This window comes from Caulobacter sp. P1_D6 (assembly GCF_056406095.1).
Genome location: NZ_JBFUAW010000030.1, coordinates 1 through 56264 on the forward strand (window position 1 = coordinate 1; position 56264 = coordinate 56264).

General features: G+C 68.5%; 51 protein-coding genes and 2 pseudogenes. 34 read left to right on the forward strand and 19 right to left on the reverse strand.

Annotation, left to right across the window (positions count from 1 at the left end):
- Nucleotides 1-98: 98 nt before the first annotated feature.
- The 3 genes from rutC to rutA all read left to right on the forward strand — a co-directional run bounded on the left by rutC (nt 99) and on the right by rutA (nt 2506).
- A complete protein-coding gene (gene rutC, locus AC1DYP_RS17615) occupies nt 99-488 on the forward strand; it encodes a pyrimidine utilization protein C (protein ID WP_012287996.1) in 390 nt (129 codons plus the stop codon).
- Complete coding sequence (rutD, locus tag AC1DYP_RS17620; RefSeq protein WP_477047412.1) at nt 488-1294, forward strand: pyrimidine utilization protein D; 807 nt, start codon at nt 488-490, stop codon at nt 1292-1294. The genes rutC and rutD overlap by 1 nt, the downstream gene beginning before the upstream one ends.
- Nucleotides 1295-1441: 147 nt before the next feature.
- A complete protein-coding gene (gene rutA / locus AC1DYP_RS17625) occupies nt 1442-2506 on the forward strand; it encodes a pyrimidine utilization protein A (protein ID WP_477047413.1) in 1065 nt (354 codons plus the stop codon).
- A gap of 131 nt (nt 2507-2637) precedes the next feature.
- Here rutA and AC1DYP_RS17630 read toward each other — a convergent pair whose 3' ends face one another.
- The 4 genes from AC1DYP_RS17630 to AC1DYP_RS17645 form a co-directional block, all read right to left on the reverse strand.
- Nucleotides 2638-3144 (reverse strand): FKBP-type peptidyl-prolyl cis-trans isomerase, encoded by a 507-nt coding sequence (locus AC1DYP_RS17630; protein ID WP_477047414.1) that lies wholly within the window; start codon nt 3142-3144, stop codon nt 2638-2640.
- 360 nt (nt 3145-3504) lie between these two features.
- Nucleotides 3505-3699: a hypothetical protein gene (locus AC1DYP_RS17635; protein ID WP_477047415.1), complete on the reverse strand. Its 195-nt coding sequence runs from the start codon at nt 3697-3699 to the stop codon at nt 3505-3507.
- Between the two features lie 52 nt (nt 3700-3751).
- Entirely contained in the window at nt 3752-5671 is a 1920-nt protein-coding gene (locus AC1DYP_RS17640) for a M61 family metallopeptidase (protein ID WP_477047416.1), read from the reverse strand.
- A gap of 273 nt (nt 5672-5944) precedes the next feature.
- Nucleotides 5945-6313 (reverse strand): response regulator, encoded by a 369-nt coding sequence (locus AC1DYP_RS17645; protein WP_477047417.1) that lies wholly within the window; start codon nt 6311-6313, stop codon nt 5945-5947.
- A gap of 268 nt (nt 6314-6581) precedes the next feature.
- On the opposite strand from AC1DYP_RS17645, the gene AC1DYP_RS17650 reads away from it, so the two are divergent.
- From AC1DYP_RS17650 to AC1DYP_RS17670, 5 genes are all read left to right on the forward strand, one after another.
- On the forward strand, nt 6582-7211 hold the full coding sequence (locus AC1DYP_RS17650) for a PepSY-associated TM helix domain-containing protein (protein ID WP_477047418.1): 630 nt from the start codon (nt 6582-6584) through the stop codon (nt 7209-7211).
- 11 nt (nt 7212-7222) lie between these two features.
- The gene (locus AC1DYP_RS17655) at nt 7223-7738 is read left to right on the forward strand and encodes a DUF2271 domain-containing protein (protein WP_477047419.1); all 516 of its coding nucleotides are present in this window, start codon (nt 7223-7225) and stop codon (nt 7736-7738) included.
- A gap of 17 nt (nt 7739-7755) precedes the next feature.
- On the forward strand, nt 7756-8652 hold the full coding sequence (locus AC1DYP_RS17660; protein WP_477047420.1) for a DUF4198 domain-containing protein: 897 nt from the start codon (nt 7756-7758) through the stop codon (nt 8650-8652).
- Between the two features lie 213 nt (nt 8653-8865).
- Entirely contained in the window at nt 8866-9858 is a 993-nt protein-coding gene (locus tag AC1DYP_RS17665) for an FAD:protein FMN transferase (protein ID WP_477047421.1), read from the forward strand.
- Nucleotides 9855-11435, forward strand: coding sequence for a flavodoxin domain-containing protein (locus AC1DYP_RS17670; protein WP_477047422.1), 1581 nt, complete (start codon nt 9855-9857; stop codon nt 11433-11435). The genes AC1DYP_RS17665 and AC1DYP_RS17670 overlap by 4 nt, the downstream gene beginning before the upstream one ends.
- A gap of 79 nt (nt 11436-11514) precedes the next feature.
- Here AC1DYP_RS17670 and mobA read toward each other — a convergent pair whose 3' ends face one another.
- Nucleotides 11515-12042: a molybdenum cofactor guanylyltransferase gene (gene mobA, locus AC1DYP_RS17675; protein ID WP_477047423.1), complete on the reverse strand. Its 528-nt coding sequence runs from the start codon at nt 12040-12042 to the stop codon at nt 11515-11517.
- Between the two features lie 201 nt (nt 12043-12243).
- Between mobA and AC1DYP_RS17680 the strand changes: the two genes are divergently transcribed.
- Complete coding sequence (locus AC1DYP_RS17680) at nt 12244-13302, forward strand: LacI family DNA-binding transcriptional regulator (protein ID WP_477032204.1); 1059 nt, start codon at nt 12244-12246, stop codon at nt 13300-13302.
- An 83-nt stretch (nt 13303-13385) separates the two neighbouring features.
- On the opposite strand, the gene AC1DYP_RS17685 is transcribed toward AC1DYP_RS17680, so the two are convergent.
- Nucleotides 13386-14387 carry a patatin-like phospholipase family protein gene (locus AC1DYP_RS17685; RefSeq protein ID WP_477047424.1) on the reverse strand — a complete coding sequence of 334 codons (1002 nt, stop codon included), beginning with the start codon at nt 14385-14387 and terminating at the stop codon, nt 13386-13388.
- A 281-nt stretch (nt 14388-14668) separates the two neighbouring features.
- A complete protein-coding gene (locus tag AC1DYP_RS17690) occupies nt 14669-15517 on the reverse strand; it encodes a helix-turn-helix transcriptional regulator (RefSeq protein ID WP_477047425.1) in 849 nt (282 codons plus the stop codon).
- Nucleotides 15518-15614: 97 nt separating this feature from the next.
- On the opposite strand from AC1DYP_RS17690, the gene AC1DYP_RS17695 reads away from it, so the two are divergent.
- Complete coding sequence (locus AC1DYP_RS17695) at nt 15615-16505, forward strand: SDR family oxidoreductase (RefSeq protein WP_477047426.1); 891 nt, start codon at nt 15615-15617, stop codon at nt 16503-16505.
- A 134-nt stretch (nt 16506-16639) separates the two neighbouring features.
- Here AC1DYP_RS17695 and AC1DYP_RS17700 read toward each other — a convergent pair whose 3' ends face one another.
- Nucleotides 16640-17017, reverse strand: a complete 378-nt coding sequence (locus AC1DYP_RS17700; RefSeq protein ID WP_477047427.1) for a DUF427 domain-containing protein — start codon at nt 17015-17017, stop codon at nt 16640-16642.
- Between the two features lie 202 nt (nt 17018-17219).
- Between AC1DYP_RS17700 and AC1DYP_RS17705 the strand changes: the two genes are divergently transcribed.
- From AC1DYP_RS17705 to AC1DYP_RS17735, 7 genes and pseudogenes are all read left to right on the forward strand, one after another.
- Complete coding sequence (locus tag AC1DYP_RS17705; RefSeq protein WP_477047428.1) at nt 17220-18371, forward strand: fumarylacetoacetate hydrolase family protein; 1152 nt, start codon at nt 17220-17222, stop codon at nt 18369-18371.
- A gap of 23 nt (nt 18372-18394) precedes the next feature.
- The gene (xylB, locus tag AC1DYP_RS17710) at nt 18395-19147 is read left to right on the forward strand and encodes a D-xylose 1-dehydrogenase (protein ID WP_477032213.1); all 753 of its coding nucleotides are present in this window, start codon (nt 18395-18397) and stop codon (nt 19145-19147) included.
- A 125-nt stretch (nt 19148-19272) separates the two neighbouring features.
- Nucleotides 19273-20148 (forward strand): SMP-30/gluconolactonase/LRE family protein, encoded by an 876-nt coding sequence (locus tag AC1DYP_RS17715; protein WP_477047429.1) that lies wholly within the window; start codon nt 19273-19275, stop codon nt 20146-20148.
- Complete coding sequence (gene xylD, locus AC1DYP_RS17720) at nt 20135-21916, forward strand: xylonate dehydratase XylD (RefSeq protein WP_477032215.1); 1782 nt, start codon at nt 20135-20137, stop codon at nt 21914-21916. Before AC1DYP_RS17715 ends, xylD begins: the two co-directional genes overlap by 14 nt.
- 195 nt (nt 21917-22111) lie before the next feature.
- Nucleotides 22112-22528 carry an MmcQ/YjbR family DNA-binding protein gene (locus AC1DYP_RS17725; RefSeq protein WP_477047430.1) on the forward strand — a complete coding sequence of 139 codons (417 nt, stop codon included), beginning with the start codon at nt 22112-22114 and terminating at the stop codon, nt 22526-22528.
- Nucleotides 22529-22557: 29 nt separating this feature from the next.
- A pseudogene (locus AC1DYP_RS17730) lies at nt 22558-23004 on the forward strand (GNAT family N-acetyltransferase); the annotation flags it as partial.
- A 127-nt stretch (nt 23005-23131) separates the two neighbouring features.
- Nucleotides 23132-23548, forward strand: a complete 417-nt coding sequence (locus AC1DYP_RS17735) for a hypothetical protein (protein ID WP_477047431.1) — start codon at nt 23132-23134, stop codon at nt 23546-23548.
- Between the two features lies 1 nt (nt 23549).
- Here AC1DYP_RS17735 and AC1DYP_RS17740 read toward each other — a convergent pair whose 3' ends face one another.
- The 3 genes from AC1DYP_RS17740 to AC1DYP_RS17750 all read right to left on the reverse strand — a co-directional run bounded on the left by AC1DYP_RS17740 (nt 23550) and on the right by AC1DYP_RS17750 (nt 26565).
- Nucleotides 23550-25745: a TonB-dependent receptor domain-containing protein gene (locus AC1DYP_RS17740; RefSeq protein WP_477047432.1), complete on the reverse strand. Its 2196-nt coding sequence runs from the start codon at nt 25743-25745 to the stop codon at nt 23550-23552.
- A 179-nt stretch (nt 25746-25924) separates the two neighbouring features.
- Nucleotides 25925-26320, reverse strand: a complete 396-nt coding sequence (locus AC1DYP_RS17745; RefSeq protein ID WP_477047433.1) for a type II toxin-antitoxin system VapC family toxin — start codon at nt 26318-26320, stop codon at nt 25925-25927.
- Nucleotides 26317-26565 carry a type II toxin-antitoxin system Phd/YefM family antitoxin gene (locus tag AC1DYP_RS17750; RefSeq protein WP_477047434.1) on the reverse strand — a complete coding sequence of 83 codons (249 nt, stop codon included), beginning with the start codon at nt 26563-26565 and terminating at the stop codon, nt 26317-26319. Before AC1DYP_RS17750 ends, AC1DYP_RS17745 begins: the two co-directional genes overlap by 4 nt.
- 184 nt (nt 26566-26749) lie before the next feature.
- Between AC1DYP_RS17750 and AC1DYP_RS17755 the strand changes: the two genes are divergently transcribed.
- The 3 genes from AC1DYP_RS17755 (at nt 26750) to AC1DYP_RS17765 (ending at nt 31066) form a co-directional block, all read left to right on the forward strand.
- Complete coding sequence (locus AC1DYP_RS17755) at nt 26750-28189, forward strand: sugar porter family MFS transporter (RefSeq protein WP_477047435.1); 1440 nt, start codon at nt 26750-26752, stop codon at nt 28187-28189.
- 222 nt (nt 28190-28411) lie between these two features.
- Entirely contained in the window at nt 28412-30037 is a 1626-nt protein-coding gene (locus AC1DYP_RS17760; RefSeq protein ID WP_477047436.1) for a family 43 glycosylhydrolase, read from the forward strand.
- Nucleotides 30038-30211: 174 nt separating this feature from the next.
- Nucleotides 30212-31066 (forward strand): rhamnogalacturonan acetylesterase, encoded by an 855-nt coding sequence (locus AC1DYP_RS17765; RefSeq protein WP_477047437.1) that lies wholly within the window; start codon nt 30212-30214, stop codon nt 31064-31066.
- 142 nt (nt 31067-31208) lie between these two features.
- Here the strand turns inward: AC1DYP_RS17765 and AC1DYP_RS17770 are convergent, their stop codons facing one another.
- Together AC1DYP_RS17770 and AC1DYP_RS17775 are read right to left on the reverse strand one after the other, a co-directional pair.
- Nucleotides 31209-31988, reverse strand: a complete 780-nt coding sequence (locus AC1DYP_RS17770) for a YceI family protein (RefSeq protein WP_477047438.1) — start codon at nt 31986-31988, stop codon at nt 31209-31211.
- 213 nt (nt 31989-32201) lie between these two features.
- Entirely contained in the window at nt 32202-32801 is a 600-nt protein-coding gene (locus AC1DYP_RS17775) for a TetR/AcrR family transcriptional regulator (protein WP_477032223.1), read from the reverse strand.
- A 188-nt stretch (nt 32802-32989) separates the two neighbouring features.
- On the opposite strand from AC1DYP_RS17775, the gene AC1DYP_RS17780 reads away from it, so the two are divergent.
- From AC1DYP_RS17780 to AC1DYP_RS17795, 4 genes are all read left to right on the forward strand, one after another.
- Nucleotides 32990-34150, forward strand: a complete 1161-nt coding sequence (locus tag AC1DYP_RS17780) for an efflux RND transporter periplasmic adaptor subunit (protein WP_477047439.1) — start codon at nt 32990-32992, stop codon at nt 34148-34150.
- A 12-nt stretch (nt 34151-34162) separates the two neighbouring features.
- Nucleotides 34163-37357, forward strand: coding sequence for an efflux RND transporter permease subunit (locus AC1DYP_RS17785; protein WP_477047440.1), 3195 nt, complete (start codon nt 34163-34165; stop codon nt 37355-37357).
- A gap of 1 nt (nt 37358) precedes the next feature.
- Nucleotides 37359-38768 carry an efflux transporter outer membrane subunit gene (locus tag AC1DYP_RS17790; RefSeq protein WP_477047441.1) on the forward strand — a complete coding sequence of 470 codons (1410 nt, stop codon included), beginning with the start codon at nt 37359-37361 and terminating at the stop codon, nt 38766-38768.
- A gap of 247 nt (nt 38769-39015) precedes the next feature.
- A complete protein-coding gene (locus AC1DYP_RS17795) occupies nt 39016-39900 on the forward strand; it encodes a pepsin/retropepsin-like aspartic protease family protein (protein WP_477047442.1) in 885 nt (294 codons plus the stop codon).
- A 106-nt stretch (nt 39901-40006) separates the two neighbouring features.
- On the opposite strand, the gene AC1DYP_RS17800 is transcribed toward AC1DYP_RS17795, so the two are convergent.
- Complete coding sequence (locus AC1DYP_RS17800; protein WP_477047443.1) at nt 40007-40522, reverse strand: lipocalin-like domain-containing protein; 516 nt, start codon at nt 40520-40522, stop codon at nt 40007-40009.
- 90 nt (nt 40523-40612) lie between these two features.
- Between AC1DYP_RS17800 and AC1DYP_RS17805 the strand changes: the two genes are divergently transcribed.
- The gene (locus AC1DYP_RS17805) at nt 40613-41182 is read left to right on the forward strand and encodes a CGNR zinc finger domain-containing protein (protein WP_477047444.1); all 570 of its coding nucleotides are present in this window, start codon (nt 40613-40615) and stop codon (nt 41180-41182) included.
- Here the strand turns inward: AC1DYP_RS17805 and AC1DYP_RS17810 are convergent.
- Nucleotides 41179-41646, reverse strand: coding sequence for an Lrp/AsnC ligand binding domain-containing protein (locus AC1DYP_RS17810; protein ID WP_477032231.1), 468 nt, complete (start codon nt 41644-41646; stop codon nt 41179-41181). The genes AC1DYP_RS17805 and AC1DYP_RS17810 overlap by 4 nt on opposite strands.
- Nucleotides 41647-41954: 308 nt before the next feature.
- Nucleotides 41955-42079: pseudogene (locus tag AC1DYP_RS17815) on the reverse strand (hypothetical protein); the annotation flags it as partial.
- Nucleotides 42080-42225: 146 nt separating this feature from the next.
- Here AC1DYP_RS17815 and putA point away from each other — a divergent pair.
- The 5 genes from putA to AC1DYP_RS17840 all read left to right on the forward strand — a co-directional run bounded on the left by putA (nt 42226) and on the right by AC1DYP_RS17840 (nt 51218).
- The gene (gene putA / locus AC1DYP_RS17820) at nt 42226-45318 is read left to right on the forward strand and encodes a bifunctional proline dehydrogenase/L-glutamate gamma-semialdehyde dehydrogenase PutA (protein ID WP_477047445.1); all 3093 of its coding nucleotides are present in this window, start codon (nt 42226-42228) and stop codon (nt 45316-45318) included.
- A 202-nt stretch (nt 45319-45520) separates the two neighbouring features.
- The gene (locus tag AC1DYP_RS17825; protein WP_477047446.1) at nt 45521-46726 is read left to right on the forward strand and encodes a saccharopine dehydrogenase family protein; all 1206 of its coding nucleotides are present in this window, start codon (nt 45521-45523) and stop codon (nt 46724-46726) included.
- Nucleotides 46727-46731: 5 nt separating this feature from the next.
- Nucleotides 46732-47904 carry a carboxynorspermidine decarboxylase gene (locus AC1DYP_RS17830; protein WP_477047447.1) on the forward strand — a complete coding sequence of 391 codons (1173 nt, stop codon included), beginning with the start codon at nt 46732-46734 and terminating at the stop codon, nt 47902-47904.
- Between the two features lie 150 nt (nt 47905-48054).
- Nucleotides 48055-49380: a glycoside hydrolase 5 family protein gene (locus AC1DYP_RS17835; RefSeq protein ID WP_477047448.1), complete on the forward strand. Its 1326-nt coding sequence runs from the start codon at nt 48055-48057 to the stop codon at nt 49378-49380.
- 224 nt (nt 49381-49604) lie between these two features.
- Entirely contained in the window at nt 49605-51218 is a 1614-nt protein-coding gene (locus AC1DYP_RS17840) for a carboxylesterase/lipase family protein (RefSeq protein WP_477047449.1), read from the forward strand.
- A gap of 119 nt (nt 51219-51337) precedes the next feature.
- On the opposite strand, the gene AC1DYP_RS17845 is transcribed toward AC1DYP_RS17840, so the two are convergent.
- Both AC1DYP_RS17845 and carA read right to left on the reverse strand, forming a co-directional pair.
- Nucleotides 51338-51754 (reverse strand): globin family protein, encoded by a 417-nt coding sequence (locus AC1DYP_RS17845; protein ID WP_477047450.1) that lies wholly within the window; start codon nt 51752-51754, stop codon nt 51338-51340.
- Between the two features lie 126 nt (nt 51755-51880).
- The gene (carA, locus tag AC1DYP_RS17850; protein WP_477047451.1) at nt 51881-53047 is read right to left on the reverse strand and encodes a glutamine-hydrolyzing carbamoyl-phosphate synthase small subunit; all 1167 of its coding nucleotides are present in this window, start codon (nt 53045-53047) and stop codon (nt 51881-51883) included.
- A 267-nt stretch (nt 53048-53314) separates the two neighbouring features.
- Here carA and AC1DYP_RS17855 point away from each other — a divergent pair, with 267 nt between their 5' ends.
- The 4 genes from AC1DYP_RS17855 to AC1DYP_RS17870 all read left to right on the forward strand — a co-directional run bounded on the left by AC1DYP_RS17855 (nt 53315) and on the right by AC1DYP_RS17870 (nt 54998).
- Nucleotides 53315-53608, forward strand: coding sequence for a DUF1272 domain-containing protein (locus AC1DYP_RS17855; RefSeq protein WP_477047452.1), 294 nt, complete (start codon nt 53315-53317; stop codon nt 53606-53608).
- A 203-nt stretch (nt 53609-53811) separates the two neighbouring features.
- On the forward strand, nt 53812-53946 hold the full coding sequence (locus AC1DYP_RS17860; protein ID WP_477047453.1) for a hypothetical protein: 135 nt from the start codon (nt 53812-53814) through the stop codon (nt 53944-53946).
- Nucleotides 53947-54043: 97 nt separating this feature from the next.
- On the forward strand, nt 54044-54220 hold the full coding sequence (locus AC1DYP_RS17865; protein WP_477047454.1) for a hypothetical protein: 177 nt from the start codon (nt 54044-54046) through the stop codon (nt 54218-54220).
- A gap of 82 nt (nt 54221-54302) precedes the next feature.
- A complete protein-coding gene (locus tag AC1DYP_RS17870) occupies nt 54303-54998 on the forward strand; it encodes an HAD family hydrolase (protein ID WP_477047455.1) in 696 nt (231 codons plus the stop codon).
- Nucleotides 54999-55117: 119 nt separating this feature from the next.
- On the opposite strand, the gene AC1DYP_RS17875 is transcribed toward AC1DYP_RS17870, so the two are convergent.
- Nucleotides 55118-56233 carry an acyltransferase family protein gene (locus tag AC1DYP_RS17875; protein WP_477047456.1) on the reverse strand — a complete coding sequence of 372 codons (1116 nt, stop codon included), beginning with the start codon at nt 56231-56233 and terminating at the stop codon, nt 55118-55120.
- Between the last annotated feature and the right edge of the window lie 31 nt (nt 56234-56264).

A 56264-nucleotide genomic window follows, 5' to 3' on the forward strand; every position in this document is an offset into this window, starting at 1 on the left:
AGGGGGAGAATCTGGAGCGCCAAGATGCTCCCCCTCTGGGGGAGCTGTCGCGGAGCGACTGAGGGGGTCTTCCCCGACAGCAAAAAGAGGAGAACCAAATGCCCAAGACCGTCATCATCCCGCCCGGCACGGGCACGCCCATCGCCCCGTTCTCGCCGGGAACCCTGGCCGACGGGATCGTCTACGTCTCCGGCACCCTGGCCTTCGACAAGGACAACAACGTCGCCAATCCGGACGACGCCGAGGCCCAGACCCGTCAGGTGCTGGAGACCATCAAGTCGGTCATCGAGACCGCCGGCGGCACCATGGACGACGTGACCATGAACCACATCTTCCTGACCGACTGGTCCAACTACCAGACGATCAACAAGGTCTATGCCGAGTACTTCCCCGGCGACAAACCGGCCCGCTACTGCATCCAGTGCGGCCTGGTGAAGCCCGGCTTCGTGGTCGAGATCGCCAGCGTCGCCCACATCGGCAAGACGTGATGCAGAGCGGAACCGTCGACGGCCTGTACTACGAGGTTCACGGCGGTCCCGCGGCGGATCGCGGGACGGTGATCCTGTCGGCCGGCCTGGGCGGTTCCGGCGCCTTCTGGGCCCCGCAGATGGCGGCCCTGACCAGCCGCTTCCGGGTGGTGCTGTACGACCATCGCGGCACGGGCCGCAGCGTGCGGACCCTGACCGATCCGCACACGGTGGCCGTCATGGGCGACGACATCGTCAAGGTCATGGACGCCCTGGGCCTGGACCGCGCCCACGTGGTGGGCCACGCGGCGGGCGGCAACGCCGGCCTGGCCATGGCGCTAGACCATCCGGACCGCATGGGCAGGCTGGTGGTGGTCAACGGCTGGTCGCGGCCCGACCCGCACATCAAGCGCTGTTTCGACACCCGCCTGGCCCTGCTGAACAACACCGGCATCGCCGCCTATGTGCACGCCCAGCCGCTGTTCCTGTATCCGGCCGACTGGCTGAGCGCCAACAACGCCCGCCTGGAGGCCGAGGAAGTGCACCACATCCACGGCTTCCCGGACCCGGACGTCATGCGGGCCCGCATCCAGGCCCTGCTCGAGTTCGACATCGACGCCGACCTGGAGCGCATCGCCTGCCCGGTGCTGGTCAGCGCCAGCGCCGACGACATGCTGGTGCCCCTGGCCTGCTCGCGCCGCCTGGCCGAGCGCCTGCCCAACGCCGTGCTCGACATCGCGCCCTGGGGCGGCCACGGCTTCACCGTCACCGCGCCCGAGGCCTTCAACACCGCGGTCGTCAACTTCCTGAGCGGGGAAGCGGAATGACCTGCACCACACCTGTCATCCCGGACGAAGCGCGCAGCGCGAAGATCCGGGAGCGACGCGTGAACTCAGAGCTTCCGGCGGTCCCGGATAACGGCTTCGCCGTTTCCGGGATGACAGCGATTTTGCGAATTCAGGAGGGGAATTGATATGGAAATCGGCGTCTTCATCCCGATCGGCAACAACGGCTGGCTGATCTCCGAGGCGGCTCCGCAGTACATGCCGAGCTTCGCGCTGAACAAGGAGATCGTGCAGAAGGCCGAGAAGTACGGCTTCGACTTCGCCCTCTCGATGATCAAGCTGCGCGGGTTCGGCGGCAAGACCCAGTTCTGGGAGCACAACCTCGAGAGCTTCACCCTGATGGCGGGCCTGGCGGCCGTGACCGACAAGATCAAGATCTTCGCCACCGCCGCCACCCTGACCATCCCGCCGGCCATCGTGGCGCGCATGGCCTCGACCATCGACTCGATCGCCCCCGGCCGGTTCGGCATCAACCTGGTGACCGGCTGGCAGAAGGCCGAGTACGACCAGATGGGCCTGTGGCCGGGCGAGGGCCACTACACCGACCGCTACAACTACCTGGCCGAATACGCGACCGTGCTGCGCGAGCTGCTCGATACGGGCGTCAGCAACTTCAAGGGCAAGTATTTCGAGATGACCGACTGCCGGGTCAGCCCGCACCCGGAAGACACCAAGCTGATCTGCGCCGGCTCGTCCAACGAGGGCCTGGCGTTCACGGCGCAATATGCCGACTACAGCTTCGCCCTGGGCAAGGGCACCAACACCCCCACCGCGTTCGGCGGCGTCAACGACCGCCTGAAGGCCGCCGCCGACAAGACCGGCCGCGACGTGGCCTCGTACATCCTGTTCATGATCATCGCCGACGAGACCGACGAGGCGGCCATGGCCAAGTGGCAGGCCTACCGGGCCGGCGCCGACCAGGAAGCCCTGGCCTGGCTGACCAACCAGGCCGCGCCCAACGCGGCGGCGGGCTCCACAACGAACACCGCCCAGCTGGCCGCGCCGGAGTCGGCGGTGAACCTGAACATGGGCACGCTGGTGGGCTCGTACGAAAGCGTCGCGCGGATGCTGGATGAAGTCGCCGCGGTCGAGGGCACGGCCGGGGTGCTGCTGGTGTTCGACGACTTCGTGGCGGGGGTCGAGAACTTCGGGACGAAGATCCAGCCGCTGATGGCGTCGCGGGCCGGGGTCTAGGAAATTCCTCCCCCTGTGGGGGAGGTGATCGCGAAGCGATCGGAGGGGGGAGTTTGCCGAGGCGGGTCTGCTCCCCCCACCGGCCCATTCGGGCCGCCTCCCCCAAAGGGGGAGGGCCTAGGAAGCGACACCTAATCCACCGCCAGCATCCCCACCAACTGCAGCCGGAACACCAGCACGCTGTTGGCCGGGATCGGGCCGGCGGTGCGTTCGCCATAGGCCAGGTCGGCCGGGATCCACAGGGTCCATTCGTCGCCGACGTGCATCAGCGGCAGGGCCTCCAGCCAGCCTGGGATCAGGCCGTCGGCCGGCATGATCGCCGCCTGGCCGCGCTGGAACGAGCTGTCGAACACCGTGCCGTCCAGCAGCTTGCCCTCGTAGTGCACCTTGACGATGTCGCCGACCTTCGGCGACGGGCCGGTCTTGGGGCCCGAGGTGGTGATCTTGTACTGCAGGCCCGAAGCCGTGGTGACCACGCCCGGCGCCTTGGCGTTCTTGGCCAGGAAGGCCTGGCCCTCGGCCAGGGTCTTGGACGTGTCGATGGCGGCCGACAGCTGGGGCGGAGCGGACGGCTGCTGCGCCAGGGCGGGGCCGGAGATCAGGCAGAGGCCCAGGGCTAGGCCGGCGATACGGTTCATCTGAAACTCACGGTACGATCTGAAGCGGAAGGACGCTCGAAGCTGGACTGTCTTCCATGGACGCGTGGCGGCATCAAGACCGCCCGGTTCGCGATGGGCGACGGTGAAGGGAGGAAGCCATGGCGGGACATGCCGGTCCGTTGGCCGACCTGTGCCACTGGTGGCAGCGCCACCCACGGATCGGCCTGTACTGCGGGTGGTTCCTCATCGGTGCGGTCGTGCTGGGGTATCGTGGCTGTGGACCGATCTCTCCCAGGGTTATCGGTATTCGGTATGTTTACGGCCGCCGCCCACAGCGGCCGGAGGTATGGCCTTACGAGAGCAGCCTTGGGTCGTGTATTTAATCAAGCACAATCATTATCAGGATTTATGCATACGCTTTTCAATGTAGATTTGCCCAACGACCGCAATAATGAAAAATACCCCCACCACTAAAGCATTTTCAATGCGATCTCCAATATCATAATCAACTAATATTGTAAATAACACATAGGCAATCATGCAAGTTACATACCAAGCAACCAGCGACAAAATGAGGATGTTTTTCTTAGACAACTTCACTCCCACCATTTGCTGAAAATCGGACCAAGAGAATGGCCCCCCCCGGTTAAGCCCGCTCCAGCCGCGCCGGCGTGCCCTCGATGCGCTCCAGGCGCGGGTACTTCAGGCCGCCGCGGTAGTCGATCTTGACCGTCCGGTAGCGCTCGCCGTCCTTGATCAGCAGCTCGACCAGCGGGGCGTCGGCCTTGGCCGTGGCCTTGACCGTGTCCTTGATCAGGTCGTCGCTATAGGCCGTGCCGTTGACCGCCACGATCGTCTCGCCGGCCGTCAGGCCCGACTTGAAGGCCGGGGTGTCCCAGTTGACCGCCGACAGCAGGCCGTCCTTGCCGATCGTGATGCCCAGCGAATAGCTGAGATTGACGATCTTGCCCTTGGTCTCGGCCGCCTTGAAGAACTCGGTCGGGGTGTCGGTATAGACCAGCTTGTAGCCGCCGCGGGTCAGGCCATCCAGCGGCGCATGCTCGGACAGGCCCTCGACGCGGGTCTTCAGGAAGGTGGCCCAGTCATAGGCCACCACGCCGTTCAGGGTCTGGACCACGGTGTCGAAGTCGTAGGTCAGCACCACGTACGAGCCGTTATCGACGCCGAAGAAGGCCTTGGCGAAGTCGTCCAGCGACTTCTTGCCGTTGGTCTTCTCGCGGATCAGCGTGTCGGCGTCGAGCCAGATCAGCTGGCCTTCCGAGTAGTAGTCCTCGCTGCGCTGCCAGCTGGTCCACGAGGCCGGCTTGCGGTTGGCGATGATCGGGTCGTTGGTGGTGTCCAGCACGTTGCGCCAGTTGCGGCCGGCGCGGGTGTCGTAGAGCGCGGCGGTCATGGCCAGCGACTCCAGGCCCTGCTGCTTGGTCTGCAGGCCCGAGCGGGCGGCCAGCACGTTGCCCCAGTACTGGGTCTGGCCCTCGTAGACCCACATCAGGCTGTCGCGCATCGGCTCGTTCAGCGTGGGGGTGTAGAGGTCGGCGCCGCGGCGGAACTTGCCGTTCCACGAGTGGGTGTATTCGTGGGCCAGCAGGTCGCGGCCGACATAGGTCTTTTCCCAGTCGGTGAAGTACTTGGGGACCACGCCGTTTTCGCTGGAGCGGTGATGCTCCAGACCAATGCCGCCCATCTTGTCGGTCAGGGCCAGCAGGAAGTCGTAGTGGTCGTAGTGGTGCGAGCCGTAGAGCTTGTAGGCCTGCTGCACCAGGTTGCGGTGGATCTGCAGCTGCTCGGGCTTGATCTCCAGATATTCAGCCTTGTCGGCGACGATGTTCAGGCGCACCGGCGTGGCCGCGCCCGGGTCCAGGTCGACCTGCTTGAAGTAGCGGCCGGCGAACATCGGCGAGTCCACCAGGGTTTCGAAGGTGGTGGTCTTGAAGGTGGTGGACTGGCCGCTGGCCGAGGCCTTCTCCAGCGCGGTGCCGAAGCCCCAGCCTTCGGGCAGCTTGACGGTCGGCTCGATCTGGACGCGGCGCGTGTAGTAGCCGGCCGGGTAGAAGCCCAGCTGCAGCCACTGCACGTTCAGCATGTCGTCGGTCACCAGGATGCGGCCGACGTCCGACTTCACCGGGGTCAGGAACTGGAAGCTGACCTGGACCTCGGTCGCGCCCTCCGGCACGTCGAAGTGGAAGGCGTGGACGGCGACCGGGTCGCGGATCCACGGCAGGGTCTTGCCGCCGGCGGTGATCACCAGGCCGGCCACCTTGTCCAGGTCGTTGCGGGGCGAGTGGCCGCCGGGAACCCATTGCGGATACAGGATCGTCATCGGGCCGGACTTGGCCACCGGGATGGTCTCGCGAACCTGGAAGATCTTGCGGTCCAGGTCGGTGGCGTCGACCGACAGCTTCAGCACGCCGGGATAGGCCACGTCCTGGGCGGCGGCGATCGCCAGGGTCGGCGGAGCCTGGACCGGAACGCGCTCCTGGGCGAAGGCGCCGGACACGGTGAGCGAGAGAGCGAGGGCGGAGGCGGTAAAGAACAGCGTTTTCAAGAAACGACCCCAATGCGACGCGCAGGCATGCTCCCGCGACGAAAGGCGGCATACTTCTCCCCAAAGGCGCCGCTTGTCGAGATTGTCCGTCGCGGAGAATGCGCGGTTCATCGCGTTTTCCGCGCTCGCCCATGCGGTGGGCAGGGGCTGTCTTTGGGTGACCTGCGTTAGCTGGCGGGGATGGTGGGCTCACCTGCCGACCGTCGGTTAGGGCGGGGTGTCGCTTTCGAAACCGTTCCCATGGGGCCGGAATGCGCGCCCCTGAGCGCAGCCCTACGCCGCTTCCGGCCAGCTCGCCTCCAGCGCCCGCACCGCCCCCAGCAGCCTCGCCGGCGAGATCGGCTTCTCCAGCCGGGCGTCGCCGCGTTCGTCTTCCTTCAGCAGGTGCTCGTCGCGAGCCGAGGCCAGCAGCACGGCCGTGCGGGCGCCGCGGCGGCGGCGGGTGGCCTTGATCAGTTCGCCGCCGTTCATGCGGGGCATCGAGAAGTCGGTGATCAGCAGGTCCGGATCGAAGGCGTCCATGGCCTCCAGGGCCTGTTCGCCGTCGCGGCAGACCAGCACCTCGAACCCCGCCTCGCTGAGCGTGATCTCGTGGATGGTGGCCAGGAGGATGTCGTCCTCCGCGACTAGGATCTTGCGCAACGCTCGCCCCCGGACGTGCTTAACAACTGGTAAACAGGTGTAGCCGCCCCCGCGGCGCGCGTCCCCGTGCGCTATCGTCGCACTGGGCGATCCAAGCAGGGGGGCGATCCAAGCACGGGGTGATCCAAATTTCCTTAATCCGGTCGGAAAGCTGGAACGGGCGGTCGGCGTCGCGCGGGAAGGCTTGCTTTTGCAAGTCGTTCTCAAGTATGGGCATGAAGCTCAGCCAAGGCCCTCCCGCCTCCCAAACCTCGCGCCTCTGGATTTCGTGAAGACCGCACCCGCCCAGCAAAGCCGCTCGTTCTGGCTCAAGCAGCTGCACCAGTGGCACTGGATCAGCGCCGCCTTGAGCCTGATCGGCATGCTGCTGTTCGCGATCACCGGCTTCACCCTGAACCACGCCGGCCAGATCGAGGCCGAGCCGAAGGTCGTCAGCCGCAAGGCGACCGTGCCCGCCGACCTGCTGGCCGAACTGGCCAAGGGTCCGGTCGAAGGCAAGCGCCCGCTGCCGATCCAGGTCGAGACCTGGCTGGACAAGGCCGTCGACGCCGACATCGCCCGCCGCGCGGGCGAGTGGTCGGAGGAGGAGGTCTATGTCGCCCTGGCCCGCCCTGGCGGCGACGCCTGGATCAGCATCGACCGCGCGACCGGCGCCGTCGAGCACGAGAAGACCACGCGCGGCGCGATCAGCCTGCTCAACGACCTGCACAAGGGCCGCAACGCCGGCAAGGCCTGGGGCTGGTTCATCGACATCTTCGCCGGCGCCTGCGTGGTCTTCGCAGTCACCGGCCTGATCCTCCTGCAGTTCCACGCCCGGGCCCGCCCCCTGACCTGGCCCCTGGTGGCCGGCGGTCTGGTGATCCCGCTGCTGCTCGTCATCCTTTTCGTCCACCTGTGAGGCGTCCCGACATGAAGCGTTCCCTGTCTCTCCTGACCTTCGCCGGCGCCGCCGCAGCCGGCGCTCCGGCACTGGCCGCCGACCTCAACGTCACCGTCGAGGTGCCGCGCCTGACGGTCGCCGAGTACCACAAGCCCTATGTCGCCATCTGGGTGGAGGCGCCCGACGCCTCGGCCGCCGCGACCCTGGCCGTCTGGTACGACGCCGACTCCAAGGAAGACAAAGGCACCAAGTGGCTGAAGGACATGCGCCAGTGGTGGCGCAAGGCCGGCCGCACCATGACCTTCCCGGCCGACGGCCTCAGCGGCGCGACCCGCGCGCCGGGTCCGCAGAAGCTGGTGTTCAGCGGCGCCAAGGGCCCGTTGAAGGACCTCAAGCCCGGCCAGTACACCCTGGTGGTCGAGGCGGCCCGCGAGGTCGGCGGCCACGAGGCCGTCCGCGTGCCGTTCGTATGGGGCAAGCCCGGCAAGCCCGCCACCGCCAAGGGGACGGCCGAAGTCGGCGCCGTCACCGTCGCCGTCAAATAGAACCAGAGAGAAACGCCATGACCTTCAAGAAGCGCCTTCTCGCCGTCGCCGCCGGCATCGCTCTGATCCTGCCCTCGGCCGCCAGCGCCCACCGCGGCTGGATCGTGCCGTCGTTCACCGTTCTGTCGGGCGACGGCGCCTGGGTGACCGTCGACGCGGCGATCTCCAACGAGCTGTTCTACGCCGACCACAATCCGATGCGGCTGGACGCGGTGACCGTCACCGCGCCCGACGGCTCGGTCGACAAGATCCAGAACGCCACGACCGGCAAGTACCGTTCGACGTTCGACGTCCAGCTGGCCAAGCCGGGCACCTACAAGATCGGCTCGGCCACCAGCACCGTCATGGCCAGCTGGACGCAGGACGGCCAGGTCAAGCGCTTCCGCGGTTCGCCGGACGACTTCGCCAAGCAGGTCCCGGCCGGCGCCGCCGACCTGAAGACCATCAAGAGCTTCAACCGCAACGAAACCTTCGTCACCCGCGACGCGCCGACCACCACGGTGTTCGCCCCGACCGGCAAGGGCCTGGAGCTGGTCCCCGTGACCCACCCCAACGACCTGGTGGCGGGCGAGGCGGCGACCTTCAAGTTCCTGCTGGACGGCAAGCCGGCCGCCGACCTGGAAGTGACCCTGGCCCCCGGCAATTCGCGCTATCGCGCCACGCCCGGCGACTTCAAGGTCAAGACCGGCGCGGACGGCTCGTTCAAGGTCACCTTCCCGGAAGCGGGCATGTACTGGCTGAACGCCACCGTGCGCACGGGCGAGACCGGCCGTGGCCCCGGCGGCGGCATGGGCGGTCCTGGCGGCGGTCCCGGCGGCGGCGCCCCCGGCGGCGCTCCGGCCCCCGCCGCGCCCCTGGCCGGCAACGGCATGAGCGCCAGCTACACCGCCACGCTCGAAGCCCTGCGGCCGTAGACCTCACAAGCGTTGTCATCCCGCGTGGCAGGACGATATGGCCGGCGCGGTGGAACGTCCTCGTCCTTCGACAAGCTCAGGATGAGGACGAATGTTTCAGTAGAAATCCTCATCCTGAGCTTGTCGAAGGACGAGGATTTCTTCCCGCCGCCGTTCCAGTCACCGGACAGCCGCTTGGCTTCGACCGGGATGACAACGATTGAGATCATCCGAATGACCCGCGTCCTCGTCCCCCAGTTCGCCGAGCCGCCCGCCCGCCCGATCGGCGGCGCGGTGCTGGCGCTCGCCGGCCAGACGATGGGCACGACCTGGTCGGTCAAGCTGGTCGCCCCGCCGACCGCGAACGCCGACGCCCTGACGGCCATGGCCCAGCGCGAGCTGGACAGCGTGGTGGAGCAGATGAGCCCGTGGGAGCCGCTGTCGGACCTGTCGCGCTACAATCGCGCCGCCGCCGGCGGCTGGACCGCCTTGCCCCCGGCTTTCGCCCAGGTGCTGCGCTGCGCCCTGGACGTGGCCGAAGCCACGCACGGCGCCTTCGATCCGACGCTGGGCGACCTGGTCGACCTCTGGGGCTTCGGCCCCCGCCCCTTCTCCGGCGAGCCGCCGACCGCCCAGGACATCGCCAGGACCCGCGCGGCCGCCGGCTGGCGTCGCGTGACCCTGGACGGCGACGGCCTGTTCCAGCCGGGCGGCCTGCGCCTGGACCTCAACGGGATCGCCAAGGGCTTCGCGGTCGACCAGATCGCCGCCGCCCTCGACCGCGCGGGAGCCCGCTCCTATTTGGTCGAGGTCGGCGGCGAGCTGCGCGGGACCGGGGCCAAGCCCGACGGCCAGCCCTGGTGGGTCGAGCTGGAGCGCCCGCCTGCGGCGAATGACGGTTCGCGCACCCTGGTCGCCCTGCACGGCCTGTCGGTGGCGACCTCGGGCGACTACCGCCGGTTCTTCGAACACGACGGCCGCCGCTACGCCCACACGCTGGACCCGGCCACCGCCGCCCCGGTCGCCAACGCCACGGTCAGCGTCACGGTGCTGGACAAGAGCTGCATGCGCGCCGACGCCTACGCCACGGCCCTGGCCGTGATGGCCCCCGACGCCGCCCTGGCCTTCGCCGCCGGGCACGGCCTGGCCGCGATGATCCTGGCGCGCGGCCCGGCGGGCCTGGAAGAGCGCCTGTCGCCCGCCCTGTCGGCGATGCTCGAGGAATGACCAGCCTGACGCCGTTTTGGGAAGCCCTGACGCCCGAGGCCCGCCGCCTGTGGACCGCCGGCCTGGTGCTGGGCGTCTACGTCCTGTTCTGCCTGGCCATCGCCCTGCGCGAGGCCCTGCGCCGCCGCGCCACGCGCCGCGCCGCCGACGCCCTGTCGACCAGAACCGGCGCTCCGATCCTGGTGATCCACGCCAGCCAGACCGGCTTCGCCGAGGAACTGGCCATGGCCACCGCCAAGCTGCTGGGCGACGCCGGCGCGCGGGTGACGCTGAAGAGCCTGGCCGAGGTGACGTCGGCGGACCTCGCCACCGCCGGCCGCGCCCTGTTCGTGGTCAGCACCACCGGCGAGGGCGATGCCCCCGACACCGCCCGCCGCTTCATCCGCGACGTGATGGGGCGCGACGTGATGACCGGCCAGCCCGCCCTGCACGGCCTGAGCTACGGCGTGCTGGCCCTGGGCGACAGCGGCTACGCCCACTTCTGCGCGTTCGGCCGCACGCTGGACGCCTGGCTGGCCCACCACGGCGCCGCGCCGCTGTTCGACCGGGTCGAGGTCGACGACGGCGATCCGGCCGCCCTGCGCCACTGGCAGTCGCATGTCGGCGTGCTGGCCGGCGTCACCGACGCCCCCGACTGGACCCGTCCGCGCTACGGCCGCTGGCGGCTGGTCGATCGCCGCCGGTTGAACCCCGGAAGTCCCGGCGACGCGGCCTTCCACATCCGGCTCGAGGCGCTGGACGCCGCGACCTGGGAAGCCGGCGACATCCTGGAGGTCGGTCCCCGCAACGACCCGGCCGAGGTCGCGGCCCTGCTGGTCCGGCTGGGGCTGGACGGCTCGGCCCTGGTCGTCGCCGAGGAGGCCGCCACCCTGGCCGAGGCCCTGTCCTGGCGACGCCTGCCGCACGACGACGGCTTCGCGGCGGCCCCCAATCGGACTTTGGGGCCCCAGGCCCTGGTCGACGCCCTGCCGCCCCTGCCCCACCGCGAATACTCGATCGCCTCGCTGCCGGCCGACGGCGGGGTCGAGCTGCTGGTCCGGGCGATGAAGCGGGCCGACGGCAAGCCGGGGTTGGGCTCGGGCTGGCTGACCGCCCACGCCGCGCCGGGCGCCGAGATCGCCGCGCGGGTGCGGACCAACCGCGCCTTCCACGGCCCGCGGGACGACCGGCCGCTGATCCTGATCGGCAACGGCACGGGCCTGGCCGGCCTGCGCGCCCACCTCAAGGCCCGCGCGGCTCTCGGACATCACCGCAACTGGCTGGTGTTCGGCGAGCGCACCTCGGCCCACGACTTCTTCCATCGGGATGAGATCGAGGCCTGGCGGACGGACGGCGTTCTGGCTCGGCTGGACCTGGCCTTCTCCCGCGACCAGGACCGCAAGGTCTATGTCCAGCACCGCCTGATGGAGGCCGCCGAACCCCTGCGCGCCTGGGTCGCCGACGGGGCGGCGATCTATGTCTGCGGCTCGCTGGAGGGGATGTCGGGCGACGTCCACGCCGTGCTCGTGTCGGTGCTGGGCGCGGAGACGATGGAGCGCCTAGCGGACGAGGGGCGGTATCGGCGGGACGTTTACTGAGGTCGGGGACATGCACTTGTGCGTGTCCCCAGCAGACGCAGTGCGAAACTTGGGGACACGCCGCAAGGGCATGTCCCCGTCAGTTGGACAGGCGATCCCGCTCCTCCGGCGTGTTCGCCCCCCGCAGCCGCAATCGCAGTGCCTCGTCACAGGGCAGCGCCGCCAGCCCCGCCCGTTCGACCAGCCGCCGCAGCGGCCAGCCCGCCTCGGCGTCCGCCGGCAAGGCGGCCAACTTCAGCACCATCGGCACGGGCAGCCCCTCGTAGGACGCTCCCGGCTCCCCGGCCGCCAGCAACGGCGCCAGGTCCTCGACCGTCACGGTCGGCGCGTCGACCGCCAGCACCAGGGCCCGCGTCAGGCCGTGCGCCGCCAGGGCCCTCGCCCCGGCCAGCACCCCGCCCACCGGACCCGCGCCGGGGGCCGGGTCGTCGACATGCTCCAGCCCGTGATCGCTGCCCGCCGTCAGCACGCGGACCGCGCCGGCCGCCATCGCCAGGGCCGCCACCCGGTCGACCGCCCGCTGGCCGTCCCATTCCAGCGCGGCCTTGTCGGCGCCCATGCGACGCGAGGCGCCGCCGGTCAGGATGATCGCCCCAAACAGATTCATGCCGACAGACTAGGTCAGACAAAGTTCGCCGTCTGCACCCTCCTAGGGCGCGACGGGTTCGGACGAAAGCAGGACAGGACAGGAAACCGCGCCCCGTGATCGCGCTGTGGGACCGCGTGCTCCATCAAAGACTTGCGGCTTGTCTTCCAAGACGCGGCCGAAACGGTCTAGTGTCCGCCGCGATCAAGGGACGGAACATCGATGAACGATCGTAACGAGCGTCAACGCCGCCGCACGACCCAGAGCGCGACCATCCGCGACGTGGCCGCCCTGGCCGGCGTGTCGCCGATGACCGTGTCGCGGGTCATCAACCGCGAGACGACGGTCAAGTCCGAGACCAAGGCCCTGGTGGACGCGGCGATCCGCGACCTCAACTACGCCCCCAACCCCGCCGCCCGCAGCCTGGCCGGCTCGGCCCCGTTCCGCATCGGCCTGCTCTACGACAACCCGTCGACCGGCTACCTGTCGGAGTTCCTGGTCGGGGCGCTGGACGAAAGCAGCCGCACGGGCGCCCAGGTGGTGATCGAGAAGTGCGCCGAGCCCGAGCTGGCCGGCGCCACCCTGACCCGCCTGCTGAAGACCGGCGTGGACGGCCTGATCCTGCCCGCCCCTCTGTGCGAGAGCGCCCAGGTGCTGGCCGAGGTCAAGAAGGCCGGCGCCGCCGCCGTGGCCGTGGCCCCGGGCATGCCCAGCGCCGACATGGCCACCATCCGCATCGACAACGAGGCCGCCGCCTACGAACTGGCCGAGCACCTGCTGGCCCTGGGCCACAAGCGGTTCGGCGTCATCAAGGGCCACCCCAACCAGACGGTCAGCCAGCAGCGCCTGGACGGCTTCCTGTCGGCCCTGAAGGCGGCCGGCGTCCCGGACGGCAACGTCCGCGTCGAGCAGGGCTACTTCACCTATCGCTCGGGCCTGGAGGCCGCCGAGCGGCTGCTGGGCGAGGACGACCGGCCCACCGCCATCTTCGCCGGCAACGACGACATGGCCGCGGCCACGGCGGGCGTCGCCCACCGCATGGGCCTGGACGTGCCGGAAGACCTGTCGATCGTCGGCTTCGACGACACCTCGATCGCCGCCAACATCTGGCCGGCCCTGACCACCGTCCACCAGCCCATCGCCGCCATGGCCCGCGCCGCCGTCGACCTGGTCCTGGAAGAGATCCGCCGCAAACGCGGCAAGGCCGGCGAGCCGAGGCAGCTGATGCACCCGCACACGCTGATCGTGCGGGATTCCACGGGGCCGGCCCCGGAGGGGTGACTGGCCGACGACGACGTGATTCTAGCGGCGCGTTTCGACCCTAGCCGGACAGGGGCCAATAAAGGGCTGCCACGACTGGCCGGTCATGGTTTCGCTGGGTAAGCTTCCCAAGGCGAACCATCCCGATAGGCGCCTTCGCCGTATTTGATCAGGCAGCGCATAAACTCCGGGTCAAATATGTCCTCATCGTTTTGATTGGGGTCTGTGCAGGGGTGGTCATGAGCTGACGCAATGTAGGTGCGTGTCTCCCAGATCCGCGATGCCGCGATATGAGCGTTGTAAACCGAACCTTGCTCCAGTTGATCGAAGGCGATCGCCTGTAGGCGCATGAGCGTAGGAATTAGAGCGGCCTTTATGCCTGGCGGCTGGGTGATGGCTTTGACACCAGGGTCACCGTTCATGATCACATAGACATTAGCCGGTTGCGTGGTTCCTCGCTGGCGTGCGTCGTCGCGAACACCCGTCAAAAACGCCTCTTGCGAGCCGATAAAGAAAACCGAGTTGCGGACTCCTGCATCGTAATACGGCACGCCGTTTAGAGTGGTCTGCCTGAACACCGCCGGGATCGCCGCGGAACTCATGATTGCTCCGACGAAGCATTCCGAACGCTCGTCGGCCTTGAGATCGCGCGCCATCCTCGTGAGGTCGATCGCGTACATCTTGCCATCAAGCGCGTTGATCGTGCCTACGAACAGCCTACGCCCGTTGGCCTCTTCCGCAGCGACGGCGTCAAGAACCTCCGGCGTGAGAAGCTTTCCCACGCGCTCGCGCAACGGCGATAGGTCCGCCGTCGACCCGTGTGAGAGGAAGAAGAGCGATCCATGTCTTTTAACGAGCTCGCTCTCCTTGTTGATCGAATAGGCCGCCTCAAGATCATCTGCTCGACCAAGGAAGGCGAAGGTGGACTGCATCGCCCCTGTACTCACGCCTGTGACGACGTCGAACGTAGGGCGGCCATGATCTCCCCAAGCCTTATAAAAACCGGCGCCGTACGCGCCCCACTTTCCGCCCCCGGACAAAATCAAAATGTTCGCTTCCCGTGGGACCAAATCCTTGCGGCTAGCCAGCGCTGCCTTGATGTTCATCGCGAGCGGCTCGTCGGTTAGGCCAATCTCCCCACCAGGTGTGACCGGAACCGCAAATCTGAACGCGTCTATCCGTGGGCAAGCGAAATTCATCGGCTCGTCTGTTGCGCATGCGCAAAGCGTCAGCGCTGACCAGATTATCACCATGACACGCAAAATCATTGCCGCCCCCGGACCATTCATCGAACATCGATCTTCGAATAAACGTCACCTTGAGGCAAGCGGATAGATTGTACCGGAGGCACAACGCCCTCTTAGGAGGTTGCGTTCGATTCCGGGCCTCACTGATCCAGACGCCCCGCCCCCGTCGCCCCCTCCACCAAAGACCGCACCAGCTCGGCGTCCGCGTCCGTGGCCGGGTTGTAGACGACCATGCTCAGGTCGGGCCGGCCGTCGACGACGAAGGCGGAGTATTCCATCGCCAGCGGGCCCAGGATCGGGTGGCGCAGGTGCTTGGTCCCTTCGCCGTGCGCGAGCACGTCGTTCTCCAGCCAAAGGCGCTTGAACTCGGGGCTGGTCAGGCAGAGTTCGTCGACCAGTTGGCTGACCTCGGACATCGCGCCGACCCGCGCCGCGTCCGCGCGGAAGGTGTTGACCACGAACCGGGCCACGCGCTCCCAGTCGTGCTGCGCGGCGCGGACCCGGGGGTTGCCGAACATCATGCGCAGCAGGTTGCGCTGGTCCGGCGGCAGCGCGCCGTAGTCGGTCAGCACCACGGCGGCGGCGCGGTTCCAGGCGATGATGTCCCAGGTCGCGGTCTTGATCATGGCGGGGCTGAAGGCCATGCCGTCCAGCACCCGCTGCAGGCGGGGCGACACCCCCTCGCTGGCCTTGTAACGGACCTCGGGCGGACGCCCCAGGCCGAGCAGGAACACATGCTCGCGCTCGACATCGGTCAGCATCAGGGCGCCGGCGATCCGGTTCAGCACGTCGGCCGAGGGCGCGCCGCCCCGGCCCTGCTCCAGCCAGGTGTACCAGGTGGGGCTGATGTTGGCGCGCTGGGCGACCTCTTCGCGGCGCAGGCCCGACGTCCGACGGCGCGACGCCGGGAACCCCAGGGCGGCCGGATCCAGGCGCGTGCGGCGGTCCTTGAGATAGGCTCCCAGCCGGTTCTCGGTCTCGACGCTCATGCCGATCCTGTTAGATATTATACTAGGATAAAGTCACTACTTTAATAGGATCATCCTAGGGCGATATCCCTCTCCGGACAACACTCGGAGAGTTTCCATGCGTGTCTTCCTCACCGGCGCGACCGGCTTCATCGGTTCGGCCATCGTTCCGCAACTGCTCGAGGCGGGCCACCAGGTCCTGGGCCTGACGCGGTCGGACGCCGGCGCCCAGGCGCTGGCCGCCGCGGGCGCGAGGGCCCATCGCGGCAGCCTGGAGGATTTGGACAGCCTGCGTGCCGGCGCGGCCCAGGCCGACGGGGTGATCCACTGCGCCTTCGACCACGACTTCTCCAACTTCCTGGCCAATTGCGAGAAAGACGCGCGCGCCATCGAGGCCCTGGCCTCGGCGCTGAGGGGATCGGATCGCCCGCTGGTCATCACCTCGGGCGTCGGCATGGGAAGCCCCGGACCTGGCCGGCCGGCGACCGAGGACGTCTTCAACCTCGACCATCCCAACCCCCGCCGCGCCTCGGAGATCGCCGGCGCGGCGGCCCTGGAGGCCGGCGTCAACGTCTCGGTGATGCGCCTTCCCCAGGTCCACGACCCGGTCAAGCAGGGGCTGATCACGCCCTCGATCGAGATCGCCCGCGCCAAGGGGATTTCGGCCTATGTCGGCGACGGCGCCAATCGCTGGGCGGCCGCCCATGTGCTGGACGTCGCGCGCCTCTATCCGCTGGCCCTGGAGCGCGGACAGGCCGGGGCCCGCTACAACGCGGTGGCCGAGGAAGGCGTCTCGGCCCGCGAGATCGCCGAAGTCGTCGGCGCGGGCCTGAAGGTTCCCGTGGTGTCCCTGACGCCGGAAGAGGCGGCGGGTCATTTCGGCTGGTTCGCGATGTTCGCGGGCCTGGACATGCCGGCGTCCAGCGCCTGGACGCGGCAGACCCTGGGCTGGGACCCCACGGGCCCGGGCCTGCTCGCCGATCTCAAGGCGATGGACTACGGGGTGTAGGGCGGCAACAACGGCGCTGGGAAATCCTCGTCCTTCGACAAGCTCAGGATGAGGATTTCCACTGAACCGCCGCCAAATTCGCCCTCATCCTGAGTTTGTCGAAGGACGAGGACGTTCCGGGCGCCAGCGCCCGATCACCCCTCCTCGGTGATCCCGTCCACCCGATCCGGATAAAACGCCAGGTGGTCCTGGATCGCGGCCACCGACGGATAGGCCGCCTCGTAGGTCCAGATGGCGTTGACCGACCGCTCGCCGCCCGAGGGGATGCTGAAGTACGAGGCCTCGCCCTTGTAGGGGCAGTAGGTGGCGTGGTCGGTGCGGGCCAGAAGCGTCATGTCGACGTCCTTGCGCGGGATGTATTGCACCCCCGGATAGGACGCCTCCTTCAGGGTCAGGGCGTCGCGGGTGTCGGCGATGACCTTGCCGCCCAGGGTGACGACCACCCGCCTGGGATTCGGCGTGACGGTGATGGGGTGATCGGGCCCCGGAATCTTGATCGGGCGATCGGTCATGGCGTTGTCCCGCTAAAGCTTACACCGTTGTAAGTGGTCTCCGGCCGGTCCTTCCGCTAGGGCATAGGCGCGATTTGCACCTCGCGCCGGGGCTTGCGCTGAGCGTCGTGTTAGCGCTAACAACGTCATCGACAAGTGACGGGGGGGCGTGGGCGGCGAGTCAAGACCGGTCCAACGCGCCCGCCAGGGAGAGAGACGACCGGTGGCCCTTAGCGATTTCCTTCCCGACGATTGGCGTGACGCGACCCTGCTGGGCCGCATCGACTTCGGCCAGGGTCCGACTCCCGTCCTGATCCGCGGCGGCCGGATCGAAGACGTCAGCAAGATCGCCCCGACCACCTCCGACCTGATGAACGCCTTCGAGCCCGGCGCGGCGATCCCGCGCGGCGAGGACCTGGGTCCGCTGGAGGCGCTGGACGTGCGCGCCGTCTGGGAGAACCCGGAAGGCGCGGCCGCCAAGCTGCTGGCCCCGGTCGACCTGCAGGTGCTCAAAGCCGCCGGCGTCACCTTCGCGGTCTCGACCCTGGAGCGGGTGATCGAGGAACGCGCCCGCGGCGACGCCGCCGAGGCCCTGAAGATCCGCGCCCAGCTGGCCGACAGCATGGGCGGCGACCTGCGCGGCGTCGATCCGGGTTCGGAGGGCGCCGAGCGCCTGAAGCAGACCCTGATCAAGGGCGGCCTCTGGTCGCAATATCTGGAAGTCGCCATCGGCCCCGACGCCGAGATCTTCACCAAGGGCCCGACCCTGTCCTCGATGGGCTGGGGCGACCATGTCGGCGTGCGCAGCGACAGCCACTGGAACAACCCCGAGCCGGAAGTCGTGCTGCTGTGCGACGGCCAGGGCCGGATCCGCGGCGCCTCGCTGGGCAACGACGTCAACCTGCGCGACTTCGAAGGCCGCTCGGCCCTGCTGCTCAGCAAGGCCAAGGACAACAACGCCTCGTGCTCGATCGGCCCGTTCTTCCGCCTGTTCGACGACGGCTTCTCGCTGGACGACGTGCGCTCGGCCGAAGTGACGCTGAACATCACCGGCCGCGACAACTTCGTGCTCGACGGCCACAGCAACATGAGCCTGATCAGCCGCGACCCGGCCGTGCTGGCCGGCCAGGCCTACGGCAAGCAGCACCAGTACCCCGACGGCTTCGCCCTGTTCCTGGGCACGATGTTCGCGCCGATCCAGGATCGCGACGCCGCCGGTCAGGGTTTCACCCACAAGGTCGGCGACCGCGTGCGCGTGGCCACCCCCAAGCTGGGCGTCCTGGAGAACGAGGTCACCACCTGCGATCTCGCCGCCCCGTGGACGTTCGGCGTCTCCGCCCTGATCCGCAATCTGGCCGGCCGAGGCCTGCTGTGAACATTGAAGTAAAGCGCCCGCAAGTGAGCACCTCCTCCGCCATCTATCCCAGCCTTCGAGGCAAACGCGTCGTCATCACCGGCGGCGGTTCGGGCATCGGGGCGGGCATCGTCGCCGGCTTCGCGCGCCAGGGTTCGGAAGTCATCTTCCTGGACGTCGCCGACGAAGACTCCAAGGCGCTGGCCGCGCAACTCGCGGGCTCCAACATCGCGCCGACCTACATCCGCTGCGACCTGATGGACCTGGACGCGGTGGCCAAGACCTTCGCCGACATCGGCCCCATCGACGTGCTGGTCAACAACGCCGGCAACGACGACCGCCACAAGCTGGCCGACGTGACGCCCGCCTATTGGGACGAGCGCATGAACGTCAACCTGCGCCACATGCTGTTCTGCACCCAGGCCGTGGCCCCGGGGATGAAGGCGCGCGGCGGCGGGGCGGTGATCAACTTCGGTTCGATCAGCTGGCACCTGGGCCTGGAGGACCTGGTCCTCTACGAAACCGCCAAGGCCGGCATCGAGGGCATGACCCGCGCCCTGGCCCGCGAGCTGGGCCCCGACGACATCCGCGTCACCTGCGTGGTGCCAGGCAACGTCAAGACCAAGCGCCAGGAGAAGTGGTACACGCCCGAGGGCGAGGCCGAGATCGTCAAGGCCCAGGCCCTGAAGGGCCGCCTGATCCCCGAGAACGTCGCCTCGCTGGTGATGTTCCTGGCCTCGGACGACGCGAGCCTGTGCACCGGCCACGAATACTGGATCGACGCCGGCTGGCGTTGATCGGCGCGTAACCCCCGCGCACCCGGCTTCGCTCCCAAAAGCGCCTCGCCGATCCTCGACCTTTGGAGGTGCTGTCGCGAGGCGGCCGAGGGGGTATACCGCTATGAACTGAGAGGATGTCGCGCATGCCTAACCCCACCTGCGTCTGGGACCTGAAGGCCACCCTCGGCGAGGGGCCGATCTGGTCGGCCGAGGAACAGGCCGTGTGGTTCGTCGACATCAAGGGCCACAAGGTCCACCGCTTCCATCCGGCCAGCGGCGAGACGGCCAGCTTCGACGCTCCCGACCAGGTGACCTTCCTGGCGCCCCGGGCCGGCGGCGGCTTCGTGGCGGGGCTGAAGAGCGGCCTGCACCACTTCCACCCCGACAGCGGCTTCGCCTTCCTGGGCGAGATCGAGCCGCCGGAGCTGAACAACCGTCCCAACGACGCCACCGTCGACGGCGCGGGCCGGCTGTGGTTCGGCACCATGCACGACGGCGAGGAGACCCCGACCGGCGCGCTCTACCGCCTGGACGAGGCGGGCCGGCCGGTGCTGCAAGACAGCGGGATCTGCATCACCAACGGCCCCTGCGTGTCGCCCGACGGCAAGACCTTCTACCACACCGACACCCTGGAGAAGGTGATCTGGGCTTATGACCTGGACGCCGACGGCGGCCTGTCGAACAAGCGCCCGTTCTTCAAGCTCGAGATCGACGACGCCTGGCCCGACGGCTCGGTGGTCGACGCCGAGGGCTTCGTCTGGACGGCCCTGTGGGGCGGCCACGGCGCGCTGCGCCTGTCGCCCGCCGGCGAGATCGTCGACCGCGTCACGCTCGACGCCATCAACGTCACCAAGCCCTGCTTCGGCGGTCCCGACCTGAAGACCGTCTATTTCACCACCGCCCGCAAGGGCCTGAGCGGCGAGCAACTCGCCGCCTATCCCCTGTGCGGCGGCCTGTTCGCCCTGCCCGTCGCCGTCGCCGGCCAGCCCCAATACGAGGTGCGCCTTGACCGCCCCTGATAGAACTCCCCGCCGCTTCCGCTCGCGCGACTGGTTCGACAATCCGGACCACATCGACATGACCGCCCTCTATCTGGAGCGGTTCATGAACTACGGGATCACCCCGGAGGAGCTGCGCAGCGGCAAGCCGATCATCGGCATCGCCCAGACCGGCAGCGACATCTCGCCGTGCAACCGCATCCACCTGGACCTGGTGACCCGGATCCGCGACGGCATCCGCGACGCCGGCGGCATCCCGATGGAGTTCCCGGTCCACCCGATCTTCGAGAACTGCCGTCGCCCGACGGCGGCCCTGGACCGGAACCTGTCGTATCTGGGCCTGGTCGAGACGCTGCACGGCTATCCGATCGACGCCGTGGTCCTGACCACCGGCTGCGACAAGACCACCCCGGCCGGCATCATGGCCGCCACCACGGTCAACATCCCGGCCATCGTGCTGTCGGGCGGCCCGATGCTGGACGGCTGGCACGACGGCGAGCTGGTCGGCTCGGGCACGGTGATCTGGCGCTCGCGCCGCAAGCTGGCGGCCGGCGAGATCAACGAGGACGAGTTCATCCAGCGCGCCGCCGACAGCGCCCCCTCGGCCGGCCACTGCAACACCATGGGCACGGCCTCGACCATGAACGCCGTCGCCGAGGCCCTGGGCCTGTCGCTGACCGGCTGCGCGGCCATCCCCGCCCCCTACCGCGAGCGCGGCCAGATGGCCTATCGCACGGGCCAGCGGATCGTCGACCTGGCCTACGAGGACATCAAGCCCAAGGACATCCTGACCAAGCAGGCGTTCGAGAACGCCATCGCCCTGGTCGCGGCGGCCGGCGGCTCGACCAACGCCCAGCCTCATATCGCCGCCATGGCGCGGCATGCGGGGCTCGAAATCACCGCCGACGACTGGCGGGCGGCCTACGACATCCCGCTGATCGTCAACATGCAGCCGGCCGGCAAGTATCTGGGCGAGCGCTTCCACCGGGCCGGCGGCGCGCCGGCGGTGCTGTGGGAGCTGCTGCAGCAGGGCCGCCTGCACGGCGATGTCCTGACCGTCACCGGCAAGACGATGGCGCAGAACCTGGAAGGCCGCGAGACCAAGGACCGCGAGGTGATCTTCCCCTACGCCGAGCCGCTGGCGCAGAAGGCCGGGTTCCTGGTGCTGAAGGGCAACCTGTTCGACTTCGCGATCATGAAGTCCAGCGTCATCGGCGCCGACTTCCGGGCCCGCTACCTGTCCAAGCCCGGCCAGGAAGACATCTTCGAGGCCCGGGCCATCGTGTTCGACGGCTCGGACGACTACCACGCCCGGATCAACGACCCGGCCCTGGCCATCGACGAGCACTGCATCCTGGTGATCCGCGGCGCGGGTCCGATCGGCTGGCCGGGCTCTGCCGAGGTGGTCAACATGCAGCCGCCGGACGCCCTGCTGAAGCGCGGCATCATGAGCCTGCCCACCCTGGGCGACGGCCGCCAGTCGGGCACCGCCGACAGTCCCTCGATCCTCAACGCCTCGCCCGAAAGCGCGATCGGCGGCGGCCTGTCGTGGCTGCGCACCGGCGACACCATCCGCATCGACCTGAACACCGGCCGCTGCGACGCCCTGGTGGACGAGGCCGTGATCGCCGAGCGCCGCAAGGAGGGCATCCCGGCCGTTCCGGCGACCATGACCCCCTGGCAGGAAATCTACCGCGCGCACACGGGCCAGCTGGAGACCGGCGGGGTCCTGGAGTTCGCCGTGAAGTACCAGGACCTGGCGAGCAAGCTGCCCAGGCATAACCACTAGAGGCCTGAGCGGCTAACACTTGCCCCCTACGGACCGCTTCGCGGTCGTCTTCCCCCACAGGGGGAAGAGGCGCCCTGCGCTTTCTTCGTCCTCCGCCCCCTATGGGGGGCGGACAGACGGCGAAGCCGTCAGGTGGGGGCAAGTGGGTGAGACCCCACGGTTGACGCCCCTCCCCGATCCGCCAACCTTCCCGGCATGACGCCCGCCCGCCCCCAGGTCCCGTCCGAGATCATCGTTCGCCTCCGGACCCTCTGCCGCGCCCTGCCGGAAACCCGCGAGGAAGCCGCCTGGGTCGGGACGCGCTGGCGGGTTCGCGACAAGACCTTCGCCCACGTGCTGATGATCGCCGACGGCCGGCCGCAGGCCTACGCTAGGGCGGCGGGGACCGAGGGTCCGATCTGCGTCGTCACCTTCCGCACGCTGGATCGCCAGTTCGACCCGGTCGACTTCGAGGCCCGGCCGTTCTTCCGCCCGGTCTGGTTTCCCAACATCGTGGGCCTGGTGCTGGACGAGGCGACCGACTGGGACCAGTTGGCGGAACTGCTGAAGGTCAGCTATCGCGTCCTGGCCCCGCAGAAATTGGTCGAGGCGCTGGACGGAGCCACGCGATGACGGCGGTGCGAGACGCCAAACCGGAAGACCTCAAGCCCCTGGCCCGCCTGTGGTGGTCCGGCTGGCGGGACGGCCACGAGGGGCTGCTGCCCGAGGCCCTGAAGCGTCTGCGCACGCTGGAGAGCTTCGAGGATCGGATGGCCGCCGCCCTGCCCAAGGTGCGCACCCTCGGCCCCGTCGGCGCGCCGTTGGGTTTCCACCTGCTGAAGGACGACGAGCTCTATCAGTTCTACCTGGCCGCCGAGGCGCGCGGGACCGGGGCGGCGGCGGTGCTGATGGCCGACGCCGAGGCGCGGCTGGCCCGGGCCGGCGTCGAGACCGCCTGGCTGGCCTGCGCGATCGGCAACGACCGCGCCGCACGGTTCTACGAGAAGTCCGGCTGGACGATGGCGCGGATCGAGAACGTGCCGACCGAAACCTCCGAGGGCCTCTTCCCGCTGGAGGTCTGGCGCTACGAGAAGCGGCTGGCCGGCTAGGGGATTTGCCCAGGCGGCCCTGCGGCGATGGCCCGATGGCCGCTGACCCGGGCGACGCGCAAAGCTTCTGTCTTCAGGCTCGGCTCGCCGCGACGGCGGGTGCGAGCCTCATGACGGGAGACGTTCCATGGCGACCAGGATCCGAGCGGCCTTGGCGATCGCGCTGCTGGTCGGCGAGCTTGGGATGGCCGGCTCGGCGCTCGGCCAGTCGCAGCAGGACGAGGCCGAGTGCTCGCGGCAGGCCACCCAGCAAACCGGCTTCGACCCGATGAACCCGCCCCAGCCCGCCCAGGCTTCGGCCGCCCCGGTGACGGGCAGCGGGGCCAGGGTCAAGGGCGCGGCGGTCGGGGCGGGCATCGGCGCGATCTCGGGCGGCGACGCGGGCGACGCGGCCGTGGCCGGAGCGGTCGCGGGCGGGGTCGTCCGACGCGGCAAGAACCGGCGCGCGGCACGCTCCCAGAACGAGGTCAACGCCCAGGCCGTGGCGGCCAGCCAGGCCGCCTTCGACCAGGCGCGCGCCAGCTGCCTGGCGGGCCGCCGCTGAACTATCCGCCGACCGCGCCCGTGCCGAAGTCGAACTGTTCCGGCCGCGCCTTGCCGCCGCCCAGGGCGTAGGTGAAGCCGAAGAACACCGCCCGCACGTCGACCCGGCGCTCGACGCGCTGCTGCAGGGTCGGCGTGTCGAGGATCGCGTTGTCCTTGAACGAGTCCAGCACGTCGTTGGCCGTGACCACGAAGTTCAGCTTGTCGTTGACCTTGCGGCGATAGCCCAGATTCAACATCGAGATCGGCTCGCGATAGCCCTGGGGCGTCAGGCGCTTGCCCGAGGTGAAGCCGTTCAGCTGGAAGAAGTCCTTGGGCGTGGCCTGCCAGCTGAGGCTGCCGCGGCCGGTCAGGGTGGTGCCCGAGCGCGTGCCCGCCACGCCCAGGGTCGTGGACTGGATCTCGTTCCAATAGGCGTTGCCGCTGACATTGTAGCTGAGCTTGGGGGTCAGCTTGCCGTTGGCCACCAGCTCCAGCCCGCCGTTGCGGCTCTTGGCCAGGTTCTCGCGGGTGGTCACGAAGACGCCGTCGCCGAGGTTGCGCACCACGTTGGTCACCCCGTCGCGGCTCTCGCGATAGTACAGCGTGGCCAGGTACGAGGCGGGCCCCTTCCGGTACTGATAGCCCAGCTCGTAGGAGTCGGTGATCTGCGGCTTCAGGTCGGGATTGCCGGCGAAGAAGTTCTTGGGGTCCTGGTAGATCGGATAGGGGTTCAGGTCCTGGGCCTGCGGACGCTGGACCCGCTTGCTGTAGTTGGCCGTCACCGTCTGGGTCTGGCTCAGGGTGTAGCCCATGTGCAGCGACGGATAGACGTGGAAGTAGGCGTTGTCGTCCTTCTGGCCGGTCGTCACCTGGTTGGTGCGGATCTCGACCTGCTCGGCGCGCAGGCCGCCCAGCACCGTGAAGTCGCCGAACGGGCGCTCGTAGGTGACGTAGCCGGCATAGACGTCCTGGCTGTAGAGGAAACGGTTGGTGCGGCGCGGATCCACGGTCTGGTCGGCGGCCGTCGGGCCGGTCGAGCCGTGGTTGTCGTAGTCGTTGTCGACGACCTCGAAATCCAGCCCTGTCTTCAGCTTGGCCTCGTCGGGCATCGGGCGGGTGTAGTCGAGCTTGAAGTTCACGCGGTCCTGGTCCGAACCGAAGCCGAACGACTCGTAGACGTCGGCGACCGCCGCGTTGTCGATGAAGGCCTTGCCGTCGCGCTGGAAGTCGGTGACCTCGTATTCCAGGTGGGCGTCCAGCTCGTGCTCGGAGCCCTTGAACTGGTGGCGCCAGTCGCCGCTGACCGCGCTGTTGTCGCGTTGCATGCGGGCGCCCGAGGCGCGCGTATAGACCGGCACGGTCGGCGATGCGTTGAGGTCGGTGAAGCTCTCCACGCCGTCGGCGTCGTAGTCCATGCCGCGGTAGCGGACCTCGGCGCTGAGCCGGTCCTTCGGGGTCAGGTTGTAGTCGAGGCCGCCGCGCAGGTTCACCGAGCTGCCGTCGTTCACGAACGCCCCGTCCTGCAGGGTGTGGGTCGGCGCCACGACCAGGGGCATGGTCTCCCGCTCGTCGGTCGACCAGAACTTCTGGCGGTCGTAGCGATAGCCGGCCTCGCCCGACAGGGTCAGCTTGCCCTTGACCAGATTGCCGGTGATCCCGGTGTTGTAGCGGTTGTTGGGACTGACGTTCAGCTTGAACGAGCCCGTCGCGCCGGGCTTGTGGGTCTTCTTGGTGATCAGGTTGATGATCCCGGCCGTGCCGTCGGGGCGGTAGGCGGCCGAAGGGTTGGTCATCACCTCGACGCGGTCGATCTGGTCGGCCGGCATCTGCTGCAGGGCGTCGGCCTTGCCCTCGCCGTTGAACATGCTGGACGGCTTGCCGTCGATCATGATCGTGACGTTCGGATCGCCGCGCAGGCTGACATTGCCCTGCACGTCGACCTCGACCGAGGGGATGTTGCGCAGGGCGTCGCTGATCGAGCCGGTCTTGGCCGACAGGTCGTTGGCGACGCTGTAGCTGCGGCGGTCGATCGAGGTGCGCATGGCGGTGGAGTCGCTGGTCACCGTCACGCCCTCGACGGCGGTCGGGGTGTCGGAGGCCTTGCCTTGCGCGGACGCGGGTTTGCTCGCCGGAGCCGGAGCCGGAGCCGTCTGGGCCAGGACCAGGCTCGGCGAAAGGATCGCCGTGGCGGCAAGCAACAGGACTTTCAGGCGCAAGGTCATCCCCCGATGGATACTTGAGCGGCAAGGTGAAGCTTGCCCACGACTTAGAGGCGCGAAAGAGGCCAACTCGCGAGCCGAAGCAAATGTCTTTTCGGCAATGTTTTCTTGCAGGCGCGGGCGCCGGGGCTCGCCGGCGGCAAGGAGCGGCGTCAGGCGTCCTGACGCCGGCGGCGTCAAACCCTGATGATGCGCGTATTGTAGGACGCCACCGTGGCGTCATGGGTCAGCAGGACCAGCGCCTCCGTCAGTCCCTGGGCGACCAGCAGGCGGTCGAACGGATCGGCGTGGATCCGCGGCAGGGTTTCGACGATGACGGCCTGTTCGGGCGTGATCGGGATCAGCGAATAGCCGGCCGCGCTGAACAGCACCTGGGCGTCATGGGCGCCGATCGGCATCGCGCCCGGGCCCTGGCGCTCAAGCCCATGCTTGATGGCGATCTCCCATAGCGTCACCGCGCTGACGCAGACCTCATTGGCCGGATCCAGGATCAGTTCGCGCGCCTCTATCGACAGGCGTGGATCGTCGGTCAGTGTCCACAAGGCGATATGTGTGTCGAGCAGCAGCCTCAATCACGGGAATCCAGGAACAGCGCCGCCACCTCGGCGTCCTGCGCGGATGTATCGGCCGGAGCGACGAACAGGCCCTTGGCGATACCGATCCTCACCGGGGTCCTGGTCGCCGTCGTCATGGGCATCAGCCGAGCGGCCGGGCGACCATTGCGCGCGATCACCACCTGGTCGGTTTCGCCGCTCTCGACAGCTTCCACCAATTTGGAAAGTTGCGACTTCGCGTCGTGCATGTTGACTGTACGCATGGTCGGGGCTCGCATTAGCTAATCTTAGCTAGCACGAGTTGGACCGAAAAGGAAGGCGATCTGGTTGCCGCTTCACGCCGCTTGCGCGCTGATACCGGTAACACTAAGGTCACGCCAACCAAGGCCCCGCTTCAGGGCTCGTTAGGGATCAAACGCGGCCTTCGGGCCTCATGGGGAAGATACAGTGGCATCTGTAGCTAACGCCGGACCGAGTCCGGGGATGAGCGCCGACGGCGCCAAAGTGAACATGGCCTTCATCGCCGCCATCGTGGCCGTCGCCACCATCGGCGGCTTCATGTTCGGCTATGACAGCGGCGTCATCAACGGCACGCAGGAAGGCCTGGAGAAGGCCTTCAACCTCAGCAAGCTGGGCACCGGCCTGAACGTCGGCGCGATCCTGATCGGCTGCGCGTTCGGCGCTTTCGCGGCGGGCCGCCTGGCCGACGTGTGGGGCCGCCGCACGGTGATGATCATCGCCGCCCTGCTGTTCCTGGTCAGCGCCATCGGCACCGGCGCCTCGCACACCTCGCTGGTGTTCATCGCCTTCCGCCTGATCGGCGGCCTGGGCGTGGGCGCGGCCAGCGTGCTGTGCCCGGTCTACATCTCGGAAGTCACGCCCGCCAACATCCGCGGCCGCCTGTCGTCCGTGCAGCAGATCATGATCATCACCGGCCTGACCGGCGCGTTCGTGGCCAACTACATCCTGGCCCACACCGCCGGCAGCTCGACCGCCCCGTTCTGGCTGGGCCTGCCCGCCTGGCGCTGGATGTTCTGGATGCAGACCATCCCGGCCGCGATCTTCTTCTTCAGCCTGCTGGCCATTCCGGAAAGCCCGCGCTTCCTGGTCGCCAAGGGCAAGGACGCCGAGGCCGAGAAGATCCTCTCGCGCCTGTTCGGCCGGGGCCAAGGCGCCGGCAAGGTCGCCGAGATCCGCGCCTCGCTGGCCTCCGACCATCACAAGCCCAAGCTGTCGGACCTGCTGGACCCCACCACCCGCAAGATCCGCATGATCGTCTGGGCCGGTCTGGTCCTGGCCGTCTTCCAGCAGCTGGTCGGCATCAACATCGTCTTCTACTACGGCTCGGTGCTGTGGCAGTCGGTCGGCTTCACCGAAGACGACAGCCTGAAGATCAACATCCTGTCGGGCAGCCTCTCGATCCTGGCCTGCCTGGCCACCATCGCCGTGATCGACAAGATCGGCCGCAAGCCGCTGCTGCTGGTCGGCTCGGCCGGCATGGCCGTGACCCTGGGCGTCCTGACCTGGTGCTTCTCGACCGCGACCACCGTGAACGGCGCGCTGCACCTGGCCGACAACGTCGGCCTGACCGCCCTGGTCGCGGCCAACGCCTATGTGGTGTTCTTCAACCTCAGCTGGGGCCCGGTCATGTGGGTCATGCTGGGCGAGATGTTCCCCAACCAGATGCGCGGCTCGGCCCTGGCCGTCGCCGGCTTCGCCCAGTGGATCGCCAACTTCGCGATCTCGGTCAGCTTCCCGGCCCTGGCCGCGATCAGCCTGCCGATGACCTACGGCTTCTACGCCGTCAGCGCCCTCGTCTCCTTCTTCCTGGTCCAGAAGCTGGTGAACGAGACGCGCGGCAAGGAGCTGGAGGCGATGCAGGGCTAGGCCCTCCTCGCATCGAGGCGACGATTGGAAGCGCCCGGGAGGTTCCGCCTCCCGGGCGTTTTCTTGTGCGGTTTTTCCTTTGCCGGACGTCGCTTTCGGCGACAGTTTGTGCCCGGTCAAAACGAGCGAAAACCGCCAATGACACCGGTGGACAAGGCCGTAGCCTTGCCGCTAAGTGGCCGGCAACAAGCGTGCGAACGCTACAGTCGGGAGGAGTTTTTCATGGTCGATGTCAGCCGTCGCGGCGCCCTTGGCTCCCTGCTCACCGGAGCGGCGGTCGCCGCCGTTCCCGCCGCGTCGCAGGCCGCCCAGATGGGCACGCTGCCCGGCAAGCCGGAAGCCGGCGCGGGGCCGACCTGGGTCAAGGGGATCGAAGGCCAGCGCAAAGCCGACCTGGGCGACGGGACCTTCCTCAACCCCATCCTGGCCGGCGACCATCCCGACCCGTCGATCCTCAAGGACGGCGACGACTACTACATGACCCACTCGTCGTTCGACGCCTATCCTGGCCTGCTGATCTGGCATTCCAAGGACCTGGTGAACTGGACGCCGGTGGGCCCCGCCCTGAAGAAGAACGTCGGCTCGATCTGGGCGCCCGAGCTCTGCAAACACAAGGGTCGCTACTACATCTACCTGCCGGCCAAGTTCCCCGACAACAACACCAGCTACGTGATCTGGGCCGACAAGATCGAGGGCCCGTGGAGCGAGCCGGTCGACCTGAAGCTGCCGCGCTACATCGACCCCGGCCACGTGGTCGACGAGAAGGGCGTGCGCTGGCTGTTCCTGTCGGGCGGCGACCGCATCCAGCTGGCGCCCGACGGCCTGTCGACGGTCGGCCAGCCCGAGCATGTCTACAATCCCTGGCGCTATCCGGACGACTGGGACGTCGAGGGCTTCTCGCCCGAAGGCCCCAAGGTGATGAAGCGCGGCGAGTACTATTACCTGGTCACCGCCGTGGGCGGCACGGCCGGCCCGCCGACCGGCCACATGGTCATCGTCGCCCGCGCCAAGTCGTTGGGCGGTCCGTGGGAGGACGATCCCAAGAACCCTGTCGTGCGTACGACCAACAACAGCGAGAAGTGGTGGTCGCGCGGCCACGCCACCCTGGTCGAGGGTCCGGCCGGCGACTGGTGGACCGTCTATCACGGCTACGAAAACGGCTTCTACACCCTGGGCCGCCAGACCCTGCTGGCCCCGGTGACCTGGACCAAGGACGGCTGGTTCGAGGTCGGCGGCGGCGATCTCTCGAAGCCCCTGGCCAAGCCTAAGGGCGGCAAGACGGTTCCTCATGGCATGGCGCTGTCGGACGACTTCTCGACCGACAAGTACGGCGTGCAGTGGAACTTCTTCGATCCCAAGCCGGGCGAGCACGACCGACTGTCTCGGGCCGGCGGGGTGATGACCCTGAAGGGCGCCGGCGAGGCGCCCAGCACGGGCGCGCCGCTGATCTTCGTCAACGGCGACCAGGCCTACGAGATCGAGTGCGAGATCGAGATCGACGCCGACACCCGCGCCGGCCTGATCCTGTTCTACGACCGCCAGCTCTATTGCGGCCTGGGCTTCGACCAGAAGAACTTCGTCACCCACCAGTACGGCATCGAGCGCGGGCGCCCCTCGAACCCACACGGGTCGAAGATGCTGATGCGGCTGCGCAACGACCGCCACATCGTGGCCTTCCACACCAGCGGAGACGGCGGCAAGACCTGGAAGCGCTTCGACCGCGGCATGGAGGTCTCGGGCTACCACCACAATGTGCGCGGCGGCTTCCTGATGCTGAAGCCGGGCCTCTACGCGGCGGGCAAGGGCTCGGCGCGGTTCAGGAACTTCAAGTACCGGGCGCTGGCGTGACACCACCGTTGTCATCCCGGCCTTCGGGCCGCGTAAGCGGCCCGCTCCGCGGGCTGGCGCGCAGCGCGAAGATCCGGGACCGACGCGTGAACTCGGCGCTTCCGGCGGTCCCGGATCGGCGGCCCTTCGGGCCTTGTCCGGGATGACAGACATTTGTGGAGTTGGAGATTGAAGATGAAGCTCAAACCCCTCCTTCTTGCCATCGCCCTGCTCACCGCCCCCACGCCGGCCCTCGCCCAGGCGCCCGCCGATCCGCCGCCGTTCAAGGCGACCAAGATCGTGCTGGTCGGCGACTCCACCACGGCCGTGAACAGCGGCTGGGGCGGGGTGTTCTGCGGCACGCGGGTGACCTCGAACATCGCCTGCGTGAACCTGGGTCGCGGCGGGCGCAGCACCAAGACCTACCGCAGCGAAGGCTCCTGGGCCCTGGCCCTGGGCGAGGCGAAGGGCGGCCCGTTCGCCGACACCTACGTGCTGATCCAGTTCGGCCACAACGACGCCTACGGCCGGGCCGAACGGCTGACCGACCTGAAGACGCAGTTCCCGGCCAATCTGAAACGCTATGTCGAGGAGGCCCGCGCGGCCGGCGCCCATCCGGTGCTGGTCACGCCGCTGTCGCGCCGGCAGTTCAAGGACGGCAAGCTGATCGACGACCTGATCCCGTGGGCCGATGCGGTCCGCGCGGTCGCCGCCGAGACCGGGACGCCGCTGGTCGACCTGAACGCCCGCAGCGCCGCGGCCGCCCAGGCCCTGGGACCGCTGAAGGCCGCCGCCTGGGCCGAGGGTCCGCCCTCGCCCGAGCTGGCCAAGGCGCTGGCCGGCGGCACGACCGTGGGCGTGAAGTTCTTCGAACCGCCGATCCCCAGCGCCGCGCCCGTGCCGATGGACCCGCCGGGGGCGGCGCTCGCGAACCCGTCGAAGTTCGACTACACCCACCTGGGCCCCGAGGGCGCGGCGGCGTGTTCGGAGATCGTCGCGGAAGAGCTGGTGAAGGCGGTTCCGGCGCTGGCGCGGAACCTGGTTCCGTAGATATGAAATCCCGCTCATCCCGGCGAAGGCCGGGACCCGGATCCCCTAGCGGTGTGGCTGACTGGAGGAACTCAGAGCCCTTGGCGTCAGCCTCAAAGCCATTCCATCTGGGTCCCGGCCTTCGCCGGGATGAGCGGAAGAATTAGGTGGCGGGAGCCGCCGCCGGAGCCGCAGGCGCCGCCGGAGTCTTCGGCAACGCCGGGCCGCTGAACTCGGACTCGATGCTGACGTCCACCTCGTCGCTAACGCCCATGGTCGAACCCGGCGCGGGGACGCCGCCGCCGATGCCGAACTCCGAGCGCTTGAACACGCCGTGGGCTGAAAAGCCGATGCGGGCGTGCGGGTCCATCGGGTGGCCGGCGTAGCCGCCGTTGAAGGTCGCATCCAGCACCACCGGCTTGGTCACGCCGTGCAGGGTGAAGTCGCCGGTGATCCTGGCCGTGTTGGCGCCGGTGACCTCGACCTTGGTCGAGCGGAAGGTGATGGCGGGATACTGGCCCGCGTCGAGCCAGTCCTTGCCGGTCAGCTCGTCCTTGAAGCCGGCGGGCGGGTTGGGCAGGGTCAGCGACTTGGGATCGATGGTCGCCTCGACGGTCGAGGTCGAGGGATTGGCCGGATCGAACTTCAGCTTGGCGTCGAACTCGCTGAACCGCGCTGTGTAGTGCGAGAAGCCCAGGTGGTTGACCTTGAACGACAGGCTCGCGTGGCTCTTGTCCAGCGTGTAGTCGCCGGCCGGCACCTGCGGCATCACGAACTTGTCGGCCGGCGCTGAGGCGGACGGCGCGGCGGCGGGAGCCTCGGCCTTCTTGGCGGTCGGCGGCGAGCAAGCCCCCAGGGCCAGGGCGGCGGCGCCGGCCATCAGCCAGGAGACCTTGGGCCAGGAAGCCTTGGGGAGGGCGTGCGGAACGGTCGAAAAGGTCATGGCGTCTTCCCTACTAAGTTGGCGGCCGCACCCTTCCGGTCAAATCCGAGGCGCACGGTCCCACGAAGGACGCAGCACCGTGCACGGATCCGACATCGGGCCGGCCTTTTTCTCGTCGCGACTTGACGTTACGGAAGGGTCGGTGTTGCTGTCCACCCGCTACGTCGGCCCGATCCCGCCCCCTGGAGACGGTTCTTGAGCAGTTACGCGGCTTCAGCTCAGCAGTTGCCGGATCGTGGCCATCAGCACGCGGGCCAGCGGCTCGCGATCGGTGTCGGGGTGATTGACCGCCCGGATGATCATGCCGTCGAACAGCAGCCCCACGGCCTCGCAACGCGCCTCGAACTCGGCGTCGCTCCATTCGGGCCTGCGGCTGCGGTCGAGCATGGCTTGGGCGTAGACCCGCTCCTGCTGGTCGGCGGCCTGCAGGATCGCGGCGACCTTGGGATTGCGGCTGGCCTCGGCCAGGACCTCCAGCGTGAGGGCCGCGCGGCGCAGGTCGAAGCACTTGTCGACGGCCTCGGGCATGTGTTCGCTCATGGCGTCCAGCAGGTCGCCCGGCCGGCTTTCCATCTCGGCGAACTTCTCGCGCATCTCGGCCAGGTCCTGGGCGACGATGGCGGCGATGATCGCCTCCTTGTTCTCGAAATAGCGGTAGATCTGGCCCACGCTCAGGCCGGCGGCCTTGGCGATCTCGGCCATGCTGGCGCCGTGGAACCCCGCCTGACGCACGCAATCGCACGCGGCGTCCAGAATCTGCTGCCGCCGCGCTTCCGGCGTAGGCCTCAGCGTCGTGTTGGCGTCGTCAGTCATCGAAAGCTTCGCTTCCCAATTAAATTTCCGTCACGTCAAGCTGGACGGAACCCCCGAGGTTGACTTGCGACAACCTCGGACCTATGTCCAGCCCCGTTGAGAATGAACGTTCATTCTCATGTTGGTCACCAACAGGGCGTCGTCAAGGCTGAAGGCCTGCGACGCCCTGTCGCTCCTGGGGTTTCTGCATGTCTTTCGACCGTTCTCGCGCCGCTCTGTCGGCGGCCTCCCTGGCGGCCATCGCTCTAACCCTGGCGGCCTGCGGCCAAGGCAAGGGCGGAGCCGGCGGCATGGGCCCCGGCGGCCCGACCCCGGTCGGCGTCATCGTCGCCAAGACCGAGCCGGTCACCCTGACCTCCGAACTGACCGGCCGCACCTCGGCCTACCTGGTCTCGGAAGTGCGCCCGCAGGTCGGCGGCATCATCAAGGCCCGCCTGTTCCAGGAAGGCGGCTATGTCCGCGCCGGCCAGCCGCTCTATCAGATCGACCCGGCCACCTATCAGGCCGCCTATAACAGCGCCGCCGCGGGCCTCGCCCAGGCCCAGGCGACCGCCACGGCCGCCAAGCTGAAGGCCGACCGCTACAAGGGTCTGGTCGAGATCAACGCGGTCTCCAAGCAGGACAACGACGACGCCCAGGCCGCCGCGCTGCAGGCCGTCGCCAACGTCGCCGCCCAGAAGGCCGCCGTGGACGCCGCCCGCATCAACCTGGGCTGGACCAAGGTGGTCTCGCCGATCTCGGGCCGCATCGGCAAGAGCTCGGTCACCCCGGGCGCCCTGGTCACCGCCAGCCAGGCCACGGCCCTGGCCACGGTCCAGGACCTGTCCAAGATCTATGTCGACCTCACCCAGTCCTCGTCCGACATGCTGAAGCTGCAGGCGGCGCTGAACAGCGGCCAGCTGGGCCGCTCGGGCTCGGCCCAGGTGACCCTGACCCTGGAGGACGGCTCGACCTATCCGGTCTCCGGCCGCCTGGAGTTCTCGGACGTCACCGTCGACCCGACCACCGGTTCGGTGGGCCTGCGCGCCACCTTCGACAATCCGAACGGCGTGCTGCTGCCCGGCATGTATGTCCGCGCCCAGCTGGGCAAGGGCGTCGCCAACAGCGGCATGCTGATCCCGCAGGCGGCCGTCAGCCGCGACCCCAAGGGCAACGCCACCGTGATGGTGGTCGGCGCCAAGGGCGCGGCCGAACCCCGCCAGATCGTCACCACCCAGACGGTGGGCGACAAGTGGCTGGTCAGCTCGGGCCTGAAGGCCGGCGACCAGGTCATCGTCGAGGGCCTGCAGAAGGTCCGCCCCGGCGCTCCGGTTAAGCCGGCCGTCATCACCGCCCCCGCTGCTCAGTAAGGCCGGCCCCTCATGCTTTCCCGTTTCTTCATCGATCGGCCGATCTTCGCCTGGGTCGTCGCGATCGTCATCATGCTGGCGGGGGCCCTGGCCATCCGCAGCCTGCCGATCGCCCAGTATCCCGACATCGCCCTGCCCCAGGTCTCGGTCAACGCCATCTATCCCGGCGCCTCGGCCAAGACCGTCGAGGACAGCGTCACCCAGGTCATCGAACAGAAGATGAAGGGCCTGGACGGCCTGGATTACATGTCTTCGACCAGCGACAGCTCGGGTTCGGCGACCACCACCCTGACCTTCAAGGCCGGCACCGACATCGACATCGCCCAGGTGCAGGTCCAGAACAAGCTGCAGACGGCCACCGCGCTGCTGCCGCAGGAAGTCCAGCAGCAGGGCCTGACGGTCGCCAAGTCGGCCCGTAACTTCCTGCTGATCGTCGGCATGTATTCGGAGGATCCGAAACACACCAACACCGACCTGGCCGACTACATCGCCAGCAACCTCCAGGACCCCCTCAGCCGCGTCGACGGCGTGGGCGAGGTCCAGCTGTTCGGCGCGCAATACGCCATGCGCGTGTGGCTGGATCCGACCAAGCTGGCCAGCTACAGCCTGACCCCCGCCGACGTGATCGCCGCCATCCGGGCCCAGAACGCCCAGGTCTCCGCCGGCCAGCTGGGCGGCGTGCCCAACGTGCCCGGCATCGGCCTGAACGCCACGATCACGGCCCAGTCGCGCCTCTCCACCCCGGCCGAGTTCCAGAACATCATCGTCAAGAACAGCCCCGGCGGCGCCATCGTGCACCTGCGCGACGTCGCCCGCGTGGAGCTGGGCGCGGAAAGCTACGGCTTCGGCGCCAAGTACAACGGCAAGCCCGCCGCCGGCCTGGCCATCCGCCTGGCCCCCGGCGCCAACGCGCTGAACACCGCCGACGCCATCAAGGCGCGGATGGCCGTGCTGGAGAAGAACTTCCCGGCCAGCTTCCGATACGTGATCCCGTACGACTCCACGCCGTTCGTGAAGCTGTCGATCGAGGAAGTGGTCAAGACGCTGGTCGAGGCCATCGTGCTGGTCTTCATCGTCATGTTCCTGTTCCTGCAGAACTGGCGCGCGACCCTGATCCCGACAATCGCCGTGCCGGTCGTCCTGCTGGGCACCTTCGGGGTGCTGGCGGCCTTCGGCTACTCGATCAACACCCTGACCATGTTCGGCCTGGTGCTGGCCATCGGCCTGCTGGTCGACGACGCCATCGTCGTGGTCGAGAACGTCGAGCGGGTGATGAGCGAGGAGGGATTGTCTCCCGTCGAGGCCACGCGAAAATCGATGAACGAGATCACCGGCGCCCTGATCGGCATCGCGCTGGTCCTGGCCGCCGTGTTCGTGCCCATGGCCTTCTTCGGCGGCTCGCAGGGCGTGATCTACCGTCAGTTCTCGATCACCATCGTCTCGGCCATGGGCCTGTCGGTGCTGGTCGCCCTGATCCTGACGCCGGCCCTGTGCGCCACCCTTCTCAGGCCCGTCAGCCGGGGCCACGGCGAGCCTCTCAACACCGATCACCAGGGCCCGTTGGGCGCGGTGGTCAACCTGTTCAACCGCTTCTTCAACTGGTTCAACCGCAATTTCAACGACGTCAGCGGGCGCTATCAGGGCTCGGTACGCGGCCTGCTCGGCAAGAGCGGCCGCTGGATGCTGGCCTATGGCGTGATCATCCTGGTGATGGGCTTCCTGTTCATCCGCCTGCCCAGCGCCTTCCTGCCCGAGGAAGACCAGGGCACGATGTTCACCATCGTCCAGCTGCCGCCCGGCGCGCCTGAAGAACGCACCCAGGCCGTGCTCGACACCGTGCGGAACCACTTCCTGGTCGACGAGAAGGAGTCCGTGCAGGCGGTCTTCACCGTCGCCGGCTTCAGCTTCGCCGGCGCCGGCCAGAACGCCGGCCTAGCCTTCATCCGCCTGAAGGACTTCGACGAGCGCAAGGCTCCCGAGCGCAAGGCCCAGGCCGTCGCCGGCCGGGCCATGGGCAAGTTCATGCAGATCCGCGACGCCATGGTCTTCGCGATCGTGCCGCCGGCCGTGCCGGAACTGGGCACCTCGTCGGGCTTCGACTTCCAGCTGCAGGACGTCGGCGGCGTCGGTCACGACGCCCTGGTCGCCGCCCGCAACCAGGTGCTGGGCATGGCCGCCCAGGATCCCACCCTGGCCGGCGTGCGTCCCAACGGCCAGGACGACACCCCGCAGCTGAAGATCGACATCGACCAGGCCAAGGCCGGGGCGATGGGCCTGACCACGGCCGACATCAACGCCGCGCTCAGCGCCGCGTGGGGTGGTTCGTACGTCAACGACTTCATCGACCGCGGCCGGGTCAAGAAGGTCTACGTCCAGGCCGACGCGCCCTACCGCATGCGTCCCGAAGACCTCAACAGCTGGTACGTGCGCACCAGCACCGGCACGATGGCGCCGTTCAGCTCGTTCGCGACCACGCACTGGATCTACGGTTCGCCGCGTCTGGAGCGCTACAACGGCCTGTCGTCGCTGAACATCCAGGGCTCGCCCGCCCCGGGCAAGAGCTCGGGTCAGGCCATGGCCGCCATGGAGAAGATCGCCGCCCAGCTGCCGCCGGGCATCGGCTTCGAATGGACCGGTCTGTCGGCCCAGGAACGCGAGTCCGGCAACCAGGCTCCGGCCCTGTACGGCATCTCGATCCTGGTGGTGTTCCTGCTGCTGGCGGCCCTCTACGAGAGTTGGTCGATCCCGCTGTCGGTGATCATGGTCATCCCGCTGGGCATCGTCGGCGCCCTGCTGGCCACCACCTTCCGCGGCCTCAGCAACGACATCTACTTCCAGGTGGGCCTGCTGACGACCATGGGGCTGGCGTCCAAGAACGCCATCCTGATCGTCGAGTTCGCCAAGGACTTGCACGAACAGGGCATGGAGCTGGTCGAGGCGACGGTGGAGGCGGTCCGCATCCGCCTGCGTCCGATCATCATGACCTCGCTGGCCTTCGTCTTCGGCGTGCTGCCCTTGGCGATCTCCAACGGGGCCGGTTCGGGCAGCCAGCACGCCATCGGCACCGGCGTGATCGGCGGCATGATCTCGGCGACCCTGCTGGCGATCTTCTTCGTCCCGCTGTTCTTCGTGATCGTCGAGCGGGTGTTCAAGCCCAAGCCGCGCCGTCACGACGAACCCACCACGACTCCGGCCGAGAGCCACTGAGATGCTTGTGCGTAACCTGACCCTGACCCTGCTGGCGGCCTCGGCCCTCAGCGCCTGCACCCTGGCGCCCAAGACCGTGCGCCCGGAGCTGCCGGTGGCCAACGCCTGGCCGATCGCGGGCGCCAACACCGGTTCGACGACCACCGCCGCCGACCTGGGCTGGCGCGACGTGTTCATCGATCCGCGCCTGCAGGGCGTGATCGACCTGGCGCTGGCCAACAACCGCGACCTGCGCGTGGCGGTGCTCAACATCGAGCAGTCCCGCGCCCAGTACCGCATCCAGCGGTCGGCGCTCGCGCCGAAGATCGACGCCACGGCGACCGGGACGCGGGGCGAAAGCTCGTCGGCCCAGGTCATCGCGGGCGGCGATCGCACCGTCGAGGTCTATACCGCCGGCGTCGGGGTCACCTCCTGGGAGCTCGACCTGTTCGGCCGGATCCGCAGCCTCAATGACGCGGCCCTGCAGAACTACCTGGCCACCCGCGAGATCAGCCGCTCGGTGCAGATCAGCCTGGTCGCCCAGACGGCCAACGCCTGGCTGAACCTGGCAGCCGACCAGGACCTGCTGGCCCTGTCCGAAGAGACCCTGCGCACCCGCCAGGAGACCATGGAGCTGGTGCGCCGGCGCTTCGAGGCCGGCGCCATCTCGCAGCTCGAGCTCAGCCAAGCCCAGACCCTGGTCGAGGCCGCGCGCAGCGACAGGGCGACCGCCATCGCCCTGGTCGAGCAGGACAAGAACGCCCTGCGCCTGGCGGTCGGGGCCGACGTGCCGAACGACCTGCTGCCGGCCGGCGGCCTGGTCACCGCCCAGATCCTGCGCGACCTGCCGGCCGGCCTGCCGTCCGACGTGCTGACGCGCCGTCCCGACGTGCTGGCCGCCGAGCACCAGCTGGCCGGGGCCAACGCCAACATCGGCGCGGCCCGCGCGGCCTTCTTCCCGACCATCAGCCTGACCGGCTCGACCGGGGTGGCCAGCAACAGCTTGGACAGCCTGTTCGACAGCGGCAACGGGGCCTGGAGCTTCGCGCCGCGCATCAGCCTGCCGATCTTCGCCGGCGGGGCCAACGTGGCCAATCTGGACAGCGCCAAGGCCGGCCGCGACATCGCCGTGGCCAACTACGAGAAGACGGTGCAGACCGCCTTCCGCGAGGTCTCCGACGGCCTGGCCGTGCAGTCGACCATCGCCGAGCGCGTCGGCTCGCAGGAGCGCCTGGTCGCCGCCGCCAACGACACCGTCCGACTGTCGCAGGCCCGCTACGGCGCGGGGATCGACAGCTCGCTGGCCGTGCTGGACGCCCAGCGCACGCTCTACAGCTCGCAACAGACCCTGATCGTCGCCCGCCTCGCGCGGGAGACCAACCTGGCCACGCTCTACAAGGCGCTCGGCGGCGGGGCTCCCCCCGTCCGCTGAGGCCAAACAGATCCCCCGTCCCCAGCGGGGGAGTGCTGGCGACGTCATCCCCCCCGACGCCGCCAAGCCGGAAGGGGCGCGCTCCCCCCAAATCCCGCGCGCCCCTTCTACTTGGGGGATCCGCCGTTCGTCGCGGCCGGCGCTCGGCTCGTCGCGAATGACCGCGAGTTCACTTTACCGCCAAGCCCGGAACGGCGACCAAGGGTCCAGGGCGCGCGCCACGGCGCCCGCATCAGGGGGTAGGAACATGCGCGCGATCTTGCGGTCCTTGGGCGGCCTTGTCTCGGGCGGAGCGGCCGCGATCGGCCTGATGCTCGCGACGAACCCCGCCTTCGCCGCGCCCGCGCGCCCCGCCCCGCCCGCCAAGCCGGTCGCCATTCCACTGGAGCCCTATCTGGGCGTGCTCTGGTCGTTCCAGGCGGACGTCGAGGGCAAGCCGCGCCGCTTCCTGCTCGACACGGCCGGCGGCATCACCGTGATCTCGCAGCCCTTCGCCGAATCCATCGGCTGCAAGCCCTGGGGCCGGGTCACCGGCTTCCGGATGCGGGGCGACCGGGTCGACGCGCCGCGCTGCGACGACGTCGGCCTGACGGCGGCGGGCTTGCCGCTGAAGGCCCCGACCGCCGGCGTCATCGACTTCTCGACCCTGCTGCCCAAGGACGCCCCGCCGCTGGACGGTTCGGTGGCGCTGGACGCCTTCGCCGGCCGCGCCGTCACCCTGGACCTGTCCGGCCGCCGGCTGATCGTCGAGACGCCCGACAGCTTGAAGGTCCGCGCCCGCCAAGGCGTCGAGGTGCCGGTCCGCTTCAGCCGCGAGGCGATGGGCCTGGCCCTGACGCCGTTCGTCGCCGCTCCCACCGCGAAGGGTCGGATCTGGCTGGAACTGGACTGCGGCAGCACCGGCGCCCTGGTGATCGGCAAGCACGTCGCCGACCTGCTGGGCCTGGATCCGGCGATCCAGAAGGGCCAGTCCGTGGAGATGACCCTGGTCGGCGGTCCGAAGATCAGCGGCAAGGTGCTGGTCGAGGACATGATCCTGGACGGCAACATCGGCGTCCCGGCGCTGCGGCAGTGGGTGGTCACGCTGGACCTCGCCGAGGAGCGGGCCTGGATCGCGCCGGCGGGGCGTTAGACAATTCGACTTTCCGCCGACGGGGACATGCACTTGTGCGTGTCCCCAAGTCTCGCTCTGCGTCTGATGGGGACACGCCGCAAGGGCATGTCCCCGGCTTGTTCTCCTACCGCTCCCGCCGCCACTCCGAGATCGGGATCGACCCGTCCGGGCGCGGGGTCGGCACCTGGTAGCTGAGGCTGTCGGCGGTCAGGGCGTATTTGCGCCGCTGCTCGGTCCCTTCCCAGTTGGCGAACGACGCGCCCTCGATCTTGAACACCAGCACGTGGGCGGCCGGGTCGATGGCGACGGTCCCGTAGTGGGTCGACGAGCCGATCACCGCCCCGGCCAGTTCCTCCGCCGTGGCCTTGGCCTTGTCGCCCGAGGCGATGCGCGGGCGGTCGCCGTCGAAGATCTGCAAGCTGTAGCGCCCCTGGGCGTCGATGATCAGCCGCCCCTTGGGATGCTGGCCGTAGTCGCGGGCCCGCGAGCCGTCGGGCTTGAGGCGGTCGGCCGCCGTCAGGGTCCAGGTTCCGGCCAGCGAGGGCTCGGCCGCGATCGCCGCTCCGGCGATCATTGGCGCCAGCAACGTGGTCGCCAGCGCCAGACCCGCGCCAAGGCGACGTTTCGTGATCGATTTCATCTCGCTCTCCAGCATGTAACCTATTTATTAGGTTAGCTTGCGGACCATCGGCGAAGCACCGTAACCTGTCAATCCGGTTCGGAGCGCGACATGACGACGGCGAAGGCGGAGATCCGCGACGGTTTCAAGTTTCGCGGCGGCAGTCCGGCCCTGGACCTGGCGGCGACGATGGTCGGCCGGCTGGGCGCGGCGCCGCGCGACCTGCTGGCCACGCCCGCCGACCTCGACCGCTGGCTGACGGCGGCGGAACTGACCCAGGCCGCGCCTGGCGCCACCGAGGGCAACCTGGTCCAGGCTCGGTCGCTGCGCGAGGCGCTCTATCGCCTGGCCCTGTCGCGCGCCGAAGGGACCGCCCTGCCCGACGCCGACCGCGAACTGCTCAACGGCTACGCCGCCCTGCCCGCCGCGCCGCTGCAACTGGGCGCCGACGGCCGCGCCCATCTGTCCGGCGATGTGCGGGGCCTGCTGGCGGAACTGGCCCGCGAGGGCGTGTCGCTGCTGGGCGGCGATTTCGGCGACCGCATCCGCCAGTGCGAGGGCCCGCCCTGCGCGGTGCTGTTCGTCGACACCTCCCGCAAGGGCGACCGCCGTTGGTGCTCGATGAGCGCCTGCGGCAACAAGGCCAAGGTGGCGGAGTATCGGAAGCGGGAGAAGGGTTAGAGCGGCAGCTGCACCGTGCTCTTCACCTCTTCCAGCACCGCATAGGTTCGCGTCTCGCGCACGCCCGGCATCTTCACGAGAATATCGCCGAGGAAGTTGCGATAGGCCTCCATGTCGCGCACCCGGGCCTTGATCAGGTAGTCGAAGCCGCCGGCCACCATGTGGCACTCCAGGATCTCGGGGGCCCGACGCACGGCCGCCCCGAACTCCTCGAACACGTCGCCGGTCGTGCGGTCCAGCACCACCTCGACGAAGATCAGCAGGGCGCGATCGACCTTGGCCGGGTCCAGCAGGGCCGCGTAGCCGGTGATGAAGCCCCGCTCGCGCAGCCGCCGCACGCGGTCGAAAGTGGCGGCTGGCGACAGGTTGCAGCGCTTGGCCAGCTCGGCGTTGGTGATGCGGCCGTCGGCCTGCAGGACCCGCAGAAGCCGGCGATCGGTGTCATCTAGAGCAGACATGGCCATTTCCCGTTTTCACCGAAGATAATTCGGAATTTTATATCGACAAACAAAGCACCTTCACAAGAAGCAGGACTATACCCTCGATCGTCCTAGCGAGCTTGGCCGCCACTCCCCCCTCGGCGCCCCGGTGGACTAGGACCAGCCTCCGCCATTCCCCCCGGCGGAGCGCAGACGCGGCGCCCTCTCCCCCGTAGGCGCCGTGTGAGAGCGGAAGGGACGCGCGACCTCCCCCCGTATCGCGTCCCTTCCCACCTCTCCCCTTCCCCTTAATTGTCAATTGTCGTGATTTGACGCGACCGCGCGGTGCGTGGCCCTCGTCCTTCGACAAGCTCAGGATGAGGACCATTTTACAGGCCGAGCGGTTTAAGGGCTCGAGCGGTAGAAAAACCTCATCCTGAGCCTGTCGAAGGACGAGGTTTTCGCCTCGGAGTCCCATGCCGTCGCGACAGGCCGCCGCAGCCATGGAGTGAACAGCGAAATCCGGCGCTTTTGCCGAAGATCGTACAGCCTGACAACGCAACAAACGAAGCACCTTCGAACAAGCCGGCGATATAGCGACGATATACCTATAGCGAGGCGACCATGACCGATTGGGACTCCCTGGACGACGGCAAGTACCGCGACGAAGCGGCGGTGATCGCCGACCTGCTGGCCGCCCAGGCCCTGAGCAGCGAAGACCGCGCCGCGGTCCGCGCCGAGGCCGAGGCCCTGGTCCGCGGCGCCCGCCGCAGCGTCCGCAAGCAGGGCGTGGTCGAAAGTTTCCTGCAGGAGTTCAGCCTCGGCACCCGCGAAGGCCTCGCGCTCATGTGCCTGGCCGAAGCCCTGCTGCGCACCCCCGACGACGACACCCGCGACAAGCTGATTGCCGAGAAGATCGGCTCGGCCGACTGGGCCTCGCACCTGGGCGGCAGCGACAGCCTGTTCGTCAACGCCTCGACCTGGGGCCTGATGCTGACCGGCAAGATCGTCGAGCCCGACGATCAGGCCCAGAAGGACCTGCCGGCCTTCATCAAGAAGATCGCCGGCCGCCTGGGCGAACCGGTGATCCGCGCCGCCGTCGGCCAGGCCATCCGCATCATGGGCGAGCAGTTCGTGCTGGGCCGCACCATCGAGGCGGCCATCAAGCGCGCCGCCAACGACGGCGACATCTGCAGCTTCGACATGTTGGGCGAAGGCGCCCGCACCGCCGCCGACGCCGCCCGCTATGAGAAGTCCTATGCCGACGCGATCCTGACGGTCGGCAAGCTGTCCAACAAGGCCGGCCCCGAAGCCGGCCACGGCGTGTCGGTCAAGCTGTCGGCCCTGACGCCGCGCTATGAGGCCACGCAAGAAGCCCGCGTCTGGGACGAGCTCTATCCGCGCGTCCTGCGCCTGGCCCTGATCGCCGCCAAGTACGACATCAACTTCACGATCGACGCCGAGGAAGCCGACCGCCTGGCGCTGTCGCTGAAGCTGCTGGACCGCCTGTGCCGCGAGCCCGAGCTGGGCGAGTGGACCGGCCTGGGCCTGGCCGTCCAGGCCTACCAGAAGCGCTGCCCCGAGGTGATCGCCCGCCTGACGGCCCTGTCCAAGGAAACCGGCCGCCGCCTGATGGTCCGCCTCGTGAAGGGCGCCTACTGGGACAGCGAGATCAAGCGCGCCCAGGTCGCCGGCCGCCCGGACTATCCGGTCTACACCACCAAGCCCGCCACCGACCTGTCGTACCTGGTCTGCGCCAAGGCCCTGATCGAGGCCGCCCCGCACCTCTACGCCCAGTTCGCCACCCACAACGCCCACACCCTGGCCGCCGTGGTCCGGATGTCGAAGAACGCCGGCGTCAAGATCGAGCACCAGCGCCTGCACGGCATGGGCGAGGCGCTCTACAAGGCCGCCGACGACCTCTATGACGGCGTCACCCTGCGGGCCTACGCCCCGGTGGGCGGCCACGAGGACCTGCTGCCCTACCTGGTCCGCCGCCTGCTGGAGAACGGCGCCAACACCAGTTTCGTCCACGCCCTGCTCGACGAGCGGGTGCCGGTGGAAAAGGTGGTGGTCGACCCGATCACCGCGGTCGAGGCCCATCCCGACCGCCACGCCAAGATCCCGACGCCGACCGACGTTTATGGCGCCCGCCGCAAGAACAGCGCGGGCCTGGACCTGTCGGTGAAGGCCGACCGCGACCGCCTGGCCGCCCACGTCGCCGAGTTGGACAAGCTGACCCTGTCGTCCGGCCCGCTGATCGGCGGCAAGCTGACCGCCGGCGCCCCGCCGATGCCGGTGCAGAGCCCGACCGACCACGAGCGCGTGGTGGGCGTGGTGTCCGAAGCCCAGCTGCCGCAGATCGACCAGGCCTTCAAGCTGGCCCGCGCCGCTCAGCCCGCCTGGGACCAGGCCGGCGGCCCCGCCCGCGCCGATGTCCTGCGCGCCATGGGCGACGCCCTGGAGGCCAATCTCGAGCGCCTGTGCGCCATCCTCGCGCGCGAAGCCGGCAAGACATTGCCCGACGCCATCGCCGAGGTGCGCGAGGCCGTCGACTTCTGCCGCTACTACGCCAAGCTGGCCGAGGAGCAGTTCGGCCTGGCGGGCGAGGTGCTGCAAGGCCCGGTCGGCGAGACCAACACCTTGCGCCTGGCCGGGCGCGGCGTCTTCGTCTGCATCAGCCCGTGGAATTTCCCGCTGGCCATCTTCACCGGCCAGATCGCCGCCGCCCTGGCGGCCGGCAATGCGGTGCTGGCCAAGCCGGCCGAGCAGACCCCGCTGATCGCCTATGAGGCCGTGAAGCTGTACCACGCCGCGGGCCTGGACCACCGCCTGCTGGCCCTGCTGCCGGGTCGCGGCGAGACGGTCGGCGCGGCCCTGACCGCCCATGAGGGCCTGGACGGCGTGGCCTTCACCGGCGGCACCGACACCGCCTGGCGGATCAACCAGACCCTGGCCCAGCGGCAGGGCCCGATCGTGCCGTTCATCGCCGAGACCGGCGGGCTGAACGGCATGTTCGTCGACACCACCGCCCAGCGCGAACAGGTGATCGACGACGTGATCCTGTCGGCCTTCGGCAGCGCCGGCCAGCGCTGCTCGGCCCTGCGCCTGCTGTTCCTGCCGGAAGACACCGCCGAGCACATCATCGACGGCCTGAAGGGCGCGATGGACGCCTTGGTGATCGGCGACCCGGCCCTGGCCGTCACCGACGTCGGCCCGGTCATCGACCCCGAGGCCAAGGCGGCGCTGGACAAGCACCTGGTGCGCCTGAACCACGAGGCAAAGGTCCTGCACACCCTGCCCGCCCCCGAGACCGGCACCTTCTTCGCCCCGGTCCTGGCCGAGATCCCCGCCGCCGACTTCCTGGAGCGCGAGGTGTTCGGCCCGGTGCTGCACGTGGTGCGCTACCGTCCGGAAGACCTGGAGCAGGTGGCCGGCGCCCTGGCGGCCCGCCGCTACGGCCTGACCCTGGGCGTCCACTCGCGGATCGAGAGCTTCGCGGCCGACGTCCAGCGCCTGGTCCCGGCCGGCAACGCTTACGTCAACCGCTCGATGACCGGCGCCGTGGTCGGCGTCCAGCCGTTCGGCGGTGAGGGCCTGTCCGGCACCGGCCCCAAGGCCGGCGGTCCTCACGCCCTGCTGCGCTACGCGGTCGAGCGGGCGCTGAGCATCAACATCACGGCCCAGGGCGGCGATCCGACGCTGCTGAACCTGTAGAACGCCGCGGAAACCCTCGGCCGACGGGAAGAGGGCGGGATCAGGCCCCCGCCGCCTTCACGTCGGCCGGCGCGCCGGCAACCGAGGTAACGGCGGTCCGCTACGAGTGGTTAGCAGACCTGTCATCCGCATGATAAGACCCCCGCCCCTCGTCCATGCGACTATGCTGGACAGGGTTTTTAGACGCTTAGGAGAGGCCCAAATGAGCAGGGTGCTGGTTATCGGCGCTGGCGGCGTGGGTTCGGTCGCTGTCCACAAGATGGCGATGAACAAGGACATTTTCTCGCACATCACGCTGGCGAGCCGCACGAAGTCGAAATGCGACGCCATCGCTCAGTCCGTGAAACAGCGCACCGGCGTGACCGTCGACACCGCGGCGATCGACGCCGACGACGTCGCCGCGACCACGGCGCTGATCAAGGCCGTGCAGCCGGCCCTGGTGGTCAATCTGGCCCTGCCGTACCAAGACCTGAACATCATGGACGCCTGCCTGGCGGCCGGCGTGAACTACCTGGACACGGCCAATTACGAGCCGCGCGACGAGGCCAAGTTCGAATACAGCTGGCAGTGGGCTTATCAGGACCGCTTCAAGGACGCCGGCCTGATGGCGCTGCTGGGCAGCGGCTTCGACCCGGGCGTGACCTCGGTGTTCACCACCTATACCAAGAAGCATCTGCTGGACCGGATCGACACGCTCGACATCCTGGACTGCAACGGCGGCGACACGGGCCTGCCCTTCGCCACCAACTTCAATCCCGAGATCAACCTGCGCGAAGTGACCGCCCCGTCGCGTCACTGGGAAAACGGCCAGTGGATCGAAGGCCCCGCGCTGAGCCACAAGCAGGTGTTCGACTTCGACCAGGTGGGCGAAAAGAACATGTACCTCATGTACCATGAGGAACTGGAATCCCTGGCCAAGTTCTACCCCGAGATCCAGCGCATCCGCTTCTGGATGACGTTCGGCGACTCCTATCTCAAGCACCTGGAGGTGCTGGAAAACATCGGCATGACCCGGATCGAGCCGATGATGTTCCAGGGCCGCGAGATCATCCCGATCGAGTTCCTGAAGGCGCTGCTGCCCGAGCCGTCGTCGCTGGGGCCGATCACCAAGGGCAAGACCAACATCGGCACGATCGCGACGGGCGAGAAGGACGGCAAGGCCCGGACCGTCTACGTCAACAACATCTGCGATCACCAGGAAGCCTATGCCGAGACCGGCAACCAGGCGGTCAGCTACACAACGGGCGTGCCGGCCATGATCGGCGCGGCCCTGATGCTGACGGGCCAGTGGAAGGGCGCGGGCGTGTTCAACATGGAGCAGCTTGATCCCGATCCGTTCATGGACATGCTGAACCGCCACGGTCTGCCCTGGAAGGTCCAGGACCTGGCGGCGCCGCTGGCGTTCTGACGACGATGGAAACCCAGGCCGGCGGTCCCGGCGCCTTCGCCCGCTTCGACTTGAACCGCGTCCCGTCGCCCTGTTTCGTGGTCGACGAGGTCGCGGTGCGCCGCAACCTGGCCACGCTCAAGGACGTCGGCGACCGGGCGGGCGCCAAGGTGCTGCTGGCGCTGAAGGCGTTCTCGATGTGGTCGCTGGCCGACGTCGTCGCCGAATATCTGGACGGCGTCTGCGCCTCGGGCCTGTGGGAGGCGCGGCTGGCGCGCGAGCACTATCACGGCCACCTCACCACCTATTCGCCGGCCTACAAGCGCCAGGACCTGCCCGAGATCCTGCGGCTGTCCGACAGCGTGATCTTCAACTCGCCCGACCAGGTGGCGCGGTTCGCCGACCTCGTCGCGGCGGAGCGCGAGCAAGGCCAGGTGTTCGACATCGGCCTGCGCCTGAACCCCGAGCACAGCGAGGCCGAGGTCGCCAAGTACGATCCGTGCCAACGGGGCTCGCGCCTGGGCTTTCCGGTCTCGCAGCTGCGCCCGGAGCATCTGGAAGGCGTCGACGGCCTGCACGTCCATGCCCTGTGCGAGCAGGGGTTCGAGCCGCTGCAACGGATCTGGGCGTCGCTGGAGCCCAGGCTCGAGGGGATGCTGGGCGGCCTGAAATGGCTGAACCTCGGCGGCGGCCACCACATCACCCGCGCCGACTACCGCAAGGACGACCTGGTCGCCCTGCTGGCCCAGATCGCCGAACGCCACGGGCTGCAGGTCTATATCGAACCCGGCGAGGCCATCGCCCTGGACGCCGGCGTCCTGGTGGGCGAGATCCTCGACACCTTCGAGAACGGCCTGCCCGTCGCCGTCACCGACATCTCGGCCACCTGCCACATGCCCGACGTCATCGAGGCGCCTTACCGGCCCGCGATGCTGGGCGAAATTGATGACGGCGTGTCGGTCCGGATCGGCGGCCCCTCGTGCCTGGCCGGGGACATCATCGGCGACTACGTCTTCGCCTCGGTCCCGGCCCCGGGAACGCGCATCGCCTTCCTCGACCAGGCGCACTATTCGATGGTCAAGACCAACACCTTCAACGGCGTCCCCCTGCCCGCGATCGCGCTGTGGAACAGCGACACCGACACGCTGAGACTGGTCCGGCAGTTCGACTACACGGACTTCCGCGACCGGCTTTCCTGAGTCCATCCGCGCCCCGTCGGGTCTCCATGGAGCGTCTTGCCGCCCCTCCCCGGGAGAGAAAAGACGCAAATTCTGAAATCAATTTTATTTAATCCCTTCCCCAGCGCCGCCACCTCCCGCTAGGCTGCGTCAAAACAAGGGGAGGCAAGCATGCTGTCGAGACGCCATCTGCTGGTCACGGGCGCCGCCGCGATGGTCGCGAGCCGGGCCCGCGCCGCTGACACCACTTCCCCCGCCTTCGTCACCGTCAAGGACGGCCGCCTCAGCCTGGGCGGCGAGCCCTATCGCTTCGTCGGGGCGAACCTCTGGTACGGGGCTTGGCTGGGCTCGCCGGGCGCGGCGGGCGACACCGCGCGGCTGGGCCGCGAGCTGGACCGGCTGAAGGCCCTGGGCGTCACCAACCTGCGCATCCTGGGCGCGGGCGAGACGTCACCCGCCAAGGTGGCGATCTCCCCCACCTTCCGCGGTCCCGGCGAGGACTACGACCAGGACCTGCTGAAGGGGCTGGACGTGGTGCTGGCCGAAATGGCCAGGCGCGACATGAAGGCGGTGATCTACGTCAACAACTTCTGGGACTGGTCGGGCGGCATGCCGGCCTACCTGCGCTGGACCGGCAACGGCCAGTGGTTCCAGCAGGGCGACCCGGCCCATCCGTGGCCGGAGTTCGCCGACTACTCCGCCCGCTTCTACGGCGACGCCAAGGCCCAGGCGCTGTTCCAGCACTACCTGCGGGCCCTGGTCGGCCGGGTCAGCAGCGTCACCGGCAAGCCCTATCGCGACGACCCGACGATCATGGCCTGGCAGCTGGCCAACGAGCCGCGCCCGGGCGGCAGCGAGGCGTTCGGGGTTCCGAACCTGCCCACCTATTACCGCTGGATCGCCGAGACCTCGGCCCTGATCAAGTCGCTGGACCCGCGCCACCTGGTCACCACCGGCAGCGAGGGCGCCATGGGCTGCCTGCAGCGCGAGGCCTGCGTGGTCGAGGCCCACAAGCCGGCCAGCATCGACTACCTGACCCTGCACGTCTGGCCCAACAACTGGGGCTGGATCGATTTCAAGAACCAGCCGGCCACCTATGCGGCCGGCGAGGCCAAGTGCCGGGACTACGTCACCCGCCACATCGCCATCGCCAAGACCATGGGCAAGCCGCTGGTGATCGAGGAGTTCGGTCTGATCCGCGAGGACCGCGCCTTCACGCCGGGCGGCCCGACCACGCACCGCGACCGCTTCTACAAGATGATGTTCGGCCTGGTCGAAGCCGACATGAAGGCCGGCGGTCCCCTGGCCGGCACCAACTTCTGGGCCTGGAACGGCGAGGGCCGTGCCCAGCATCCGGACGCCTGGTTCAAGATGGGCGACCGGGCTTACGTGGGCGATCCCCCACAGGAGGAGCAGGGCCTGTTCGGGGTGTTCGACGCGGATGCGTCGACGCTGGCCGTGGTGCGGGAGCATGCGAAGGCGGTTCACGCCCTCTAGGCCCTCCCCCCGTGGGGGAGGTGTCGGCGCAGCCGACGGAGGGGGGAGTGATGGTGAGGTGGGACCAATCCCCCCACCGGCGCCTTCGCGCCGCCTCCCCCACAGGGGGAGGACCTTCAGGTTCGCGGCCTCCTCCGAGAACCCCAAAAAGGGGTTGTCACCGGTGTCATGATCCGTGGTAGCGATTCCGTCGAACGCGAGCCCAACCGCGTCGGAGGAAGCTCATGGACCATACCCAAGTCGATCGTCGCGGCCTGATCGCCGGCGCGGCCGCGGCCCTCGCCCTGGCCTCGAGCCCGGCCCTGGCCGCCAAGCCCGGCCCCGTGGTGACCACCACCTACGGCAAGGTGCGCGGCGCGACCGGCGAAGGCGTCCAGGTGTTCAAGGGCCTGCGCTACGGAGCCGACACCGGCGGCGCGGGACGCTTCATGCCGCCCCAGCCGCCCAAGCCCTGGACCGGCGTCGCCGACGCCCTGGCCTACGGCGCGGCCTGTCCCCAGGGCAAGGGCGAGAGCGGCGAGAGCCAGAGTGAGGACTGCCTGTTCCTCAACATTTGGACGCCCGCCACGGCGGGCAAGAAGGGTGGGCTGGAAGACGGCAAGAAGCGGCCGGTGATGTTCTATATCCACGGCGGCGCCTACAACACCGGCTCGGGCGCGAGCCCCTGGTACGACGGGACCAAGCTGGCCAAGCGCGGCGACGTCGTGGTGGTCACGGTCAACCACCGGCTCAACGCCTTTGGCTACCTCTACCTGTCGCGGCTGTTCGACGATCCGTCGGTGGCCGACAGCGGCAACACCGGCCAGATGGATCTGGTCCTGGCCCTGCAGTGGGTGCGCGACAACATCGCCGCGTTCGGCGGGGACCCGGGCAACGTCATGCTGTTCGGCCAGTCCGGCGGCGGCGCCAAGATCGCCACCCTGATGGCCATGCCCAGCGCCAAGGGCCTGTTCCACCGCGCCGCCACCATGAGCGGCCAGCAGGTCACCGCCGCCGGTCCGTTCAACGCCACCAAGCGCGCCAAGGGCTTCATCGACAAGCTGGGCGTCAAGGACCTGGCCGCCCTGCGCGCCCTGCCCGCCGAGACATTCCTGGGCGGCCTGAAGGCCACGGACCCGATCGCCGGAAGCGGCGGGGTCTATATGGGTCCGGTGCTGGACGAGCGGACCCTGACCCGCCACCCGTTCTTCCCCGACGCCTCGCCGGTGGGCCTTTCCGTGCCGATGATGTGCGGCAACACCCATGACGAGACGCGCGGCTTCGTCGGCTACGACAAGACCCTGCTGGACATGACCTGGGAGCAGGTGATCGCCAAGCTGCCCAGCCAGTTCAACGCCCGCATCGACATCGACCCGGCCACGGTGGTGGCGGCTTATCGCAAGATCTATCCGAACTACACGCCGTCGGACGTCTATTTCGCGGCGTCGACGGCGGGCCGCTCGTGGAAGGCGGCGATCATCCAGGACGAGGAACGCGCCCGTGCCGGCGCCCCCGCCTGGGCTTACCAGCTGGACTGGCGCGCGCCCAAGGACGGCGGCGTATGGGGCGCGCCCCACACGCTGGACATGCAGCTGGTGTTCGGCAACTTCGACGCCCCCGGCGTGATCACCGGCTCGGGTCCGGACGCGGTGGCCATGCACGAGCGCCTGGCCGACGCCTTCATCGCCTTCGCGCGGACCGGCAACCCCAACACCTCGTCCCTGCCCAACTGGCCGCCCTACGACCTGACCCAGCGCCAGACCATGGTGTTCGACAACGTCTCGCGCCTGGAGAACGACCCGCGCGGCGCCGAGCGCGAGCTGTTCAACAAGGTGCCGTTCATCCAGTTCGGAACTTAGGCGGAGCAGGGCAAGGGACCTCCCCCTGTGGGGGAGGCGACACGAAGCGATCGGTGGGGGAGCTTTAGGCTCGAAGGCCCAGAATCCGGCTGATTGCCGACTACTCCCCCCTCCGTCGGCTACGCCGACACCTCCCCCATGGGGGGAGAATTGACCTCGTCTTCTTCCTCGTCCTCGTCGCCGTCCTCCGGCCAGACGCCCAGCGCCGCGTCGCGCAGGGCTTCGGCGCGGTCGGCGATCTCGGCGGTCAGGTCGTCGTCGACGCCTTGGGCCTCGAGCGCCAGCACCAGGTGGCCGACCATGTGGTCGAGGTCGTCGTCCTCCAGCCCCTCTTCCGACAGCCAGGCCAGGGCCGGCGCCAGGCGGGCCTCGTCGTGATTGTCGAGGTCGAGCGCGGCGGCCATGAAGGCCCGCACGCCGGGCGAGATCACCGGGCCGACCAGATGGGCCAGCAGGTCGTCGTCCTGGGCGCGCTGGAAGAAGTCGTCGAGAGCGGCGTTGGCGATCGTCTCGCCGCCGATGCGTTCAAAGGTCATGGGATCCTCGCCGAAGGGTCGCAGGTGAACCGGAACGCGAGAAGGCTATCACGCCCCCCGGCGGGGAGCGTGAGACGGCCATGACAGTCTGGTGGTCGTTTTGTGTAAGCTAGGCCTTAAGGCGGCTTACTTCGCCGCGTCCATCAGCCCGGCGAAGCGCTCGAACAGGTACAGGCTGTCCGTCGGACCCGGCGAGGCTTCCGGGTGGTGCTGCACCGAGAACACAGGCTTGTCGGTCAGGGCGATGCCGGCGTTGGTGCCGTCGAACAGCGACACGTGGGTCTCGGTGACCGCCTTTGGCAGCGAAGCGCTGTCGACGGTGAAGCCGTGGTTCATCGAGACGATCTCGACCTTGCCGGTCGTCAGGTCCTTCACGGGGTGGTTGGCCCCATGGTGTCCCTGCTCCATCTTCACGGTCTTGGCGCCCACCGCCAGGGCCAGCATCTGGTGTCCCAGGCAGATGCCGAACACCGGCTTGCCGCTGGCGACCAGTTTCTGGATTTCGGGCACGGCGTATTCGCCGGTCGCGGCCGGGTCGCCCGGGCCGTTGGACAGCAGCACGCCGTCGGGATTGCGGGCCAGGATGTCCTCGGCCGAGGTGTTGGCCGGCACCACCGTGGCGCGGGCGCCGACATGGGCCAGGGCGCGCAGGATGTTGCGCTTGACGCCGTAGTCGAGGACCACGACCTCGTACTTGGGCTTGTCCAGCTTGGCGTAGCCTTCCGGCCACGACCACAGGCCCTCGTCCCAGGTGAAGGTCTGGGTGGTGGAGGCGTCCTTGGCCAGGTCCAGGCCTTCGAGGCCGGCCCAGGCCTTGGCCTTGGCGACCAGGGCGTCCAGGTCGAACTGGCCGGTCGGCGAGTGGGCGATCACGCCGTGCGGCATGCCGGTCTCGCGGATCTTGCGGGTCAGGGCGCGGGTGTCGACGCCCGACAGACCGATCATGTTGCGACGCTTCATCCAGCCGTCGAAGTCGCTGTTGGCGCGCCAGTTGGCCTGGTCGGTCGGGGCGTCGCGGAAGATCGCGCCGCGGGCGGCCGTCTCGGCGCCGCCGGCCATCTGCTCCAGGTCCTCGACGTTCGTGCCGACATTGCCCACGTGGGGGAAAGTGAAGGCGACGATCTGGGCCATGTAGGAGGGGTCGGTCAGGATCTCCTGGTAGCCGGTCATGGCGGTGTTGAAGCACACCTCGCCGACCGCATCGCCGGTCGCGCCGCAGCCCACGCCTTGCAGGATCGTGCCGTCGGCCAGGGCCAGAACGCCGGTGACGCCGGGGAGAAGGTCTTTGGACATCTCGGAAGCGCCTCCTAAACGCAGGGCCAGAACAGGCCGGTCATTCTCGCAAAAAGGCGGGCCGGGTGTAACCCCAACCCGCCGCGCAAACGGCGGCGTGTCTAGGGGGGTATGACGGGGGGGTCAACCCCTCTGATCACGGGAGTCGGGGCGACTCCCCACATTCCCGTGATCAGTGAAAGAGTCCCCTCGCGCGGGAAGCCCTCAAGCCCTTATGCTGGAAGGGTTAAGCGCCACAATAAGCATTAGAACACGGGAGGACGGCCCATGCTCGAACTGCGCCCCAATTGCGAGTGCTGCGATCGCGACCTGCCGCCCGACAGCCCGGACGCGCGGATCTGCACCTTCGAATGCACCTTCTGCATCGACTGCGTGGAGACGCGATTCTCCGGGGTCTGTCCCAACTGCGGCGGCGACCTGTCGGCGCGGCCGATCCGGCCGGTCGCGGCCCTGCATCGCTTCCCCGCCTCGCTGAAGCGCGTCTACAAGGCCCATCCGGCCTGCGCCAGCGTGCGCCCGCCGCCGTCGGACACGCGACAGCCGCCGCCGTCCTGGGCCTGAGGCTTACCGACATTCGAATCCGGCGGACTTTTTAAACTCCGTCATTCCGGGCCTTGTGCCCGGAACCCCTCTGTCCGCCGCAGGTGCGGGGGTGTGGCGCTCGGCGCCACAGCTGGAACAACTTGTCGCGGGGCGGCATCCCTCGGCGACGGCCCCGCGTTAATCTCTTGAGGCTCATGGTGGAGCTTCAAGGAGTTGATCCCATGAGCACGCTCGTCGCCCGCATCGCCCCCGCCGCCGACACCGGCTGGTTCGGCCTGGTCGAGACGAGCCTGCGCGTGATGCTCGTGGCCGCCGCCCCGGTCAGCGCGGCGATCTTCCTGCTGCAGAGCTTCTAGGGCGCGAAAAACCTATCTTGGCCGTGGGAACGTCGGGTAGCCGACATCGTTAGGTCTGGTGCGGGCGGGGGCGCTCTAACTGTATCTGTACCTGTGCATGACCCATCTCCATGACGACGCCCACGAAGAACCAGCTTCGGCCGTTTCGACGAACCTGACCGAGCAGATGCTCCACCTGACCAACCGGTTCGAGGAGGAGCGTCTCAAGCTCGAGGAACGCACGTTCCGGACGGACGGTGAAAACCCGGACGACGGCGGCGACAAGGAAGGCTGACGGCTCTCCCCCTTTTTGCCTGGCGTCTTTGCCTAGGGCGCCGACGCGGCGTATCACCCGGCCGAGACCCGGAGAGCCTTCCATGCCCGTCACCACCGTCGGTATCGACGCCGACGACACCCTTTGGCACAACGAGACCATCTTCCGCCTGACCCACAAGCGGTTCGTCGAGCTGCTGGCCCCCTATGGCGACGAGGCGCAGATCGAGGCCAAGCTGGCCGAGACCGAGAAGCGCAACCTGCGGCTCTACGGCTACGGGGCCAAGGGCTTCACCCTGTCGATGATCGAGACGGCGATGGAGCTGACCGACAGCCAGGTCAGCATCGGGGTGATCCGCCAGATCCTGGCCTCGGGCCGCGAGATGCTGACCGAGCCGGTCGAGCCCCTGCCCGGCGTCGAGAAGGCCCTGGCCACCTTGTCCGAGCGCTACCGCCTGGTGCTGATCACCAAGGGCGACCTGCTGCACCAGGAACAGAAACTGGCCGCCTCCGGGCTGGGCGACCTGTTCGCCGCCGTCGAGATCGTCTCGGAGAAGGACGCCGACACCTACCGCCGGGTCTTCGCCCGCCACGGCACCGGTCCCGAGCAGGCGGTGATGGCCGGCAATTCGGCGAAGTCCGACATCATCCCGGCCCTGGACGCCGGCGCCTGGGCGGCCCTGATCCCCTACCCGCTGGTCTGGGCCCACGAGGCGGCGACGGCGCCGAAGGAGCACGCGCGGTATGCGGAGCTGGGGTCGATCGGGGAACTGCCGGGCTGGGTGGATTCGCTCACTTAAAACCCTCTCCCGTGGGGAGAGGGAGGGGCCCAAGCGAAGCTTGGGAGGGTGAGGGCGTGGGGAGCCAACCGGAGTGCCGGCACGCCGTCGACCGTCCCTAATCCCTCACCCTCCCACCGCTACGCGGCGGGTCCCTCCCTCTCCCTCTGGGAGAGGGTCTTCTTCGCGCCCAGCCCCGAAATCCAGTCCCGCGCCGGCCGCTCGAACAGCACCAGCGACAGATAGGCCGCCGGGATCAGGGCCACGATCCAGAACAGCACCCACAGCCGCAGGACGTCGCCGTTCAGGCCCCAACCGGCCACGCCGACCCAGTTGATCCCCATCTTCAGGGCGATCGGGTGCAGCAGATACAGGCTGAAGCTCAGCTGGGCCCAGGGCGCCAGGCGGCGGCTGACCCCGCCCTGCGCGCCGGCCGCGTCGGCGGCGACCCCGGCCAGGCCCAGGGCGTAGACGATCAGCAGCAGCAGCGTCCGCTCGATCCGGAAGGTCGAGGCGACCAGGAAGACCGCCAGCAGCCCCCACATCCAGAACCTTGCGAACGGCAGCCGGCCCAGCACGTCGCGCAGCTGGAAGGCCAGCATGCCCAGCAGGAAGCCCGGCACGGCGCGCAGCACGCCGAAGTTCCAGGTCCACTGGTGGAAGGGCATCTCGCCGTCGGGGTTCAGCAGCAGCAGCACGAAGCTGGCGACCGCCGCCAGGGCCGTGACGATCCGCCCGCGCGCGGTGATCCAGAACAGCAGCGGCAGGGCCAGATACATCCCCATCTCGGCGCTGATCGCCCAGCTGACGAAGTTCCAGGTCTGGCTGTGGCAGGTATGCCAGGCGTGGACGAACAGCACGTTGGGAACGATGCAGGACAGGTCGTAGCGCTTGGGATCGACATCGCCGCCCCAGTGCACGACGCCCGCCGCCCAGACGCCGACGAAAACCAGCATGGTCGCCCAGTGCAGCGGCCCAAGCCGCGCCACCCGCTTCTTCAGGAAGGTCCCGTACTTGTTCCAGCTGGTCAGCCGGCCGGTATAGATCGCCGCCATCACGTAGCCGGAGATCAGGAAGAACAGGTCCACGATCAGGCTGAAGCCCTTGATCATGTCGTCCGCCACTTGCCAGCGCCCATCCAGGTTGATGTAGCGGTTGAAGTGGAACACCACGATCATCAGCGCCCCGACGATGCGCAGGGCGTCCAGATGCAGCATGTCGTCGGAGTCGGGCTTGAGGGCGGGCAGCGCTTTCATCGCCCAGGGATGGGACGAGCGGGGGAGATGG

What these genes read in the sequence shown, in the direction of transcription:
- rutC (WP_012287996.1), top strand. Translation starts at nt 99, where the DNA reads ATGCCCAAGACCGTCATCATCCCGCCCGGCACGGGCACGCCCATCGCC.
- rutD (WP_477047412.1), top strand. Translation starts at nt 488, where the DNA reads ATGCAGAGCGGAACCGTCGACGGCCTGTACTACGAGGTTCACGGCGGT.
- rutA (WP_477047413.1), top strand. Translation starts at nt 1,442, where the DNA reads ATGGAAATCGGCGTCTTCATCCCGATCGGCAACAACGGCTGGCTGATC.
- AC1DYP_RS17630 (WP_477047414.1), bottom strand. Translation starts at nt 3,144, where the DNA reads ATGAACCGTATCGCCGGCCTAGCCCTGGGCCTCTGCCTGATCTCCGGC.
- AC1DYP_RS17655 (WP_477047419.1), top strand. Translation starts at nt 7,223, where the DNA reads ATGAAGCGTTCCCTGTCTCTCCTGACCTTCGCCGGCGCCGCCGCAGCC.
- AC1DYP_RS17660 (WP_477047420.1), top strand. Translation starts at nt 7,756, where the DNA reads ATGACCTTCAAGAAGCGCCTTCTCGCCGTCGCCGCCGGCATCGCTCTG.
- AC1DYP_RS17665 (WP_477047421.1), top strand. Translation starts at nt 8,866, where the DNA reads ATGACCCGCGTCCTCGTCCCCCAGTTCGCCGAGCCGCCCGCCCGCCCG.
- AC1DYP_RS17670 (WP_477047422.1), top strand. Translation starts at nt 9,855, where the DNA reads ATGACCAGCCTGACGCCGTTTTGGGAAGCCCTGACGCCCGAGGCCCGC.
- mobA (WP_477047423.1), bottom strand. Translation starts at nt 12,042, where the DNA reads ATGAATCTGTTTGGGGCGATCATCCTGACCGGCGGCGCCTCGCGTCGC.
- AC1DYP_RS17680 (WP_477032204.1), top strand. Translation starts at nt 12,244, where the DNA reads ATGAACGATCGTAACGAGCGTCAACGCCGCCGCACGACCCAGAGCGCG.
- AC1DYP_RS17685 (WP_477047424.1), bottom strand. Translation starts at nt 14,387, where the DNA reads ATGAACATCAAGGCAGCGCTGGCTAGCCGCAAGGATTTGGTCCCACGG.
- AC1DYP_RS17690 (WP_477047425.1), bottom strand. Translation starts at nt 15,517, where the DNA reads ATGAGCGTCGAGACCGAGAACCGGCTGGGAGCCTATCTCAAGGACCGC.
- AC1DYP_RS17695 (WP_477047426.1), top strand. Translation starts at nt 15,615, where the DNA reads ATGCGTGTCTTCCTCACCGGCGCGACCGGCTTCATCGGTTCGGCCATC.
- AC1DYP_RS17700 (WP_477047427.1), bottom strand. Translation starts at nt 17,017, where the DNA reads ATGACCGATCGCCCGATCAAGATTCCGGGGCCCGATCACCCCATCACC.
- AC1DYP_RS17715 (WP_477047429.1), top strand. Translation starts at nt 19,273, where the DNA reads ATGCCTAACCCCACCTGCGTCTGGGACCTGAAGGCCACCCTCGGCGAG.
- AC1DYP_RS17725 (WP_477047430.1), top strand. Translation starts at nt 22,112, where the DNA reads ATGACGCCCGCCCGCCCCCAGGTCCCGTCCGAGATCATCGTTCGCCTC.
- AC1DYP_RS17735 (WP_477047431.1), top strand. Translation starts at nt 23,132, where the DNA reads ATGGCGACCAGGATCCGAGCGGCCTTGGCGATCGCGCTGCTGGTCGGC.
- AC1DYP_RS17750 (WP_477047434.1), bottom strand. Translation starts at nt 26,565, where the DNA reads ATGCGTACAGTCAACATGCACGACGCGAAGTCGCAACTTTCCAAATTG.
- AC1DYP_RS17760 (WP_477047436.1), top strand. Translation starts at nt 28,412, where the DNA reads ATGGTCGATGTCAGCCGTCGCGGCGCCCTTGGCTCCCTGCTCACCGGA.
- AC1DYP_RS17765 (WP_477047437.1), top strand. Translation starts at nt 30,212, where the DNA reads ATGAAGCTCAAACCCCTCCTTCTTGCCATCGCCCTGCTCACCGCCCCC.
- AC1DYP_RS17770 (WP_477047438.1), bottom strand. Translation starts at nt 31,988, where the DNA reads ATGACCTTTTCGACCGTTCCGCACGCCCTCCCCAAGGCTTCCTGGCCC.
- AC1DYP_RS17775 (WP_477032223.1), bottom strand. Translation starts at nt 32,801, where the DNA reads ATGACTGACGACGCCAACACGACGCTGAGGCCTACGCCGGAAGCGCGG.
- AC1DYP_RS17780 (WP_477047439.1), top strand. Translation starts at nt 32,990, where the DNA reads ATGTCTTTCGACCGTTCTCGCGCCGCTCTGTCGGCGGCCTCCCTGGCG.
- AC1DYP_RS17785 (WP_477047440.1), top strand. Translation starts at nt 34,163, where the DNA reads ATGCTTTCCCGTTTCTTCATCGATCGGCCGATCTTCGCCTGGGTCGTC.
- AC1DYP_RS17790 (WP_477047441.1), top strand. Translation starts at nt 37,359, where the DNA reads ATGCTTGTGCGTAACCTGACCCTGACCCTGCTGGCGGCCTCGGCCCTC.
- AC1DYP_RS17795 (WP_477047442.1), top strand. Translation starts at nt 39,016, where the DNA reads ATGCGCGCGATCTTGCGGTCCTTGGGCGGCCTTGTCTCGGGCGGAGCG.
- AC1DYP_RS17800 (WP_477047443.1), bottom strand. Translation starts at nt 40,522, where the DNA reads ATGAAATCGATCACGAAACGTCGCCTTGGCGCGGGTCTGGCGCTGGCG.
- AC1DYP_RS17805 (WP_477047444.1), top strand. Translation starts at nt 40,613, where the DNA reads ATGACGACGGCGAAGGCGGAGATCCGCGACGGTTTCAAGTTTCGCGGC.
- AC1DYP_RS17810 (WP_477032231.1), bottom strand. Translation starts at nt 41,646, where the DNA reads ATGGCCATGTCTGCTCTAGATGACACCGATCGCCGGCTTCTGCGGGTC.
- putA (WP_477047445.1), top strand. Translation starts at nt 42,226, where the DNA reads ATGACCGATTGGGACTCCCTGGACGACGGCAAGTACCGCGACGAAGCG.
- AC1DYP_RS17825 (WP_477047446.1), top strand. Translation starts at nt 45,521, where the DNA reads ATGAGCAGGGTGCTGGTTATCGGCGCTGGCGGCGTGGGTTCGGTCGCT.
- AC1DYP_RS17830 (WP_477047447.1), top strand. Translation starts at nt 46,732, where the DNA reads ATGGAAACCCAGGCCGGCGGTCCCGGCGCCTTCGCCCGCTTCGACTTG.
- AC1DYP_RS17835 (WP_477047448.1), top strand. Translation starts at nt 48,055, where the DNA reads ATGCTGTCGAGACGCCATCTGCTGGTCACGGGCGCCGCCGCGATGGTC.
- AC1DYP_RS17840 (WP_477047449.1), top strand. Translation starts at nt 49,605, where the DNA reads ATGGACCATACCCAAGTCGATCGTCGCGGCCTGATCGCCGGCGCGGCC.
- AC1DYP_RS17845 (WP_477047450.1), bottom strand. Translation starts at nt 51,754, where the DNA reads ATGACCTTTGAACGCATCGGCGGCGAGACGATCGCCAACGCCGCTCTC.
- carA (WP_477047451.1), bottom strand. Translation starts at nt 53,047, where the DNA reads ATGTCCAAAGACCTTCTCCCCGGCGTCACCGGCGTTCTGGCCCTGGCC.
- AC1DYP_RS17855 (WP_477047452.1), top strand. Translation starts at nt 53,315, where the DNA reads ATGCTCGAACTGCGCCCCAATTGCGAGTGCTGCGATCGCGACCTGCCG.
- AC1DYP_RS17860 (WP_477047453.1), top strand. Translation starts at nt 53,812, where the DNA reads ATGAGCACGCTCGTCGCCCGCATCGCCCCCGCCGCCGACACCGGCTGG.
- AC1DYP_RS17865 (WP_477047454.1), top strand. Translation starts at nt 54,044, where the DNA reads ATGACCCATCTCCATGACGACGCCCACGAAGAACCAGCTTCGGCCGTT.
- AC1DYP_RS17870 (WP_477047455.1), top strand. Translation starts at nt 54,303, where the DNA reads ATGCCCGTCACCACCGTCGGTATCGACGCCGACGACACCCTTTGGCAC.
- AC1DYP_RS17875 (WP_477047456.1), bottom strand. Translation starts at nt 56,233, where the DNA reads ATGAAAGCGCTGCCCGCCCTCAAGCCCGACTCCGACGACATGCTGCAT.